96 protein-coding genes are annotated in these 47,321 nt (G+C 47.2%); 20 read left to right on the top strand and 76 right to left on the bottom strand.

Translation table 11 applies throughout. From position 1 onward, the window contains the following. On the top strand, positions 1-185 hold a 185-nt coding region (locus tag ACOSYY_RS18900), incomplete at its 5' end, for a DNA methyltransferase (RefSeq protein WP_421664439.1). Continuing rightward, the gene (locus ACOSYY_RS18905) at positions 157-744 is read left to right on the top strand and encodes a hypothetical protein (protein ID WP_421664441.1); all 588 of its coding nucleotides are present in this window, start codon (positions 157-159) and stop codon (positions 742-744) included. The genes ACOSYY_RS18900 and ACOSYY_RS18905, both read left to right, overlap by 29 nt. 35 nt (positions 745-779) lie before the next feature. On the opposite strand, the gene ACOSYY_RS18910 is transcribed toward ACOSYY_RS18905, so the two are convergent. Further along, positions 780-2,108 (bottom strand): hypothetical protein, encoded by a 1,329-nt coding sequence (locus tag ACOSYY_RS18910; RefSeq protein ID WP_421664442.1) that lies wholly within the window; start codon positions 2,106-2,108, stop codon positions 780-782. Continuing rightward, the gene (locus ACOSYY_RS18915) at positions 2,101-2,550 is read right to left on the bottom strand and encodes a hypothetical protein (RefSeq protein ID WP_421664443.1); all 450 of its coding nucleotides are present in this window, start codon (positions 2,548-2,550) and stop codon (positions 2,101-2,103) included. The genes ACOSYY_RS18910 and ACOSYY_RS18915 overlap by 8 nt, the downstream gene beginning before the upstream one ends. 75 nt (positions 2,551-2,625) lie before the next feature. On the opposite strand from ACOSYY_RS18915, the gene ACOSYY_RS18920 reads away from it, so the two are divergent. The 16 genes from ACOSYY_RS18920 (at position 2,626) to ACOSYY_RS18995 (ending at position 10,901) form a co-directional block, all read left to right on the top strand. Continuing rightward, the gene (locus ACOSYY_RS18920) at positions 2,626-3,015 is read left to right on the top strand and encodes a hypothetical protein (RefSeq protein WP_421664444.1); all 390 of its coding nucleotides are present in this window, start codon (positions 2,626-2,628) and stop codon (positions 3,013-3,015) included. Between the two features lie 23 nt (positions 3,016-3,038). Beyond that, on the top strand, positions 3,039-4,583 hold the full coding sequence (locus tag ACOSYY_RS18925; protein WP_421664445.1) for a tRNA nucleotidyltransferase/poly(A) polymerase-related protein: 1,545 nt from the start codon (positions 3,039-3,041) through the stop codon (positions 4,581-4,583). A gap of 220 nt (positions 4,584-4,803) precedes the next feature. Continuing rightward, complete coding sequence (locus ACOSYY_RS18930) at positions 4,804-5,391, top strand: HAD domain-containing protein (RefSeq protein ID WP_421664446.1); 588 nt, start codon at positions 4,804-4,806, stop codon at positions 5,389-5,391. Positions 5,392-5,427: 36 nt separating this feature from the next. Further along, positions 5,428-5,736, top strand: a complete 309-nt coding sequence (locus tag ACOSYY_RS18935) for a SprT-like domain-containing protein (RefSeq protein ID WP_421664447.1) — start codon at positions 5,428-5,430, stop codon at positions 5,734-5,736. A 73-nt stretch (positions 5,737-5,809) separates the two neighbouring features. Beyond that, on the top strand, positions 5,810-6,439 hold the full coding sequence (locus ACOSYY_RS18940; RefSeq protein WP_421664448.1) for a phosphoglycerate mutase family protein: 630 nt from the start codon (positions 5,810-5,812) through the stop codon (positions 6,437-6,439). Beyond that, positions 6,417-7,031, top strand: a complete 615-nt coding sequence (locus ACOSYY_RS18945; RefSeq protein WP_421664449.1) for an ATP-dependent Clp protease proteolytic subunit — start codon at positions 6,417-6,419, stop codon at positions 7,029-7,031. Before ACOSYY_RS18940 ends, ACOSYY_RS18945 begins: the two co-directional genes overlap by 23 nt. Positions 7,032-7,040: 9 nt before the next feature. Continuing rightward, positions 7,041-7,268: a hypothetical protein gene (locus tag ACOSYY_RS18950; RefSeq protein ID WP_421664450.1), complete on the top strand. Its 228-nt coding sequence runs from the start codon at positions 7,041-7,043 to the stop codon at positions 7,266-7,268. Positions 7,269-7,328: 60 nt separating this feature from the next. Continuing rightward, complete coding sequence (locus tag ACOSYY_RS18955) at positions 7,329-7,568, top strand: hypothetical protein (RefSeq protein WP_421664451.1); 240 nt, start codon at positions 7,329-7,331, stop codon at positions 7,566-7,568. A 42-nt stretch (positions 7,569-7,610) separates the two neighbouring features. Next, the gene (locus ACOSYY_RS18960; RefSeq protein ID WP_421664453.1) at positions 7,611-8,180 is read left to right on the top strand and encodes a hypothetical protein; all 570 of its coding nucleotides are present in this window, start codon (positions 7,611-7,613) and stop codon (positions 8,178-8,180) included. A 1-nt stretch (position 8,181) separates the two neighbouring features. Beyond that, on the top strand, positions 8,182-8,358 hold the full coding sequence (locus ACOSYY_RS18965) for a hypothetical protein (RefSeq protein WP_421664454.1): 177 nt from the start codon (positions 8,182-8,184) through the stop codon (positions 8,356-8,358). 11 nt (positions 8,359-8,369) lie between these two features. Further along, the gene (locus ACOSYY_RS18970) at positions 8,370-8,612 is read left to right on the top strand and encodes a hypothetical protein (protein WP_421664456.1); all 243 of its coding nucleotides are present in this window, start codon (positions 8,370-8,372) and stop codon (positions 8,610-8,612) included. Beyond that, positions 8,612-8,875 (top strand): hypothetical protein, encoded by a 264-nt coding sequence (locus ACOSYY_RS18975; RefSeq protein WP_421664458.1) that lies wholly within the window; start codon positions 8,612-8,614, stop codon positions 8,873-8,875. The genes ACOSYY_RS18970 and ACOSYY_RS18975 overlap by 1 nt, the downstream gene beginning before the upstream one ends. A gap of 251 nt (positions 8,876-9,126) precedes the next feature. Further along, positions 9,127-9,858 carry a terminase large subunit gene (locus tag ACOSYY_RS18980; RefSeq protein ID WP_421664460.1) on the top strand — a complete coding sequence of 244 codons (732 nt, stop codon included), beginning with the start codon at positions 9,127-9,129 and terminating at the stop codon, positions 9,856-9,858. Between the two features lie 181 nt (positions 9,859-10,039). Continuing rightward, a complete protein-coding gene (locus tag ACOSYY_RS18985) occupies positions 10,040-10,456 on the top strand; it encodes a hypothetical protein (RefSeq protein ID WP_421664461.1) in 417 nt (138 codons plus the stop codon). Next, on the top strand, positions 10,440-10,664 hold the full coding sequence (locus ACOSYY_RS18990; RefSeq protein ID WP_421664462.1) for a hypothetical protein: 225 nt from the start codon (positions 10,440-10,442) through the stop codon (positions 10,662-10,664). The genes ACOSYY_RS18985 and ACOSYY_RS18990 overlap by 17 nt, the downstream gene beginning before the upstream one ends. Positions 10,665-10,682: 18 nt before the next feature. Next, positions 10,683-10,901, top strand: coding sequence for a hypothetical protein (locus ACOSYY_RS18995; RefSeq protein ID WP_421664464.1), 219 nt, complete (start codon positions 10,683-10,685; stop codon positions 10,899-10,901). Positions 10,902-10,988: 87 nt separating this feature from the next. Here the strand turns inward: ACOSYY_RS18995 and ACOSYY_RS19000 are convergent, their stop codons facing one another. Then, complete coding sequence (locus ACOSYY_RS19000) at positions 10,989-11,300, bottom strand: hypothetical protein (RefSeq protein WP_421664465.1); 312 nt, start codon at positions 11,298-11,300, stop codon at positions 10,989-10,991. A gap of 85 nt (positions 11,301-11,385) precedes the next feature. Between ACOSYY_RS19000 and ACOSYY_RS19005 the strand changes: the two genes are divergently transcribed. Further along, entirely contained in the window at positions 11,386-13,077 is a 1,692-nt protein-coding gene (locus tag ACOSYY_RS19005; protein WP_421664467.1) for a hypothetical protein, read from the top strand. Between the two features lie 14 nt (positions 13,078-13,091). After that, positions 13,092-13,781 (top strand): hypothetical protein, encoded by a 690-nt coding sequence (locus ACOSYY_RS19010; RefSeq protein WP_421664469.1) that lies wholly within the window; start codon positions 13,092-13,094, stop codon positions 13,779-13,781. Here the strand turns inward: ACOSYY_RS19010 and ACOSYY_RS19015 are convergent. The 73 genes from ACOSYY_RS19015 to ACOSYY_RS19375 all read right to left on the bottom strand — a co-directional run bounded on the left by ACOSYY_RS19015 (position 13,778) and on the right by ACOSYY_RS19375 (position 47,319). After that, positions 13,778-14,575 (bottom strand): DNA-methyltransferase, encoded by a 798-nt coding sequence (locus tag ACOSYY_RS19015; protein WP_421664471.1) that lies wholly within the window; start codon positions 14,573-14,575, stop codon positions 13,778-13,780. The genes ACOSYY_RS19010 and ACOSYY_RS19015 overlap by 4 nt on opposite strands. A 12-nt stretch (positions 14,576-14,587) precedes the next feature. After that, a complete protein-coding gene (locus tag ACOSYY_RS19020) occupies positions 14,588-15,283 on the bottom strand; it encodes a hypothetical protein (RefSeq protein WP_421664472.1) in 696 nt (231 codons plus the stop codon). 1,457 nt (positions 15,284-16,740) lie between these two features. Beyond that, the gene (locus tag ACOSYY_RS19025) at positions 16,741-17,010 is read right to left on the bottom strand and encodes a hypothetical protein (RefSeq protein ID WP_421664473.1); all 270 of its coding nucleotides are present in this window, start codon (positions 17,008-17,010) and stop codon (positions 16,741-16,743) included. Positions 17,011-17,095: 85 nt separating this feature from the next. Next, entirely contained in the window at positions 17,096-17,506 is a 411-nt protein-coding gene (locus ACOSYY_RS19030) for a hypothetical protein (protein ID WP_421664475.1), read from the bottom strand. A 315-nt stretch (positions 17,507-17,821) separates the two neighbouring features. Then, positions 17,822-18,013 (bottom strand): hypothetical protein, encoded by a 192-nt coding sequence (locus ACOSYY_RS19035; protein WP_421664476.1) that lies wholly within the window; start codon positions 18,011-18,013, stop codon positions 17,822-17,824. Between the two features lie 32 nt (positions 18,014-18,045). Next, positions 18,046-18,297 (bottom strand): hypothetical protein, encoded by a 252-nt coding sequence (locus ACOSYY_RS19040; RefSeq protein WP_421664477.1) that lies wholly within the window; start codon positions 18,295-18,297, stop codon positions 18,046-18,048. 61 nt (positions 18,298-18,358) lie between these two features. Beyond that, the gene (locus ACOSYY_RS19045) at positions 18,359-18,541 is read right to left on the bottom strand and encodes a hypothetical protein (RefSeq protein WP_421664479.1); all 183 of its coding nucleotides are present in this window, start codon (positions 18,539-18,541) and stop codon (positions 18,359-18,361) included. Between the two features lie 313 nt (positions 18,542-18,854). After that, complete coding sequence (locus ACOSYY_RS19050) at positions 18,855-19,013, bottom strand: hypothetical protein (protein ID WP_421664481.1); 159 nt, start codon at positions 19,011-19,013, stop codon at positions 18,855-18,857. 49 nt (positions 19,014-19,062) lie between these two features. Continuing rightward, on the bottom strand, positions 19,063-19,347 hold the full coding sequence (locus tag ACOSYY_RS19055; RefSeq protein WP_421664482.1) for a hypothetical protein: 285 nt from the start codon (positions 19,345-19,347) through the stop codon (positions 19,063-19,065). 46 nt (positions 19,348-19,393) lie between these two features. After that, entirely contained in the window at positions 19,394-19,582 is a 189-nt protein-coding gene (locus tag ACOSYY_RS19060) for a hypothetical protein (protein WP_421664484.1), read from the bottom strand. A gap of 238 nt (positions 19,583-19,820) precedes the next feature. Then, positions 19,821-20,180: a DUF7717 family protein gene (locus ACOSYY_RS19065; protein WP_421664486.1), complete on the bottom strand. Its 360-nt coding sequence runs from the start codon at positions 20,178-20,180 to the stop codon at positions 19,821-19,823. A gap of 430 nt (positions 20,181-20,610) precedes the next feature. Continuing rightward, positions 20,611-20,946 (bottom strand): hypothetical protein, encoded by a 336-nt coding sequence (locus tag ACOSYY_RS19070; RefSeq protein ID WP_421664488.1) that lies wholly within the window; start codon positions 20,944-20,946, stop codon positions 20,611-20,613. A gap of 39 nt (positions 20,947-20,985) precedes the next feature. Next, complete coding sequence (locus ACOSYY_RS19075) at positions 20,986-21,240, bottom strand: hypothetical protein (protein WP_421664489.1); 255 nt, start codon at positions 21,238-21,240, stop codon at positions 20,986-20,988. Between the two features lie 135 nt (positions 21,241-21,375). Next, a complete protein-coding gene (locus ACOSYY_RS19080) occupies positions 21,376-21,549 on the bottom strand; it encodes a hypothetical protein (protein ID WP_421664490.1) in 174 nt (57 codons plus the stop codon). A 19-nt stretch (positions 21,550-21,568) separates the two neighbouring features. Next, positions 21,569-21,736 (bottom strand): hypothetical protein, encoded by a 168-nt coding sequence (locus ACOSYY_RS19085; protein WP_421664491.1) that lies wholly within the window; start codon positions 21,734-21,736, stop codon positions 21,569-21,571. Between the two features lie 216 nt (positions 21,737-21,952). Then, entirely contained in the window at positions 21,953-22,147 is a 195-nt protein-coding gene (locus ACOSYY_RS19090) for a hypothetical protein (protein WP_421664492.1), read from the bottom strand. 49 nt (positions 22,148-22,196) lie between these two features. Beyond that, positions 22,197-22,502 (bottom strand): hypothetical protein, encoded by a 306-nt coding sequence (locus tag ACOSYY_RS19095; RefSeq protein WP_421664494.1) that lies wholly within the window; start codon positions 22,500-22,502, stop codon positions 22,197-22,199. After that, positions 22,499-22,723 carry a hypothetical protein gene (locus ACOSYY_RS19100; RefSeq protein WP_421664496.1) on the bottom strand — a complete coding sequence of 75 codons (225 nt, stop codon included), beginning with the start codon at positions 22,721-22,723 and terminating at the stop codon, positions 22,499-22,501. The genes ACOSYY_RS19095 and ACOSYY_RS19100 overlap by 4 nt, the downstream gene beginning before the upstream one ends. 24 nt (positions 22,724-22,747) lie before the next feature. Continuing rightward, entirely contained in the window at positions 22,748-22,966 is a 219-nt protein-coding gene (locus ACOSYY_RS19105; RefSeq protein ID WP_421664497.1) for a hypothetical protein, read from the bottom strand. Between the two features lie 17 nt (positions 22,967-22,983). Next, complete coding sequence (locus ACOSYY_RS19110; RefSeq protein WP_421664499.1) at positions 22,984-23,649, bottom strand: hypothetical protein; 666 nt, start codon at positions 23,647-23,649, stop codon at positions 22,984-22,986. A gap of 59 nt (positions 23,650-23,708) precedes the next feature. Beyond that, a complete protein-coding gene (locus ACOSYY_RS19115) occupies positions 23,709-24,449 on the bottom strand; it encodes a ParB/RepB/Spo0J family partition protein (protein WP_421664501.1) in 741 nt (246 codons plus the stop codon). Between the two features lie 117 nt (positions 24,450-24,566). Then, a complete protein-coding gene (locus tag ACOSYY_RS19120; RefSeq protein WP_421664502.1) occupies positions 24,567-24,749 on the bottom strand; it encodes a hypothetical protein in 183 nt (60 codons plus the stop codon). Next, positions 24,749-24,901 carry a hypothetical protein gene (locus tag ACOSYY_RS19125; protein WP_421664504.1) on the bottom strand — a complete coding sequence of 51 codons (153 nt, stop codon included), beginning with the start codon at positions 24,899-24,901 and terminating at the stop codon, positions 24,749-24,751. The genes ACOSYY_RS19120 and ACOSYY_RS19125 overlap by 1 nt, the downstream gene beginning before the upstream one ends. Positions 24,902-25,145: 244 nt before the next feature. After that, on the bottom strand, positions 25,146-25,808 hold the full coding sequence (locus ACOSYY_RS19130; RefSeq protein WP_421664505.1) for a DUF7227 family protein: 663 nt from the start codon (positions 25,806-25,808) through the stop codon (positions 25,146-25,148). Between the two features lie 167 nt (positions 25,809-25,975). Further along, positions 25,976-26,272: a hypothetical protein gene (locus tag ACOSYY_RS19135; protein WP_421664507.1), complete on the bottom strand. Its 297-nt coding sequence runs from the start codon at positions 26,270-26,272 to the stop codon at positions 25,976-25,978. 209 nt (positions 26,273-26,481) lie between these two features. After that, positions 26,482-26,709, bottom strand: coding sequence for a hypothetical protein (locus tag ACOSYY_RS19140; protein WP_421664509.1), 228 nt, complete (start codon positions 26,707-26,709; stop codon positions 26,482-26,484). After that, a complete protein-coding gene (locus ACOSYY_RS19145; protein ID WP_421664510.1) occupies positions 26,710-26,871 on the bottom strand; it encodes a hypothetical protein in 162 nt (53 codons plus the stop codon). Between the two features lie 50 nt (positions 26,872-26,921). Next, a complete protein-coding gene (locus tag ACOSYY_RS19150; RefSeq protein WP_421664512.1) occupies positions 26,922-28,025 on the bottom strand; it encodes an RNA ligase in 1,104 nt (367 codons plus the stop codon). A gap of 49 nt (positions 28,026-28,074) precedes the next feature. Further along, complete coding sequence (locus ACOSYY_RS19155) at positions 28,075-28,461, bottom strand: hypothetical protein (RefSeq protein WP_421664513.1); 387 nt, start codon at positions 28,459-28,461, stop codon at positions 28,075-28,077. 290 nt (positions 28,462-28,751) lie between these two features. Then, positions 28,752-29,192 (bottom strand): AAA family ATPase, encoded by a 441-nt coding sequence (locus tag ACOSYY_RS19160; RefSeq protein ID WP_421664515.1) that lies wholly within the window; start codon positions 29,190-29,192, stop codon positions 28,752-28,754. 41 nt (positions 29,193-29,233) lie between these two features. After that, complete coding sequence (locus ACOSYY_RS19165; protein WP_421664517.1) at positions 29,234-29,632, bottom strand: hypothetical protein; 399 nt, start codon at positions 29,630-29,632, stop codon at positions 29,234-29,236. A gap of 23 nt (positions 29,633-29,655) precedes the next feature. Beyond that, the gene (locus tag ACOSYY_RS19170; protein ID WP_421664518.1) at positions 29,656-29,910 is read right to left on the bottom strand and encodes a hypothetical protein; all 255 of its coding nucleotides are present in this window, start codon (positions 29,908-29,910) and stop codon (positions 29,656-29,658) included. 72 nt (positions 29,911-29,982) lie between these two features. After that, entirely contained in the window at positions 29,983-30,183 is a 201-nt protein-coding gene (locus tag ACOSYY_RS19175) for a hypothetical protein (protein ID WP_421664519.1), read from the bottom strand. A 364-nt stretch (positions 30,184-30,547) separates the two neighbouring features. Beyond that, on the bottom strand, positions 30,548-30,727 hold the full coding sequence (locus ACOSYY_RS19180; protein WP_421664520.1) for a hypothetical protein: 180 nt from the start codon (positions 30,725-30,727) through the stop codon (positions 30,548-30,550). Then, entirely contained in the window at positions 30,727-30,984 is a 258-nt protein-coding gene (locus ACOSYY_RS19185) for a hypothetical protein (protein ID WP_421664521.1), read from the bottom strand. The genes ACOSYY_RS19180 and ACOSYY_RS19185 overlap by 1 nt, the downstream gene beginning before the upstream one ends. A 42-nt stretch (positions 30,985-31,026) precedes the next feature. Further along, the gene (locus ACOSYY_RS19190) at positions 31,027-31,191 is read right to left on the bottom strand and encodes a hypothetical protein (RefSeq protein WP_421664522.1); all 165 of its coding nucleotides are present in this window, start codon (positions 31,189-31,191) and stop codon (positions 31,027-31,029) included. Between the two features lie 109 nt (positions 31,192-31,300). Continuing rightward, the gene (locus ACOSYY_RS19195) at positions 31,301-31,753 is read right to left on the bottom strand and encodes a hypothetical protein (RefSeq protein ID WP_421664523.1); all 453 of its coding nucleotides are present in this window, start codon (positions 31,751-31,753) and stop codon (positions 31,301-31,303) included. A gap of 128 nt (positions 31,754-31,881) precedes the next feature. Beyond that, positions 31,882-32,685 (bottom strand): hypothetical protein, encoded by an 804-nt coding sequence (locus tag ACOSYY_RS19200; RefSeq protein ID WP_421664524.1) that lies wholly within the window; start codon positions 32,683-32,685, stop codon positions 31,882-31,884. 131 nt (positions 32,686-32,816) lie between these two features. Next, a complete protein-coding gene (locus ACOSYY_RS19205) occupies positions 32,817-33,818 on the bottom strand; it encodes a TIGR03299 family phage/plasmid-derived protein (RefSeq protein WP_421664525.1) in 1,002 nt (333 codons plus the stop codon). Positions 33,819-33,935: 117 nt separating this feature from the next. After that, the gene (locus ACOSYY_RS19210; protein ID WP_421664526.1) at positions 33,936-34,325 is read right to left on the bottom strand and encodes a hypothetical protein; all 390 of its coding nucleotides are present in this window, start codon (positions 34,323-34,325) and stop codon (positions 33,936-33,938) included. A gap of 967 nt (positions 34,326-35,292) precedes the next feature. Beyond that, positions 35,293-35,475 (bottom strand): hypothetical protein, encoded by a 183-nt coding sequence (locus ACOSYY_RS19215; protein ID WP_421664527.1) that lies wholly within the window; start codon positions 35,473-35,475, stop codon positions 35,293-35,295. Positions 35,476-35,496: 21 nt separating this feature from the next. Next, on the bottom strand, positions 35,497-35,700 hold the full coding sequence (locus ACOSYY_RS19220; protein ID WP_421664528.1) for a hypothetical protein: 204 nt from the start codon (positions 35,698-35,700) through the stop codon (positions 35,497-35,499). Between the two features lie 234 nt (positions 35,701-35,934). Then, positions 35,935-36,612 (bottom strand): metallophosphoesterase family protein, encoded by a 678-nt coding sequence (locus ACOSYY_RS19225; RefSeq protein WP_421664529.1) that lies wholly within the window; start codon positions 36,610-36,612, stop codon positions 35,935-35,937. After that, on the bottom strand, positions 36,609-36,851 hold the full coding sequence (locus tag ACOSYY_RS19230; RefSeq protein WP_421664530.1) for a hypothetical protein: 243 nt from the start codon (positions 36,849-36,851) through the stop codon (positions 36,609-36,611). Before ACOSYY_RS19230 ends, ACOSYY_RS19225 begins: the two co-directional genes overlap by 4 nt. Positions 36,852-36,905: 54 nt before the next feature. Then, a complete protein-coding gene (locus tag ACOSYY_RS19235) occupies positions 36,906-37,157 on the bottom strand; it encodes a hypothetical protein (RefSeq protein ID WP_421664531.1) in 252 nt (83 codons plus the stop codon). Positions 37,158-37,319: 162 nt separating this feature from the next. Then, entirely contained in the window at positions 37,320-37,628 is a 309-nt protein-coding gene (locus ACOSYY_RS19240; RefSeq protein WP_421664532.1) for a hypothetical protein, read from the bottom strand. Beyond that, a complete protein-coding gene (locus ACOSYY_RS19245; RefSeq protein WP_421664533.1) occupies positions 37,628-37,879 on the bottom strand; it encodes a hypothetical protein in 252 nt (83 codons plus the stop codon). Before ACOSYY_RS19245 ends, ACOSYY_RS19240 begins: the two co-directional genes overlap by 1 nt. Before the next feature lie 32 nt (positions 37,880-37,911). Then, positions 37,912-38,478: a hypothetical protein gene (locus tag ACOSYY_RS19250; protein WP_421664535.1), complete on the bottom strand. Its 567-nt coding sequence runs from the start codon at positions 38,476-38,478 to the stop codon at positions 37,912-37,914. Next, positions 38,475-38,666 (bottom strand): hypothetical protein, encoded by a 192-nt coding sequence (locus tag ACOSYY_RS19255; RefSeq protein WP_421664536.1) that lies wholly within the window; start codon positions 38,664-38,666, stop codon positions 38,475-38,477. Before ACOSYY_RS19255 ends, ACOSYY_RS19250 begins: the two co-directional genes overlap by 4 nt. Next, positions 38,653-39,114, bottom strand: a complete 462-nt coding sequence (locus ACOSYY_RS19260) for a hypothetical protein (RefSeq protein WP_421664537.1) — start codon at positions 39,112-39,114, stop codon at positions 38,653-38,655. The genes ACOSYY_RS19255 and ACOSYY_RS19260 overlap by 14 nt, the downstream gene beginning before the upstream one ends. Then, complete coding sequence (nadD, locus tag ACOSYY_RS19265; RefSeq protein ID WP_421664538.1) at positions 39,107-39,694, bottom strand: nicotinate (nicotinamide) nucleotide adenylyltransferase; 588 nt, start codon at positions 39,692-39,694, stop codon at positions 39,107-39,109. Before nadD ends, ACOSYY_RS19260 begins: the two co-directional genes overlap by 8 nt. Before the next feature lie 25 nt (positions 39,695-39,719). Beyond that, the gene (locus ACOSYY_RS19270) at positions 39,720-40,163 is read right to left on the bottom strand and encodes a SprT-like domain-containing protein (protein ID WP_421664540.1); all 444 of its coding nucleotides are present in this window, start codon (positions 40,161-40,163) and stop codon (positions 39,720-39,722) included. Continuing rightward, positions 40,164-40,679: a hypothetical protein gene (locus ACOSYY_RS19275; protein WP_421664542.1), complete on the bottom strand. Its 516-nt coding sequence runs from the start codon at positions 40,677-40,679 to the stop codon at positions 40,164-40,166. 30 nt (positions 40,680-40,709) lie between these two features. Next, positions 40,710-40,982, bottom strand: coding sequence for a hypothetical protein (locus ACOSYY_RS19280; protein ID WP_421664543.1), 273 nt, complete (start codon positions 40,980-40,982; stop codon positions 40,710-40,712). Continuing rightward, positions 40,979-41,254, bottom strand: a complete 276-nt coding sequence (locus tag ACOSYY_RS19285) for a hypothetical protein (RefSeq protein ID WP_421664545.1) — start codon at positions 41,252-41,254, stop codon at positions 40,979-40,981. Before ACOSYY_RS19285 ends, ACOSYY_RS19280 begins: the two co-directional genes overlap by 4 nt. Beyond that, the gene (locus tag ACOSYY_RS19290) at positions 41,248-41,613 is read right to left on the bottom strand and encodes a hypothetical protein (RefSeq protein ID WP_421664547.1); all 366 of its coding nucleotides are present in this window, start codon (positions 41,611-41,613) and stop codon (positions 41,248-41,250) included. The genes ACOSYY_RS19285 and ACOSYY_RS19290 overlap by 7 nt, the downstream gene beginning before the upstream one ends. An 8-nt stretch (positions 41,614-41,621) precedes the next feature. Then, positions 41,622-41,999, bottom strand: coding sequence for a hypothetical protein (locus ACOSYY_RS19295; protein WP_421664549.1), 378 nt, complete (start codon positions 41,997-41,999; stop codon positions 41,622-41,624). A gap of 42 nt (positions 42,000-42,041) precedes the next feature. Continuing rightward, positions 42,042-42,236, bottom strand: a complete 195-nt coding sequence (locus ACOSYY_RS19300) for a hypothetical protein (RefSeq protein WP_421664550.1) — start codon at positions 42,234-42,236, stop codon at positions 42,042-42,044. Further along, positions 42,236-42,490, bottom strand: coding sequence for a hypothetical protein (locus tag ACOSYY_RS19305; protein WP_421664552.1), 255 nt, complete (start codon positions 42,488-42,490; stop codon positions 42,236-42,238). The genes ACOSYY_RS19300 and ACOSYY_RS19305 overlap by 1 nt, the downstream gene beginning before the upstream one ends. 2 nt (positions 42,491-42,492) lie before the next feature. Then, positions 42,493-42,699 (bottom strand): hypothetical protein, encoded by a 207-nt coding sequence (locus ACOSYY_RS19310; RefSeq protein ID WP_421664553.1) that lies wholly within the window; start codon positions 42,697-42,699, stop codon positions 42,493-42,495. Positions 42,700-42,761: 62 nt separating this feature from the next. Beyond that, positions 42,762-43,001 (bottom strand): hypothetical protein, encoded by a 240-nt coding sequence (locus ACOSYY_RS19315; protein ID WP_421664555.1) that lies wholly within the window; start codon positions 42,999-43,001, stop codon positions 42,762-42,764. Positions 43,002-43,698: 697 nt separating this feature from the next. Further along, on the bottom strand, positions 43,699-43,884 hold the full coding sequence (locus ACOSYY_RS19320; protein WP_421664556.1) for a hypothetical protein: 186 nt from the start codon (positions 43,882-43,884) through the stop codon (positions 43,699-43,701). Beyond that, complete coding sequence (locus tag ACOSYY_RS19325; RefSeq protein WP_421664558.1) at positions 43,868-44,047, bottom strand: hypothetical protein; 180 nt, start codon at positions 44,045-44,047, stop codon at positions 43,868-43,870. The genes ACOSYY_RS19320 and ACOSYY_RS19325 overlap by 17 nt, the downstream gene beginning before the upstream one ends. Further along, complete coding sequence (locus tag ACOSYY_RS19330; protein ID WP_421664560.1) at positions 44,044-44,217, bottom strand: hypothetical protein; 174 nt, start codon at positions 44,215-44,217, stop codon at positions 44,044-44,046. The genes ACOSYY_RS19325 and ACOSYY_RS19330 overlap by 4 nt, the downstream gene beginning before the upstream one ends. A 16-nt stretch (positions 44,218-44,233) precedes the next feature. Next, positions 44,234-44,470, bottom strand: coding sequence for a hypothetical protein (locus ACOSYY_RS19335; protein WP_421664561.1), 237 nt, complete (start codon positions 44,468-44,470; stop codon positions 44,234-44,236). Positions 44,471-44,543: 73 nt separating this feature from the next. Then, positions 44,544-45,008, bottom strand: coding sequence for a hypothetical protein (locus tag ACOSYY_RS19340; protein ID WP_421664563.1), 465 nt, complete (start codon positions 45,006-45,008; stop codon positions 44,544-44,546). Positions 45,009-45,079: 71 nt separating this feature from the next. Then, positions 45,080-45,370 carry a DUF8033 domain-containing protein gene (locus ACOSYY_RS19345; RefSeq protein WP_421664565.1) on the bottom strand — a complete coding sequence of 97 codons (291 nt, stop codon included), beginning with the start codon at positions 45,368-45,370 and terminating at the stop codon, positions 45,080-45,082. Positions 45,371-45,559: 189 nt separating this feature from the next. After that, positions 45,560-45,778: a hypothetical protein gene (locus ACOSYY_RS19350; RefSeq protein WP_421664566.1), complete on the bottom strand. Its 219-nt coding sequence runs from the start codon at positions 45,776-45,778 to the stop codon at positions 45,560-45,562. Then, on the bottom strand, positions 45,744-46,136 hold the full coding sequence (locus ACOSYY_RS19355; RefSeq protein ID WP_421664567.1) for a hypothetical protein: 393 nt from the start codon (positions 46,134-46,136) through the stop codon (positions 45,744-45,746). The genes ACOSYY_RS19350 and ACOSYY_RS19355 overlap by 35 nt, the downstream gene beginning before the upstream one ends. Next, on the bottom strand, positions 46,133-46,363 hold the full coding sequence (locus ACOSYY_RS19360) for a hypothetical protein (RefSeq protein WP_421664568.1): 231 nt from the start codon (positions 46,361-46,363) through the stop codon (positions 46,133-46,135). Before ACOSYY_RS19360 ends, ACOSYY_RS19355 begins: the two co-directional genes overlap by 4 nt. A 22-nt stretch (positions 46,364-46,385) precedes the next feature. Then, complete coding sequence (locus ACOSYY_RS19365; protein ID WP_421664569.1) at positions 46,386-46,685, bottom strand: cyclic-phosphate processing receiver domain-containing protein; 300 nt, start codon at positions 46,683-46,685, stop codon at positions 46,386-46,388. 120 nt (positions 46,686-46,805) lie between these two features. Continuing rightward, positions 46,806-47,165 (bottom strand): hypothetical protein, encoded by a 360-nt coding sequence (locus tag ACOSYY_RS19370; RefSeq protein WP_421664570.1) that lies wholly within the window; start codon positions 47,163-47,165, stop codon positions 46,806-46,808. Further along, entirely contained in the window at positions 47,158-47,319 is a 162-nt protein-coding gene (locus ACOSYY_RS19375) for a hypothetical protein (protein WP_421664572.1), read from the bottom strand. Before ACOSYY_RS19375 ends, ACOSYY_RS19370 begins: the two co-directional genes overlap by 8 nt. Between the last annotated feature and the right edge of the window lie 2 nt (positions 47,320-47,321).

Consider the following 47,321-nt stretch of genomic DNA (forward strand, 5'->3'; position numbering starts at 1 on the left):
AATTACATGGTGTTTGTGATAATATGTTGGTGCTTGATCCTTTTGTCGGTGCTGGCACAACCTTGATGGCGTGCCAGGAACTTAATGTCAGCGGGATTGGCATTGATCTCGATGTTGACTACTGTGAAATTACTTTTAACAATTTAGGAGCTAACAATGACAGAACTATTCATCCACCCGAATGATCCAAGCGGCGCAAGTGCGAAAAAAGGCGCTAATGCCGTTACCGACTTTGAAGCCCTTTGTGATAAGAACAGTTTGATCTACGAAAAGTGCAGCCAATACGACGATTGGCACCACAAAGACCGCATAGTTCATTTTCCTGAGGAGCCAGTAGCAGGTAAAAACTGGCCGCTCGGCACCCGCAAAGTAGACATTAAATCCGCCAAAAGCAACCGCAGGGGCGGTAAGGCAAGTTTAACCCAAGTGTGCCTGGAACTGCGTGGCACTAAGGGTGGTGGTTGGATTTTTGGCAACGAAGACAAAAACTTCATTGCGTTCCAACATGGCGACTTGTTCTATCATGTCCAAGTCAACGAACTGAAAAGCTACTGCGTCATGCTGCACGACCAAGGCATCATTGATCTTAATGCTGAGGCTAAGGTGAAAGAAAAAGGTGATTACAGTGAGTATGAAGATTTCGGAGTCTTCCGCCGACCAACCCCCGATAAGAAACGGGAGAAATTCATGTATGTTCCACTGGAACATCTGACGGCAAACGTGACTTATCAAATCCTTGATTAAACAAAAAGGCCACTCAAAAGAGTGGCCTTTTCTTTTTACCCACATTGTCTCATTAGAATCTCTGGCGAATTAGGCACGCAGCGCTGCAATACCCTCAAGTCACTCGGATTACCCGTGTAAGGTGTCTCTCGAATAATCAAGCCAGGAAAACTCGAAGAAGCTTCCTTGATAATTTGCATTGTCGCCGTCAAGAACAACTGACCGTGACGATTTACCAAGAACTCATGCTCTTTGCGATAAGGCTTGCCGTCTTCGTCCAGTTCACCACTGTCCTTCATATACATAATCTTGATATCCGCCAGACTGATAATGTCGCCATCCTGGTCAATCATCGCTTCCGAACCTTCATCCTGCTTCATACGAACAACTAACTTTCCGTCTGTGTAAGCAGCTTTTAATGCCGTAGCAATGTCCCAACCAACTGTATAAACTGTGCCGTCATGTCCAGTTACATTGATGACGAAAGCCCTGGTCTTAAATGCTTCACAAATCGACTCCACGATGATACGCTTACGGAGAGCATCTTTCTCTTCAGGAGCGCCTTCTTCCAAACGCTGTAACTCTGGTGCCTTGAGATAACGCTGTGGATCATCAGTGCGCAAGTTCCAGTTGCCAATGTAAAGATCACCAAATCGAGAATTAAAACGAGTGGACATACGAATGGAGAAGTCCTTTTCGTTGTAAATCAAGTCTTCTGTCGAAGCACCACCACCGACCTGAACCGAGCCTGTCAAAGCCGCAATAAACTTGCGATGCTGGTCTGCCTTCATACTATACAAACCTGTTAACTTGATGAAGACATTGTTCAATAGCGGCTGCGTCTGGAGAGCTTCAACAATGTGGTTGGCAACAGACGTGCCAGGATTATTGTGGTCCAAATCGTCTTTAATCAATTTCTTGATTTCTTTGGAAGTTTTCTCGATGTTGGACTGTTCACGCAAGAAGATAATGTTTAAATTGTCTTCTACGAACTTTCGCTGATAGTCGTCCAGGTTGCGGTCACGAACGTCCAAGATCATGCTTTTCATTTCCTGAACGTCGCCCTTGATGGATGCTTCCATAAACTGCTTCTTCCACATTTCAAAGTCCAGGTGCTTTTTCTCTTCGGGCATGTCTGGATATTGTGGATCGGAAGAAAAGTCTTCTTCGCCTGGAGGTCCACCCATTTGATCGGGTGGCATGTTTGCTATATTTGGGTCGCCGCCTTGTGGTTGGGCTACGCCCATTGGACTCATAGCATCAGGAGCCATAGATGAACCCATAGCAGGATCGCCTGGGCCTGTCCCCGTGCCATAACCTTGCTCCGCTAGCTTCTTCTTCGGCTTGTATTGGTCTAGGAAATCCTCAAGATTTATTCTACTCATTTGTTTCCTTTTGCTTCTGCATCTTCTGAATCTGCTTGATTAATTCTCTCTTGGCAGCACCGTCGCCAATTGTTATAGTGTTGTTTTGGTGAGCCGCAAGATATCTAGGGAAGGTGTCGCGTTCTTTCAACTTAACCCTAGTCGCTAAATCTAAAACTTTGGTCATTTTCTCAGAGATGGAGGCTTTGATTTCGAACATTTTAGTCATCGCTTCCTTGCTGGCACTGGTTGAATCGCCGTCGTTAATAACCATTTCGACAAGACTGTTCTTAACGTCATCTACTTCTTGCCGTTCTTGACGAAGGTTATTCAATATCTCCTGGCACCAACCCATCCAAACATCGTCGGGGATAAGTGCTTGTTCTTCTTGCGGCGGTTGGTTTGTTGGAACATTAACGTTCATCTGAGGTATTAAATGCTCCAAATCTTTGTTTTCTTCCATAATAAATATTTAGAGCAGCAGTATCTATTTTACCTACATCAATCTTATTAAAGCTATATACCCCTAAGGAGCAACATGGAAGAAAATTCCTACAGAGAAGTTAACGATTCCCTTAAAAATGTCTTTGCCATTACGTCTCGTATTGATGAGCGAATAAAGGTTTTGGTGGAAGGGCATAATGAATCGAAAGAAAAAATCGAGAAACTTTGTGATAACCAAATCGCTATTCTCAACCGACTTATCATTTTGGAAAACAGTAACGGCAACCGTGTTGCTCATGAGTTGAAAGAACAATTTGGCAAGCTAGAACATAAAGTTGACGATGTTTCCGAAAGACTACTTCATGTTGAGAAGGATATGACCCAAGCCACTAATAAATGGGCAGCCGTTGTCGATTTCGTTTTGAAGGTGGGCGTAGTAGTTATTGGCGCTATTATTTTGTGGAAATTGGGCATCAAACCGTAAATATAATAATAGGTGAAAAGGATATGAGCAAGAAATTTATAGAGTTCCTAGCTTTGCGAGAAAACGTTGAGGGTGGCAAAAAGGCTTCTTCCGAAGTCAAACTAGCCGATGATACGGATTATAAGCCGTTTGTCATTGACGGTGAAAACCACCCTAATTTGAGAGTCATTGTAAAAGCTTTCCTAGACAGCGATAAAGTTTCGTTGCCAGGTCCAGACGGTTATCCACAGAAGTTAACCACGCTTGACCCAGCCAAAGGCGAAACCACGCCGCGTCTAAAGAAGAAAGGTCTTTACCTAGTCGGTGGCGCTGTTCGTGACCACCTTATCGGTAAGACACCTAAAGACTATGACCTAGCTACCGATGCAGGACCAGACGAAATCCGTCTTATCCTTCGTAATGCTGGCTTCCAAGAGGTTAAACCGCAAGGCGGCGGCGGTAAAAACGCTCCTGTGAATCCTAAGTATGAAAAACATCCAGAAGCAGGCCAGAAGAACAAAATCTTCTACGCCAAGGGGTGGGATCGTGGAGGTAAAGAATTCGTTATTGGCGCTCGCGTTAATGGCGAAGAGTTCGAAATTGCTACCTTTAGAAAAGATTCCAAGGGCGGTGATGGCCGTACTCCAGATAAAATGGAGTTCGGTAGCCTAGATGATGACTCGGCCAGAAGAGATTTCACCGTAAACAGCATGTATATTCCGCTTACCTCTGCGGACGGCGCAAATGCTAAGTTGATCGACCCACACGGCGGCGCTCATCACCTAAGAGCAGGACAGATCGAATTCGTAGGTAATCCAAAGGACCGCCTCGAAGAAGATCAGTTGCGTGCCCTAAGATATATTCGCCAGGTTGCCACCCACGGCAAAAACACCAAGATTGGCGATAATGTCAAGCAAGCAATTGCTGATATTAAGGATTTGTCAGCCGTTAGTCGTGAAAGAATCCGTGATGAGTTCCTCAAGGGTCTACAACACCCTGACGCCGATCCTGTCCAATACGTCAAGATGTATAAGGATATGGGATTACTCCAGACTGTATTCCCTGATATGCAGTTCAAACTAGATGCTCCTGATGATTTTTCTGACAAAAAAGAGAAGCGATTGGCGATTGCATGGTTGCTACGAAATAACCCGCCAGAGAAGGTTGAAAAGATGCTGCACCAGGGCACTTGGACTAACGATGAAATTCGTGATATTGTCACGCTAATCAATTTGGCCAAGTGGATGAGCGATCATGGCAAGAATCCTAAGCTATTCTTGGACAAGTTCTATGACATGAAGAAGAACTTCCACAAGACAGGCATGGTTCCAAGTTTGGTAAGACAGTGGGGTGCTATGAACAAACATCCAGAAGATGTTATGCACCACTTCTTGAACCACGAACTAGACACCAAGGGTTATGTGGATAATGAACAAGGGCAGAAGGTTGTTAATCCTGCTATTAGCAAGATGTTCGGTGGACGTACTCCGCAAGGGGCCGAATTTGGCGATGCTATTAAGTGGATTGAAACTGATAAATTCCGCCAGAGATTGCAAACTAAGGAAGAAGCTGCTAAAGAAGAACAGTAAGGAGATACATGTGTTGCTGTAAGAAAAATCCACTACTTAACTTCGTAGCATGGCTCGCCTTCACCTTCTCTCTGGTCAATAGCATTGCTATGGGCATGAGAGTCTTTTGGTGGGGCGGTGGCTTTAGTGATTGGTGGATGAACTACCTAGTATGGTTCGCCATAGCAGGCGGTTTCTATATTTGGCATAAACTAAAATGAGGCTAGAATTTAGAAAATTCATGGAAGCAGCACCTCCTGGTATCAAACGAATTGTAATTTTCGATTTTGATGATACCCTAGTTCTCACGCCTACGCCCGAAGAAGGTAAACCAAAATATCAAAAAGCAACAGGGGAACCGTGGCCCCATCAAGGCTGGTGGGGCAATCCCAAAACTTTAGAGCCTCCTGTATTCAACGCAAAACCCGAAAAACTAAACCCAGCCGTTGTCAAAGCCTTTCATGACTTTAGACAAGATCAGCAAACCTATGTGGTTGTTATGACAGGCCGTATCGCTAAATTTGAAAACAAAGTCAAAGAAATCCTTAATAACTACGGCATCCATGCCGATGAATACTTTTTCAAGGACCAAAAAGACCTTACCAAGACACAAGGCTATCCCCACAAAGGAGATACGTTCGATTATAAAGCCTTCGTCATTCTTAATCGACTAATGAATCAGGAAGTGCAAACGGTAGAAATCTTTGATGATCGAGAAGAACATATACCTAGATTCGTGAAGCTTGGTAAAAATTTAAGGGAAAAGTGGCCAAATTTACAAGCAGTCATCATTCATGATGTACGTCAAAACAAAAACTACAATTTATAAGTGTAGATAGTCACATCTCTTGTTTTCGGGGTGACTATGGCATATGATTACTTCCGAGAGGTCGCCAATTTCTTTAAGAACAGCAATTTAGTGCATGAGCCTATTAGCGTTCGACGTGTTAAATTAAGGCAAGGACTCGACGGGCAATGTGAGAAGAAACACAACAGATTTATTATTAAAGTCAATCCAAAACTCAGTGAAAACTACTCCATTGATGTTCTGATACATGAAGTCGCTCATGCGGTTGCCTGGGACAAAGATACGGACATTCACGGTCCAAATTGGGGTAGGGCATACAGCAAAGTATACCGATTGTTCCTTGAAAACTTCATCGAGAATAGTTAAGATGAAATATTACCGATTGTGACCATTGTAATTTTCTCAGCCCAAATAAATAGAAATCAGGGGAGTGAGTAAAATGGTGCCAGCACTTTTTATCAAGGATCGAGTTGTCACTGGCTTGCATCACGGGGATGCCTTTTCCAAACTTAGTGAGCAAGAGAAAAACGACAACCACCTTATGAGTGGTTTTCTTGATAATGAACATCATAAATTCGTCACCGAAGATGAAACGATCTACCTCAAGGACATAATCCTACTGAGACATGCTCAAAACGATCTTCGGGTAGAAGACGGTCCAATAACCGCCAATGGCCGTGCCCAAGCGTTTCGTGCCGCAACATTCCTGCGAGAACTTCATTTGGCTGGCTACGAGGGATTAAACAGTCCTTATATTCGCTGCCAGCAAACATCAGCCATTATAAAGGAAATCTGCCGCATTCCCTTTGAAACTGATCTACGCCTGTGTAAGCAGTCTCATTATGAAACTCAAGAAGACTTTCTGGTGCGAATCACCGAAACACTCGATATGCTTCCACCCAAATCCATTTTAATCACGCATACTGATTTTATCCAAAATATCCTTTGCCTTACTCACCTTATAAAAGAACAATTAAAATTGGTGGTCAATTGCAGTATTACCTATATCCACCAAAATAGACTTATATGGTTAGCGAAGGATATCAATGCTCAAGAAAATCGAAGTTGACGCAAGAATTAAGGTTAAGAACCTGGCGGATTTGATTGAAGCGCCCATTGTAATACGACTCAAGAAATTTAATGAAGAAAGCACTGATAAGTTCTCCGAAGAACTAAGCAAGGCCCACGAAACAGGTCAGCCTATCATCCCAATCGTAGTTGATTCATACGGTGGTCAAGTTTATTCACTGTTAGGCATGATTTCAGAAATTCAAAACTGTCTTTTGCCTGTTGCAACGATAGTTGAATCAAAAGCCATGTCCGCAGGCGCAATTCTTTTTGGACTAGGCAATGATGGCTTGCGGTTTATGACCCCACATGCTACGTTAATGCTCCATGAAGTTTCCAGTTTTCAGTTTGGGAAAGTGGAAGACCTGAAAGCTGACGTGGATGAAACTGACCGTCTCAATACCTATATTTTTGATTTGCTGGATAAGAGTTGCGGCCAGTCCAAGAACTACTTCTTAGACTTAATTCATGAGGAGCATGGCCACGCCGACTGGTATATGACAGCGAAGGAAGCGAAAAAGCACAATTTGTGCAATCAAATTCGTTTGCCTAGATTTAATGTAAAAGTATCTGTAGATTACAAATTTGAATAGGAGATAAAAATGGACCTAGAACTCTACTCGACTGATGAACTTATTGATGAAATTACTAAACGAACATCGTTTGTTGGCATCGTTATCCGCTCTACCGTTGAACCTAAATTAGAGAAAATCGTCATCCATCAGAATTGGGATATTACCTATTCCAATGCTTTCTCCGAGAAACAGGTGGCGGAACTTTTGGAAGATGTGGTAGACCACTTCCACCACTTGGCCGAAGGCGAAGAATAATTTGCCTTATCTATTGAATTGTGATAGGATAAGGATGCCTGTCAATCATCGGAGAACTTCATGCCAAAATACTATGTAGACGCGGGGGACTTCCGTAAAGTAATTGATGGAGCCGACCCCAAGAACGCTGCTGTGGAAGCCTTCAGAACATTAGAAAATAATCCAGTGCCAACACTCAGTAGTATTACTGTCGTGAGTGAAACTGGCTACGATACCAACAATGATAACGACTGGTGCTTTTCCACGATGGACCTGCTTGAACAAAGCGACCAGCTTGGTAATTATAAGCCCGATTTCTAAACTGAAATGTACTAGATATGCTTTTGGCCCATTGGAGTACACATGCCTATCTTTAGCGGGTTTGAAGGTGAGAAATTTCAATTTGATGGAATTCCAAACAAGTGCTTTAATCTTCTAACAGATGACTCCATACAAGTAAACGCACACTTCAACTCGCATAAAAGAATAGACCATATAGGCATAAAGATCGGGAACTCAAAAGTAAAATGGTCGGCTCAAGATGGCAAAGCAACAATCAATGGTGAGGAACTTTATCATCGTTCTTATATCACTGTTGATAATCAGGCTTATCATTCATATGTCGAAATAAAACCGCTGCTTGAAGCCGTCCGTAATGCCATCCTGTTCGTTAACGCTGGAAAATATCACTTTAACATCGTCAGAAACAAGAACTGTAGTGTCGTATTACCTTATTATTTTGGATTCGACGCAGTTATATATAATGGTAACGCTCGCCCGCATGGAATAGTGGGTCAGACCGCTGACTTTAACGGTGCCTCAAGAATCCCTGCTGGAAATCAGGGCGAAGGCATAATTGAAGGAAACCCACTAGATTACATGGTGAGCGATCTATGGAGCAATGACTTTAGATATAATAAGTTTAAGGAATGAAATGGACGTTTTTTATGTAAAACCCAAGGACTTTGCAGCATGTTCTTTCGATAACATTGATGAGGCTTTAGAAGAAGTCAGAATGCACTTAGTTGATGGCGTCAAAGAAGTTAAGGTGATTTTGAAAGAAATGACCCAGGAAGAATATGACTCGTTGCCAGCGTTCGAAGGTTATTAAGGAGAAGCACTGTGGACACAATATATCTTGACCGTGATATGGCACATGTCATTCTAGGCGCTTTTCAGGTTGCTGAACATGAAGCTATGACAAGCCTAGTTTCTGTCAATTGTGGCGAAGCTGGAATTCACGGCAGACCTGAAGGTAGAGACTACGCCGCCGCCGAACTCCGAGTCCTAAAAGCAATTAACAATCTCTATCCAGATGTTGCCAAACAATATTTTGACGTAAATAAACAATTGGAAGGCAAATAATGCTCCAACCAAATGAAGGACCAAGAGAACCTTACGCAAAAGGACAATACATCGTCTGGTTTGTGAAAGGTGCAGAATTCGATGTTGACAAAATCAAGGAAGTCCTCGATAATTGCGGCGTAACGCTGGATCGAATGCACGCACCTGAACGGTGTGTAGTCAAGTTTGACGAAGCCGAATCCAATGAAGTGATGAATAAACTGTACGGTTGGCCTGAATATATCAGGAGCGTCAGCAGAAATCACTATTTGTATCTTCAGTAGACGACCCGAAGTTGGTAGTGAGTTGCGCGGTTCCCGCTTCACCTTTCTAGAGGGTGATTAAATCCGAGAGGGGCGGGGTAAAGCTGTAAGCACCAATAGTCCCCATAACTCGACGTGCCAGTGCAGCGACCATTCGCCAAAGCCAGAAGCCCGAAGCGATTGGCCAGCTAAGACCACGGGCGGGGCGCGGATGTTCTGACAGGCGGCATCACCAAGGGTGTGAAACCGCGAGTCTGTCACTATTTTATTGAATGAAACCTACATTTATTCAATTCGCAAATGCGTTCTTCAAAATCGTCCACCATCGCTGGGGTCTTATACCCTATCAGGCGATCAAACACCATATAGAACTCAACCAAATCTTCGAAGACCACCAAGGCGTTATCTGTAAAAAGTACCGCCAAGGTGGATTTTCTACTTTTTGCGCCCTGTGGTGCCTGTGGAAAGCAATGACTAATCAAGGTTGGAAATCAATCATCGTCTCCAACTATGACCGTGAATCCCTCCATATCTCCCGTATCCTTAGAACCGCCTACGATAATCTGCCAGAAGAAATCAAACTGGAAACCCGCAGACTTAATGACCATGCGATGGAATTTGAAAACGATAGCAAAATCCTTTGCCTCAGCCATAGCAACTTGATCGGTAAAGGAACACGACAAGATGTTATCATCTTTGACGAACCAGCGTTCTATCGTAACAACGATTTCGAGAACCACTACAAAGCAGTCTGGCCAATGACCAGCATTGGTGGTAAAATGTTCCTAGTGTCATCCCCCAACGGCAAAAAAGGTTTCTTCTACGAACTATACAAAAAAGCACTATTTAACCAAGACAGTAATTACTTTGTCTACGCCCCAAGCTACCTTGAAAATCATGAATACAGTAGCGAAAGAATGCACCTTCTCAACGAAAGCCTTAGTCACCGTGGACTATTGCAAGAATACTTGGGAGAATTTTTAGAACCTTATGACGGAATGTAAATATGAATGACCTATGGAATAGAATAATTGAAAATCCTGTAGCCGTAATCTGTGCCACCATCCTTGGCTGTGCCCTTATCTTCGGTGGAGTTTGTTGCGTTCAAGCCGAATATCAATATAAACTGAAACGCCAAGAACTACAAAACCAAGGCAGCAAAGAATTCTTTAATCGAGAACGATAATGACTAACCAAGAACGCTACAGCGACTACAAATGGATTAAAGTCAAACGCTATACGATGGACGAATCTAAAGCCTGGGAAGAAAGATATAAGGCTTTAGATGACCACCATATAAAAGAAACTTCCTTCCTTATAGAAGAAGTTAGAAGTTTGGCTAAACAACTAGACTCCGTTGAAGAGGCGGAACAAAAACTAAAAAAGAAACAGGAACGGGCAGATGCCATTCGCTCCTTCTTCGTTATGTGGTGGGGCTTCGGCATCCTGGTCATGTTTATCGCCAAAGCATTCATGGATGAACCAACTCAACATCGCTATTCTGGTTGGCTTCTCGCCGTAAGTCTTTTGGTGGGAGCGGTTTGTAGTTTTATCCTGTCACGCATCCAATGGAAAAAGAAGAACCATGAAAAAGTCACTTGACGGATTTGATGAATGGTGGAACAATTACAAGCACAAGATACCTGGGCCAAAAAGAAATTCGGTCAAGCATTGGGTAAAGCTCGGCTGGGCTGCTCATGAAGATCATTTAGAACAAGAAAGACTTCGTTCCGAACAACACGACAAAGAATTACTTGAGGAATACCACAAGGCGGGTTGCCCGCCTGGTTGGTGGGGAGAAATGTCATGATGTGCTTGATCCGCTGCGATGACTGCCACAAATCAGGAATATTCGATTTCAAGATGGACTTCATCCTTGAAAGCGACCTGTGTGCAAAATGCCACCACCATACCAGCCGAGAATGGCATTATTACTTCTGCAACACCACCTGCCTTTTATCTTGGCTCAGAAAAAACGAAATTGAAGAAAAAGGAATCCCCTGTCGTGATTGCTGCGACCTGGACGGAATACCTACTGGATACCTGAGCGGCTTCACGTCCAACGGCACCTGTACAACATGCGACGGTGCCAAGCGAGTCAAGGGGCACCGTCTGCAAGAGTGGGAACGACGTATTACTTCGGTGGAAGCTTAGAATCCTTGCCTTTTTTCTTTTTCTTCTTGTTGCGCTTTACAATGGCATCCTTCTCCCACGCTCTGGCCGTGCTGTGGCTGTTGATTTCGGCATCAGGAATCGACGGACCAAGCCCCAACGCGGCAGCACGTCTTTCCCTCTTGAACGCTGTGGACTCTTTGACTTTGAGCCATTCCATGAATGTTGTAACCATACTGTATGTATGTTCTCCAGAAAATTCCTGAAGACCTTTTTGACAATGAGCGATTTCGTCGTAAAGTAAGTGAAGTGATTGACCCAAATCCTGACCCAAATGAAATCCTGAATACCTTTTGACAATGAGTAAATTTGCAGTAAAGTAAGTGAAGTGACGAAATTAAACCGAAAGGATTTGAACAATGTCTAGTTTTACAATGCTGCCGCCCGACCTTGTGTATCGTGAAGAAGCCCAAGAACAAAAAATGGCCCACCTGATCCGTGAATGCCATTCCAATGCCGAAAACTACAAGGCCACCGATGCCCTCATCCTTATGGTCTATAAGGATGGCTACGACTACCTGCTCTACCTCCATAATGGCCAACCGTTCACTGACCTCGAAAACGATATTCTCGTCAACGGCTGCATCCCCAATGTCTCTGGACAACAAGGTAAATCCTTCCAGGGCGCAGGCTTGGTCGCTTCTGCATGTGCCGTCCATACTTCTCCATATCTCATCGTCGGCTCCAAAATCAATAATTCTTGGAAAGTCGGCGTCGGCACCCAACAATCCAATCGCTGGGTTGTCCGTGATGAAACTCAACCGTGGGCCGCTAATCTGACGCAACTCGTTGGCCCTGAACACCTTAAAGAGTATAACGTTGTGTACGGATTCCGTATGCACGTTCATCCCCTTGGCTCGCGGGATGAAGATGCTCGCACTATGTTCAATCCTCAGATTATGAACATGGTGGCTTATATGACGGAAGGTGGTCTTACTAACCTTCGGGTTCACTTCTGCGAACAGGAGTTAGGCTGGCCTTATAAGAAAATGACTAAAGACGGCACTATGAAGAAGAAGGACAAATACGCCAGTTATGATAGTGCCACCAAGAAGAACCAGACGGGCAGCGTCCACCGTCGCGCTCTTAGCCACAAGGGTTACAGGGAGCGATTCCTAGAGAAATCGTGGACCATTCCTTGTAAGCCATTCAAGGTTTTGATCCCAACTTATAATGATACTATCCTTCCTGTTGAGAAGGCTCGTATCGTTGTGGACTATTACCCCGCTAAGACTGATGGTAGTTCCTGGCACCTTAACCTGCGGTCAGGCACCCTTGATGGTCCTTATTCCGAAGGTAAACAGAACGAGTTTGGAACAAAACCGACCCGTAAAGCGTTCCTTTACTGCCCGTGGATTTATGAATGGGCAAAAAAGAACGAGAAAGACTTTATCCACTACAGTCGGTTTGCGGATAACAGCGTCGGCACCTACCCGCAAATTGGCCGTCTGATTGGCGAAATGAATTTGCCTTATAATGACTACAAACACCCGTTCCTAGTAGTCCAGGTGTTTTTGGATGACTTCGGCCCACTGCCCAACATGGAACTAACGCCACACTTGCTGTTCGGTATCCTCCAGCGGAAATCGGACTTCACCTTCGCAGCTACCTTCGCAATCAATAAGATTATGAAGGCTGCGGCTGCTGCGGCTGCTGAGAACGTGCCCGAAGACTTGAAGAAGCTCTGTGATGATCTTTATAAGAGCGACATTACAGACTATATTCCGCTTGACCTGGAAGATACTACAACCCGTAAGAATCACACACGCCAGAAAAACGTCGTCATCTTCAATCTGGTGGATGGCAAGCCCTTCGATGGTGAGTTTAATCACGGCCAGAACTACCACCTGGCTCTGATCGACCGCACCACTGGCAAGGCTCTAAACCCCAAGGATGTGCAAATCCATCCTATGACTCGCGGCGTCGAAATCGTTGACCTGACTGATACCATTCGCCATATCAACCAGAAGTGCGAAGCGAACTTGCTCGATCTGGAAAAGAACCTGGCTCATATCCAGCAGACTGTTAAGAACCAAGTGAAAGCCAGCTAAAAGGAACCCAAACCATGTCCAAGAAAAAGAAACATTCTGTGTCTGTGTTCGGTATCGCTATCTCGCCCCTGACCCAAACCGTGGGTGGAGTCGATCAAAAAATCGCTCCCGAAGACTATCGGTTTAACTCCGATTTCAAGCCCAGCCGTAATATCAGACTCATTCACGGCCCCGAAACCATCAACGTCGGCGTCGTCAAGGAAGTCCCTAAACTCAAACGAGACGGCGGCGGTAGCCCCGCTACAGGCGGCACCCGCGCAACTAACGGCCAACAACGCAAAGGCGAATCCTCGTCCTTGCCCTATAAGCCAATGCCTGAATATATGATGGTCGAATGGGACGATAAACAAAAACGACTCTGGATGAACCAGGATCATATCTTCGTTAAGAAGTATTTCCTGGCCGATGCACGCTTCGTCCGTAACTCGCCGCGACACCGCCGACTTACTGAACTCTACCAGTCATGGGATGCACTGGCCAAGTCCATCGTCCAAGTGTTCGAAACAACTGAGCCAGAACCCAAACGGAAAATAGAAGAATGGGAAGATGATCTGCTTAATTTCACCATTAATCGGGTCATCGAAGCCAAACTCGCCGCCGATCCGTTGACTATGAAACAGATAGAAGTCATTGATCGAAAGATTGATGCCACCAACGGCAGCGATGGTGAAGCGGAAGCGGGAGCAGAAACAGAAGAAGACTAAAATCTGGATTTGGCTACTTCGTGATACTTCTCGAACTTCTCAATGCCGATGTAGCTTCGCCCTAAATCCCTACACACTAGACCCGTAGTGGCAACCCCGCTAAATGGGTCTAGTACCGTTTCCCCTGGCTTCGTTATGTACTTCACCCACCATTCGGTCAATCTGTAAGGCGTTCCCGCCCCATGACCAAATGACCCAGCACATCGCTTGTCATATGTATTCGGGATTTGCAGCAGATTGAAAGGGGTCGCCCCACCCCTCTCAATCGCTGTATTTAAACACCGAGCCGCCCGCATATGATGACCCGATGGCCTATATACCAAATCATTACTCTTGTTGTGCTTCTTAATCTTTAAAGGTAAAAGAACTTCATCCTGATTGCGATAACAATTAGGCTCCCCTAACCATATACATGCCTTCACCGATGGCCGCATTAAACCGTAAACTCTATTCGCATGTCGCGTCGGCTGTGCCGCTGGATTAAACCACCATACGTCCTGTATCAAATTCCACTCTTTAATCGCCCAAGACATGAAATCCCAATACCATGACCGCATCATCCCTAATTTCATGCTGTTCGGCTGCAAAATAATCACCGCACTGCCCGTTGGCTTTAATACCCGCCGAAACTCCTTAACAGCAGTCTGCATCATCATCATCCACTCGTCCGATGCCATCTTGCCATACTCCCGATTGATTTCAGGATACGGAGGATCGGTAAAAATGGCATCTATAGATGCATCCTTAATCTTCGGAAGATGCGCTAAGCAATCCTCATTGTATAGTTCAATCATTAATTAACTTAGTTATTGTCTGCCAATTCTACGCACTGCGGCAGGCTGACCTAAATTGTGAATGAGTTCCTGTATGTAGTTCTCAGCTATATCATCACCATTCGGCAACATCATATACATAGCATCTAATGCATATGCCATCTTCTGTATATTGATCGGCCACTCCTGCGCTATCTCATACTGCGGATTAAAACTGTCCCACGCATTCTTAATCGCCTGCCTCAAACCACCTACCAATGCCATCGGTAAAGCAAATATGTTGCTCACCATACCCGCCTGCTTACCCATCGTCACCCCAGCAATAGGCTTCTCTGGCTTCTCATGCGTCTGAATGTAGCGAAGTATCTGCTCCAAAACCTGCCTCAAATTATCCATGTAAAACTGCTTCACCTTCGGCATCTGCTGATTAGCAATGAAATCCAATGCCCAATCACTCGTCTTCTGAAACGCATTCTTGGCCATCGCCTCAGTCTTGACACCAGCAGGATCAATAAAAGGATTGCCAGTTACACGCTTGCGATACTCAGGTGCCACCGCTCCCATACCAGCCGTCGCACCCACCAACGCGGAACCAGCACCAACAGGTAATCCAGTAATAGTCTTCACCGCTTGACCCGCTTCACCACCCCACGTCTTAGCAGGATTGCTTAAGTTGTAGGGATTGAAACTAGCCTCGTCACGCCGCATTACATACTCAACAAATTTCATGCTTTATCTATTATTCCCAACGGCAAATTCAATTTTTATTAATTCTACCATACTAACTTATCTGCATTATGTCAATATACATCTGCTCCAAATGTAAATCCATCGAAAAGCCAAACGATAAAGACCGCTGTACCAAATGCTGGGGTACAGGTGTCAGGCGAAGACGTAGCCGCTAAACTTACCCACCAACTCGGTGAAATCTATCTAGGAAATCGAGCAAAGTCCAAATTCAGTTACCACTTCATGGGCGTCTGGCCCCACTCCGTTAACTTCGGTGAACTCTGCTATAGTTCCGACCCTAGTTTCAACCTGGAAATCACCTGGAAATATAAGAAACGCTATCTGTTCTTCTCCTGTATCTCCAACCGCTTAATCCTGTAATCATGCTCCATCTTCGCACAACCATTGCAACCACTCACAAATAACCCGAACGCTATCGTCGCACAGATTATCCCTACACAAGTGATTATTACATTCTTCCAGTCCATATTACTCTCCATATTGCACCGTTTCATATTTGAGTTTGAGTTCTAAAACATGTTCTTCATAAGACGGCAACACCTGGACCACCACCCCATCATATAAGAAAGTGTCCAACTCCTTAATCTGATGGTTGCCACCCAACATACTTAACTCATACCCGCAATTCGGACAACATGGCGGCGTCCGTACTAACTTCGTTATACTTACCCGCCCCTTTGGGAAAGTAGTATTGAATCGAAAGTAATCGCTAATCTCATTTGGCGGATCAATGATAATCGCCCAAAGTTCGTTCTCCTCGGTCGGAGATTGAGACACACGAATCGACTGCGTTGTGAAACTAATTTCACCAAATTGACAGGTTACTCTTTGCATACGGCCCTCATGAGTACAGCGTCCTCCCAATGTAACGGACTGTTGGGAGAAAAACAAGACTCAATGCTGTCAATAAATTCGTCAGAACTAATATTGCCAGCCTTAACGTCATCCAAACACATGCGTAAATATTTTCTCAGATTTGAGAATCCCATACTGTCGATTTGGATATTTTTTGGTTTGATAGTACATGCACTATATGAGTTCTTCTGTATAGAGAAATTTTGGGCGGCGGCGATTTTTGGAAATCGCTTTTTGGTAAAGTTTTGAGATACTAGGCGGGTGGAAAAAATGGTGGCGGCGGAATTTTGAAACGGGCACTTTAATAAACGCACTGGTATGGCGGCCTATACCGCAGCCCTGATGTTACTATTTTGAAATGAAAATGAAACTAATTGTTTCATTTTCATTTATGTTATGAGTTTCAATTTAGTATCAACTATATCCGAATCGTTTAGACATGCGCCATGTCCTATAGTGTGCATACCATAGGCGGCGTGCTTCAGTGCTAGAGCGGCGTTTGCGTGATTCACCATCTACCATAATGCACCTCTTAGTTACCTATTAAGGTACAATTGTAGTTAAGTGTCAGTCAGCCCGCTTTAGGCGGGCTGGGCCATGCGCTTCTGGTAGCCTTCCCAAACGTCGGGGAACTCCTTTTGGATGACGTGGGGATGCGTCTTGATGATTTTGCGGCAGCCTCCCATGCCCATGAGGAAGAAGAAGAGTTCATTTTCCTGCGCGTACTTGAGGCGATACTTGGCAGCGAGTCGCTTGACTTGCCAGGTGCAATGCAGCGACATGAAGACGTGAAGCAGACAGACGACGGGGGCCATGACGCACGCGGCGGCGAACTCGATTGCAGTCTTCATCTTTGTCTCTCCAGGGTAGTGATCGTTACACTTATTATAGTACAATTCCAGTTGAGAGACTAAAGGGCATCCTTGCCCTTGCCCTTTAGGGGAGGATTGGTTTATCGTAGTCGTATTGCTCTTGCCACTGCTCTTGGATGATGATACGGCTGCTCTTGATGCCAGCGTGTTCGAGGTAAGCGGCTTCCTGTTCTGCGCCCTTTTGCGTCAGATGGTAGGAGGCGGCGAACCAATCGGGCGGGCAATCCCAATAGGCATTGCCGTCTTCGTCGTAGTCAAGGCCGTCTTCATAGACCAGGACGGTCCAGCAGTATTGCGGGACGAAGTTTTCCCAAGGATAGCCTACGTTGTAGGCCGCTTTGCGTTCGGCTTCGAGCTTGGCGGCGAGTTCCAAGTCGAGATAGTTGTAGTGTCGGACGTTAAGGCCGCTGAGAACGTCGGTCAGGTAGTCGAGGTGAGCGTGGGGGGCCATCGGTTCGCGGTGGATGCTGACCATTTTCGTCTCTCCGTTGGGGTTCGTCTCACACACCTATTAAGGTACAATTCCAGTTGGGAGAGGTGGGGAGTGGGCGCTCCCCTAGTGTCAGCTGTCATTACTGGTCATGGAAGCGATACAGGCGATAAGGGCGGTTAGGACGTGGCCTGCCGTGTCCATGATATTCCAGGCCATGAAGAAGCCTAGAATGCCTCCTTCGCTTGTCCAATAGAACCAACCGCAGACGAGTAGGACAAGGATGAGGGTTAGGGCGATGATTGCCAGGACGGTCATTCGTACCTCTGGTTAAGTCGGGCGACACTTATTATGGTACAATTACAGTTGGTCGTTGCTCTTGTACTTATTGCGGGTTCGGTTGCGTTCCTTGGCGGTTCGGCGCTGTTTCCGTTTGTCGGCAATGGCGTGCAGTTGAATCTGCACACTGATGGGCAGGAAGTTGGCACGGTCGGGGAGCGGGGCGATGGTGATGGTCATGTCTTTGCGTTTCGGTTTGGTAGTCGTGTGCATCGTATCCTCCTCCCCTATTTAGGGTACAATTGCTAATCCTGGGTACGGCAGTAGCATTTGTATGCTTTGCCTTCATGATACACCAGCAGATTGAAGCTGCGACCGCTGCCGTCTTCGCGTTGAATAGAAGACAGGATGACAGGGATGCCGTTAATGCTGATACGGCCATTGCCTGTTAGGGCAGAGTACAGCTGATGTTTGGTCATGGGCGTGGCACAGCGGGCCAGCCGTTGTTCAGCAGTCAGGTTCAAGGTAGCACTGCGACGGACGGTAGTAGTGTTCATGCTTTATTAAGGTACAATTGTAGTTGAGAGAAGTGGGGGAGTGGGCGCTCCCCCTGTTCCTTTACGCTGCGAGGGGAAGGTCAAGGACTTGGAAGCCGATGGTAGCGCCGTCGATTGGCGTCAGTTTGTCGTAAGTGGTCCATGCGCCGTTTTCGAGTTTCACACTGCCCGTATCGGTTTCACCGATGACCTTGACGAACGTGCCATTGAGCAGGAAGCGCTTGCCGACCCACAGAAGATTCATGGTTCACCTGCCTGGTTTGGTTTAGTTGACAACCATTATAGTACAATTGCAGTTCCGCGTTGCTGCCATTCCCAAGCCCATTCGCCGTAGGTTTGGCGTGGTTCGGAGCCACGGGCATAGTTCCGTATCATGGCCATGACCATGCTAGGGACTTGGGTGACGTTTTGCATGAAGACAGCGCCAGCCTTGGGCACAGGGACATTGGCGAACTTCTGCGTATTGCGGTATATGCTGATTTGTTCCATGCCTATTAAGGTACAATTCTAGTTGTTTAGGGTGGAAATAAAAAAAGGGGGCTTTCGCCCCCTTCCCTTTACTCATCGTAGTCGCAAGGGCCGTAGTGGTTTTCGTAGTCCTCAAGCTCCTGGGCTTCAAGCAGCCAGTCGCGGTCGAGTTCGTCCAGTTCCTCGGCATTGGCCTCGATTTCGGCCAGTTCAGCCTCGGTGGGTTCGCGTTCGATCACTTCGTCCATTGTTCCATTCTCCAGTGTCGGGCGACAACCATTATGGTACAATTGCAGTTTACTCTTCGCCCTTCGTGACGAGGCGGGACTTATTGGCTTCGATGAACTTCCGAATATCATCACGCATACCGTCGATGATTTCGTATTCGGAGCGGTAGAGAGTGACAGGGAAGCGCCGCAGCCCGTCAATCTGAATGCCGCCCTTGGCACTGACCTTGAGGGAGACTTTCTTGCGGACGACCTCCTTGACCTTTTCGGCGGTCTGCGCTTCCATACGTTGCGCGGCTTCGGCCTCGGTCATCGTACCATTCTTCACAGCGGTCATGATTTCGAGCGTGGTCATGATTGACTCCAGTGTAAGGGGAACAACTGTTATAGTACAATTGCTGTTAGGCAGCGCGGCGGTGCATACGACTGCCAGACGGGGGAGCGACGGCCCTTGTGCCGTGGCCTCGGTGCGTGCTAAACACGGCTTGCTTGAGCGTATTGACACTGCGCTTGCGGAAGGCGCGTTTGAGTGCAGTGCCTTCGCGTTCGGCTTGATCTTCGATGCGTGCTTCCAGTTCGGGGCTTGCCATTCTTATTCTCCGTTGATTGGGGCAACTGTTATAGTACAATTCCAGTTGTTTAGGGGGAGAATAAAAAAAGCCAGGGATTGCTCCCTGGCTCCCATCATTTAGCGTCGGATGGTGGACTGCCCGTTTACATCGGGGCTTCGATGGGCCACACTTCGCAGGCTCCCCAGCTACGTCACGTTTTTAGTGCGGGGTGACGTGACTTCCGACCCCTTCACTATTCACTATAGTACAATCGCTGTTAGTGTCGCAGGTAGACGATACCATGCGAGGTCAAGCAATTGGCAAATGAGTCATTGAACACGTTGCCGCGAGCGTGTTTCGCAGGGGCTTTATAGCCAGCTGCCTTATGAATATCGCCCGCCTTGAGGTTGCCCAGCGCCTTCGTATGGCCATCTTGGAGGCAGACGAAGCAATAGACGCTGGAATCTTCCATCTTGCCGTTGCGTTCTTCCATCGTCACAACACGGCACCATTTGTCACTGATGAAGTCGGCACGATGTTTCGGCGGGGGAGCAAAGGTATAGCCGCTGGCTTCCCAATGCTTGGCGGTGACTTCATCGGCCTTTTCGACCAGCAGAGCGATTCGTTCTTGCAGCATGTTTAGTACCTCGTTAGTGGGCTACAACCGATTAAGGTACAATTGCAGTTGAAAAAAAGGGGAGTTGGCGGTCCTCCCCTGCCCCTTTAACCTTGACATTTAGTTTACCGACAAGCATGATAGCCTCCTTATACAATGCTTACGCAGAAGTTGGTGAGTTTTTCAGCCAGTTTGGGAGCAAAGCAATCCCAACGGTATTCACATTCCTCACCGATAGCGCAGATTTGCCAGGCAACGTCTTCTGAGACTTCAAAGGTGATAGGGTTCGGACTGTCCCAATCTTCCTCATTATCTTGGGGTTCACAGTGCGTCCAGAGCAGTTTGTATAGGTCATGCCCGTGGGAGTAGCGGTCGCCAATCCAGTCAAGGGCTTTACGTTCGTCGGCTGTCAGTGTTAGGTTATACATGCCTGTTTATGGTACAATTTCAGTTACTTGATTGGGGAGAGGCATTGGTGGGAAACGCAATGCACTTCACCAATTGGGTAGCCGTCTCTGGAGCGATTGACGTAGACGGTTGTATCATCGCCATCGGTTTCGATACGGCATTTGACGCCAAACAGCTTGCGGAGTTGTTTGTCCGTAGGATGCGCTGCACGAAACTCTTGCGGCGTGCCTACGTTGTAGCGAAAGATTGGGCAATGAATGGTTTCGGTGCCATGTGAGCGGCGGTCATTGACCTCGTAGCCGTCCTTGGCATTGCCCCACACGTCGTAGGTCCAGACTTCCCATTCGGTTTTGAGACTTCCAGCAGGAGTAGCGTTCATCGGTATGGCCCTTTCTTGTTAGGACAATGAACACGCCTTTTATGGTACAATAGCAGTTAGCATATTGTCCCACTTCTGATGCTGTTTCCAGTGAGCGCAACACTGACGCTTGTTCAGCAGTTCGCTCCTGATACGTTCCTTCAATTCCTTGGTTTTGTAGGCATAGTCGCACTTTTCCCACAACTCGGCAGTGAAGTAAATCAAGGTTAATGCGTCCTCATACTTCTCATTGTTAATGAGGTCGAGGATCATGTTCTTCTGATTCACCAACTCGTTTTCGATGTTGTAGTTCATGCTCATTATTGGTACAATTGCTGTTTGGCCTTGCGGCGACTATTGCGGCGTGCCTTCAGTTTGTCCAGTGCTTCACGTTTACGCTTTTGGGCGGTGCGCGTGGTGTAGGGTTTGCCGTATGACTTACCTTCGATGTTACGCATACAGACCATTTACCCCATTGAAGATAGTAACGCAGTTGTCTTCGGCTTCAAGGGTATCGGCTTCGATGCTGCTGACAACGTAGGAGCGCCACTTGTCATCGGCGGCGCGGTTATAGGGCTTGTAGCTGGTCCAAATATCCAACAAAAGTTGTTCGCGTTCGTCCATATATCTCCCTTTGGTACAATTACAGTTCCATTTTGGCAGTGCGACGGGCGCGGCGATGCAGTTTCTTGGTATCCTTGCGACGGCGGCGGGCAACCTTGCGGGACTGGTCGCCTTTCCAACCGCCGCCGTGGTTCGTAGTCCAGACTTCAGCGCTAGTCTCAACCCGCTTTTCCCCATACGTTTTCATTCGTTCCCCTTAGCGCCGAAATTCTCATTGAACGGCGCAGGTTCATCGTTCAACAGGGAATCGCATTGGCTTTGGGCAAGGTATTCGGCCCTTGCTTCTTCGTATGCCTCATAGCATACTTCATCACAGAACGAACGGTCGCCGCAGGGTTGATGGCAGTAAAGACAAGGCATTTTGAAGTCCTCAAAGGTGGGCGACAACTGATATAGTACAATATCAGTTCTTACGGTACTTGGCCACGGCTGCGATCATTGCCTCATCCATCGTCTTACCCGACTGCACAGCGGCAAGAACTTCCTTGTGCATCGGGTTGAGGTCCATTATGTTAAACTGGACGCAACTGCCGTGCTGCTTGAACGCGGCCTCGTAGTCTTTCTCCCGCTGCTTCTCTTCCTTCGTCATGCGTGCCATTTTTGGTTTCCTTTAGTTGTGGGCGACAACCATTATGGTACAATTGCAGTTAGAGGTCTTTCTTCCGCTGTACGTCAGTTACCGTCTGGTTGTAGATAATGCCCATACGCTCACAGTAGCGAAACAGTGCTTCCCCTGGCGTGCCTTCCTTGGTTTCAATGCCAGGAAGGTACTTATTCTCGATTAGCCACGTTTTGGCGTTGTCTTCATACTGTTGGCCATACCCATAGGCATACGGAATCTTATGGACGCAAGTGCCATCGACATAGATTTCGCAGCTATGGTAGGTGTTGCCGACGTTCTTATTGAACCAGCGACGGCCCACCAGCATGATAGTGGACTTGATGCGTTTCATGAGTACATCGCCTCGAATTCATTGGTTTGATCGGCAGGGCAATGCGGGCAAGCGATTGCGCCAACACTAGGGACAGCGGTTTTGCCACGGTAGGAGTTAGCCCGCACGCGGGTTTCCTTGCCGCACGCTTTGCATTTGTAGACGAACACGGTTCGCCAGGGCGGTTGGAAGTCACGAACCCGTTCAGTCCGAATCGGCGTCGAAAGGTTGATGGTGTTCATGTTATCCTAAGGTACAATTGCAGTTTAAGCGTGAGCGCCAATGCGAACTATGCTGCCATCAGGCAATTCATGCTCTGACACATCACAGCAACCGAAAGACGAACCACTTTCCATCCAGCCGATAAAACGGCCAGCCATGTGTTTAGGCACCAATGCCACCCAATCCTCATCCCCGCCGTGGGGAGACAATGCCTTGAGTTCAGCAGGTGCATCATCCCAATCCCAAACTTTGATAGGTTCCATGTCTATCTCTAGTACAATTACAGTAGGTAAGGGACAAATCCGCCTTGCACGCATCCAGGGACGGGAATCATGGCGTTGCTGCCCTTCACGTCACAGCCCTTCAATGCCGCCAGTTTCTTGAACCAATCGCCTTTAGGAGCATTAGCAAGCGAAACCAGCAGATGAAAGCCTCCCCTTGTCTTCATAATGCGGAACGCATGTTCAGGCAGGATAGCCTTGATAGCGGGCAAGTGTTCAGCTGGTTCGATGAAATCATAGTCGAAGTCAGCGAACACCTTGCGGGCAGTGGCATTATGTATATAGGTACGGGCAAGGGATAGGGGATTAAAGGTATTGTCGCCGTCAGCAATGCGCTTGGCCAACTCTACCATAAGGTTTTTGTTAGCCTTGACTAAGTTGCGGGGATTCAGGGCGATATACATTGCTAATGCCTCTTGCGGCACGTCAATACCATCCCGCTTATAGCCCCCGATGGGGCATTCACAACGGACGATTTTTTCTTTCAGGTCTTCTTTGCTGCTGGTGAATCGAACGAGTTGATTATCCCGCAGGTTGGGAAGGCTAGCGCAATACTTATGCCGACCGAACAGGGAGAGATAATACACCTCGTTCGCTTCGAGTTCAGGCAGGGCAGCATGAAACTCGTTGAACTTCGTTTCGTCTTGAAGGATTGAGTAGTTCATGCTCATTATGGTACAATTGCAGATAGCCCAAGGGCTGGGCACCCTTGGGCTAGGTTTAGTTACGCTGCTTTGCCTACCTTGACACAAGCATACCTGTCGGCCTTTGCTCGACTTGGAACCCGATTCTCACGGAAGGCTTGAAGAATCTCAGCAACGGCTTTACCGTCGTCAATATGTCCTTCTCGCCTATGTTCAAGCATGTATCGGCATTCCGTGACTGCGGCAGGGTGAGTCATAAGCCAGCAGCAAAAGCGTTTGAACATGCTTTGATCTTCATGCACGCCAACCCACTTGCCAATCGGCAGGCAGCGGTTGTAGAAGAAGTGCCAGCCGTAACCGCAACGAGCCATACGCTCCAAAACTACGCGGTCGCCCGTCTCTCTTTCAACGCGACCGAAGTTGCACCGTTCCGTTGCGCTAACAGACCAACGGCATTTCAGGTATTCGTATACCTTGTCAGAGCCGCTATGGGGCTTAGACTCGCTATTGATCTGTTCGTACTTACTTGCACGCAATTCGTCTGGAATGTACTCGGAAACAATCGCCTTGATAGTGGGGAAGCCCAATTCCTGGCAACACCCAAATCGTCCGTGTCCTTCGACCAATTCCAGTCGCTTGCCATCCTTCGACCAGCACAGATGAATCGGAACATGCTGGCCATTCTGCTTGATGTTTTCCTTTAGGCTTTCCCGACACAAACGGTCAGGGGGATTATAAGAGGCTGGATCAATCAAGTAAAGCGGCACTGCCCAAACCGTGTCAACTGCTTCAAAAACTGGACGCTTAGTGGAACGAGCCATGTTCCTATTTACCCTTAAAGGCATCGAGACTTGTTTAAGAGACAACCACTATGGTACAATGCCAGTTGTTTTAGACAAAAAGAAAAAAGGGGAAGGCAGTTAGCCTTCCCCTTTGGATTACATTGTCAAAGCCATCAGATAGGCTTCGCAGTCTTCGATACTTTCTCCCTCGTAGACGATTTCTTTGCCACGATGGAGCGTCCAGCAGGCAGGGGCCATTAGGTGAAGGTCATAGACCTTACCTTGAAAGTAGATATACCCTGCCTCGGAGTGGGTCAATTCGGTATCAGGACGAGGCATTAGCCTTCACCTCCGATTTCGGTATAGAACTCACTGTCGATTTCGTCGGGATAGTTACGCTGCGTCTCGGCGGTCTGTGCCTTCATGGTTTCCTTCTCGCTTGTCAGTTCCATGTCGTTCTTCATACTGTCGAATGGCTTCCTTGTCTGCACGGGTCCAATCCTTTTCGCCAGAGCGGATACGTTGAAAACGACCATTGCTCCGATCATACTGCTTACGCTGCCAGGACATTTGACTTCTCTTTGGGTACAATAGGTGTTATTAGAACTTGATGCACACCTTATACATCGTGAAGGCCATTCCAGCCATGAGTACGACATACACGCCGCACAATCCAACGTTTGTCCAGTCCATTTCTATTCTCCAGTGTCGGGCGACAACCACTATAGTACAATCTCAGTTAAGAACGGTTAGAGCAATCTTGTTGCGACAAGCGCCGTGAGGTTCAAATCCGATGATTAGTTTGTTATCTCGCAACCGCTTATCATCCATGCAAAGCCTACACTGGTCGCAAGTGATATGTTTCGTCTGGTTCGGGCAAGGGATTACTTTGTATTTGCCGACGCTATACGCTTTCTCGCTCTGGAACTTTGGCACAACCATTGCCACAGCGTAATTACGCTTCATTGCCTTTTTCGCATCGGCAATGTTTTCACAGCTGGCAAGAACGGAAATGCCTCCCCATTCTTCCCGTTCCCGCATTTGCCAAGCATGGGTATACGTCCAAACACTCTTGCCCGCCTTAGCAGTATGCCGCTTAGCAGCATTTGCCAACAACTTCGTGCCTTTCTTAGTGCAAGAATCACCTACAACGTGCAATCTCAAATGATTGCTGCCGCTGAGATTGCCAATCGCCCTTGCCTCTGCCTGCGCTACAGCAAATGCCGTAGTCTGTTCTTTGTTGAGACGCTTAGTATGAATCCCCAATGGCCCCGTTTCAGCGTAACAACCCTTCTGGAAGAAAGGACAAGTCTTAGGGCAACTCACTTGCGATGCGTAAGTAGCAGAACAATTACCAATTTTCCTGTTCTCAGAAGTTTCAATAGCAGTTACAATCATTTGTAAGTACCTTGACTTCTTGATCGACACAATCCTTATAGTACAATTCCAGTTGTTCTATAAAACCTAAAAGGGCAGAGGTGCGTCCACCTCTGCCCTTTACAAATTTTAAGTATTACACCCTTGCGGGCGGTGGCCTTGCGGCTTTATTCGTCAGAACAGTTAGGTTAAATAAGTTCGAGGTTGTAATACCACTCTTCAAGGTATCCATCCCGCAAGTTGTTGGGTGGCCCCATACAAGTGCGAGCGTTGGAAAAATCTGCGGTCCAGGGAGCATCTTTGACGTTATCGCAGAATAACTCCATCTTAACACGCAGACGATCAGGATTGTAAGTGCAAACGCTTTCAACAACACCGATTGCTTCTCCGATTATGTCCTTGTCTACGTCCTCGCCACTAAAGTCGGGGACGTATCCCCACAGCGTTGTCTTGACTCTCTTGCCAACCAAGTCTGTTGTATTCATGCCCACTTGGGTACAATCTCAGTTAGTCCAGGTCCACCACCAAAACAAGTCCAGGCTGACCAATTCGCTCACAACCCGCATTACAGCGTTCTTCTACCCTCATAAGACCTTGCTTTGCCAGACTTGCCCTTTGGATTTCATTCACCCATATATCGAACGGAAAGTCATCAGGCAAGCCCGCAGTTGCCTGCCGCAACTCGCCTACCGTTTTAGGAAACATAACCCAGCGCCTTTCCTGTAGGAGAAACCATCGTAAACGCCTTGCCAGCCATGACTTGGGCTAAAGCGTCTTCCTTGTCTTCGGCTTCCTTCACACGATAAAGATGCGTCAACGTAGGCGACAATTGATCGCTCACCCATTTCCTAAAGACACGCACTTTGCGGCCTTTATTGGGGTAAGGCGGGTTGCTCAATTCGACATACCATTCTTTTGCCATTTATTCCTCAAGGTAAATGACCGCTGCACCGTCATCAGGATCACCAGTGCAGACGTTTTCGGCAATGTCAGAAATTGCACACAGCGTTTCGCCGTTGTGTACAAGCACTTTACGGCCCTTAAACTGTTGTAGCTGTTCGATCAGTTTGTCAACGTCCATCATTTCTCCAGACCTTAAAGGTACAATGGGAGTTGGCAGTCCTCCCATTGTGTTTACTTGAACAGCGTTTTGTCGATATGCCGTTCCGCCTTCGCCCATTCTTCCTTGAGGGACGAACCAGACTTACGGCAGTTGAACAGAACACCAGTAAACGGCGTTTTGCCCTGAATGGACAGTGCAAAGTCCTTCTGCACTGGCACATCCTTATACTCCAGCCACAACGATTCCAATTCGTTATAGGCGGTATCTACCTTGTTCTTATAGTGGTAGAAACAGTCCTTGATTTCAGGGTAAGTCGCCAGCAACTCATCGCCTTCACCTTCCAAGATGAACGGCAGCAGAGTCGAAGGATTGTAAAGCGCGTCACCATTCGCGCCCTTCATCTTGTGTAAGGACAGGTAACGCCGATTCTTGATTTTCCAACGGCGGTTCGCATCATCCTTGACGACACAGCCTTCCCAAGTCGCTTCGGGTTGCGAATTGACGTATTCCGTTACATCGTCCGCAGAGTAAAGCGGATACTGGCCAACCGTCTTGAAGATTGACACATCACGCGGGCCGACTTCTTCCTCACCCGCATAGCACGTCAACAGGTAGACGCACGGCGTCTTATACTCCCGCACAACCTTGTTCCAAAGGGAGCAGAATTCGCAAACATACGTCAACGAAGGATCAAGGTACAAGTCCAGTTCATCCAGGGACTTGATGCCCAGCGCAGTCAGGATGCCCTGTTGCCAGGTCCAATCCGCAGGCATGTTATGATACATCGCCTGCCATTCCGTGTTAAACATGCCCATGTTCGCATAGGAACCACGGGTATTAACACGCCACTGGCCCGCAAACTTGTAGAACAGAATCAGCGAACCATCGACCTTTTCCAGCGCAACAGACTTGTCCCAATTGAACAGCGGCATTTCATCCGCCACTTCACCCCAATTGTAGAATCGGGAGAAAGAACGCGCAACCAAAGACCAGTCCTCAGTGTTCAGGACCAGCGCACGACATTCCCGCACAATCGGGTCCGTCTTAGGCGATTCAATCTGATTGTAGTTCAGAATCGCCAACGGCAGCGATTCGTGACGGTTGACTTCGATGTGAAGTTCATTATGAAGGTCAACCAGAGACTTGCCAGACCGCAGATACTCGATAGTCTTCATTGCTCTCCTCTAGTACAATTGCAATTAGAGGAGAAAGCAATGGGGCTTATTAGCCCCCTTCTTGCGATTTCTTCCTCCGTGGCGGTGGCGATACAACCATCATCCCGCCCATCGCAGCGGCTTGCTGCCGCTTAGCCCCTTCCTGCTGAGCCTTTACAAAGGCTTCATCAACCCTCATAAGATTCAGGAAACGACAATCCAGGGTCAATGTGGGTTCATCAGGGTCCGATAACATCTGGCCTACAAAGTAGGGCAGACACACAGCCTTAATCTGCATACTCTGCCCCATAATGGGAGCGCCTTGTTTTGGCTGCTGCTTCAGTGACAACACGCAGACGTAATCGCCTACGTTCAAATCGTCTTCCGCCAACCGCAAGCCAACCTCTTTGCGGGGTTGCTTTTCGGGTTGCTGCTCTTTCATGTCTTGACCGACCATTGTTCTCTCCAAGTTGAGTGACTTACACCCAATAAGGTACAATGACAGTTGCCCATTACTATACTACGGTTTACGGATTTGTCAAATGGCTATACGCTTGTTCAGCCAGCCAGGGATTGTATCCGCTGAACCGTCGTATATATAGCGTCTGCCTGCCCACTTGAAAAAGTGAAAATTGTCGTTTGCAGCATTATAGACCGCAATGCGGCCTATGTCAACGTCAATATAATTGCGGACGCTATAATGACGACATATAGATTCAATCGTCTTTAGAGCGTCCGCAATTCGTGTTACTTCTCCCACGGAGCCTTAGCCTCCAGACACGCTTTCACAGACAAAGGTTCGCACCGATTCCGCATGGCTTCCACCTTTTCAGGCGGAACACCATGAACGTTATTGAACTTCCCATGACACGGCACAAAGAAGACGGGAACCCCAAGTTCTTGCGCCATCTGGACATACGGACGCGCTTCCCACGCTTGCGTATTCGTATTGTCGATAATGACAGACGTTCCCCAATCGAGGTGATACCGCGCCTTCTTCTGGCACTTGATATGGTTCTCCCCGATCTTGGACGGGTCAAACTTGTAGACTCCATCCACCTTGAACTCATCATCCGTTGAACAGATTTCCACCTTATGGCCCGTCGCTTCAAGCATGGCCTTAATCGTTTCAGCCATCGTGGACTTCCCCGACCCACTCGCACCCTGCATCACTACCATAATGCTCATTTGCTGTCTCCTTTTAGACACTTTAACAGGTACAATGGTAGTTAGCAATCCTCTTCTTCATATTCAGGCTCGTATTTCGGCTCGCAATCGTGCATATCCCGCGTGTTCGGCAAGAACTCGCTGCAAGTCTCAATGTAATTGAGAACCTTGACCAGCAACGCTTCCAATGCAGTTTCGTATTCCTTCTCCCGTACTCCATCGCTCTTTCGTAGCTCAGATAGAACGTTCACAGGGGAATACTGGCGAAGGAATGCCTCAGCAGCACCAGCGGTTTCAATGCCATAGCCCTCATACCAGTAATCACCATCGTTGTAATAACGATAAATGATACGATTGACGGCCCGCAAGGTTTCACCCTGCAACGTATCGCACTGCCCTTCAAAGGGAACAAGTTTGTCAAACAGAACAGCGTTTCGATCTTCAAGCGTTTTAGGTATCATGTTATCCTTTGGTACAATGACAGTTAAACGTAAGGCAGTCCCTTGTTCAACTTGACAATCTCTTTGGCCAAATTGACAGACGCTTCATTCCGCAAGTCAGTGTACTTTTGCTTAGCCATTTCTTCGCAGTACAACATGAAGAATCGCATGTAGTTCTGCTGTAGCGTAGGATGATCCTTCGCCATTAGCTCCGCCACAACCCTATCCCGCCGCCCCATACCATTGACGAATCGGGAAAACTGGTCAGCAAAGTCTTTCGCTTCTTGATCGCGGTCCATTGTTACCTCCTGCTAGTTAGGGTACAATGACAGTTGCCACGGGGCTTTTGGTTCCCCGTGGCAATGTGGCACTTAGGCTGCCCGCCGCTGTCCGATGTGCTGATTCAAAGTCGAGATACGGCAGGAATGCCAGAAGCGGTCAAACAGGCGGGGCTGCCAACCCTTCTTATACCAAATGTTGGCAATCGCCAAACACGTTTCCTTCTCGTTCTCCGTAAACTCCTGATAAATCTCACCCTCAATAGGGTGAGTACCCTTCAAACCGTAAAGCATTGGCTTTTCTCCAAAGGAACAATTGAGACAGGTACAATGATTCATTGTGCGGGATGACTTATACACCTTCCGCCGCTCACGGTTGCGCTAGGTGTTTTGCAAACCTCTACCCCCCGTCATCGGGGGCTTTGGCTTGAACCGTTCCCGTCTGGTAAACCCCTCACCACTTAACCCCTGCATGGGGCCAGCCAGTGTTAAGTTAAGCGGCAGTGCGCATCGGGTTGTTCGGCTCATCCCTCACATTGATTTATATTGAGTGTATAAGGAATCGGACCTCTTAGCACTTAGGCAGTCGGGTTACAGCCGACTTCGCTTCCCACAGCAGTAGTACACTCATTAAGTACCCCGTAGGGTACAATCTCAGTTACTTCCAATCCTGGCCCGATGGTAGATAGAACCGACCATCCACAGCATCCACCAGTTTGTTTAGTTCCAAAGCAAGCGGTTCAGGAAGCACGTCCAGCAACGCTTGATACGCTTCCTCCGTAATGCCGTCGTCATCGTCCAACAGCAATACCGCAAGTCGCTTCAATTTGGCTTCCATTACGCGGCCCTCTTCGCTGGCTGTTGCTCCATCACAGTCAGTTCCAGATAAATCGGCAACAGATAGACGTTCGTGGGCTTGCCCTTCTGACCATCCACCTTGCGGGGCTTGCCCATCTGACAATGACCCAACTTCACCAACGTCTTCAAGAAGCCCTGCGCTTCCATATAGTCCAAACCATTCGCGTCAGCCAGTTCCTTGATAGTCACCTCATGAACACAATCATAAGGCTCATGCACCCGAATCTTCTTCTGCATGTTTACTCCAGGTTAGAGATACCTTCTTGGGTACAATCGCAGTTAGGGCAACGTTTCCTGATACACTCCCAGCAACTCACCATCACTCAGACTGTTCAGATGACTCCGCTCCAACTCCGCGATATGCTCCCAAAAACTGCCAGGATCACGCTTCAACCAATCCTGCAAATCACCCACACAATACTCAATCATCAATTCGCGGTCCATTGTATCCCTTTTTGGCTAGTGTTTCTTACATCCAACTAAGGTACAATTCTAGTTGTTTGGTTAAAACCAAAAGGGGAAGGGTATAACAACCCTTCCCCTTTTGGTTTCATTACGCGGCGGGCCGACCACGCTTGAACGTGATGCCCTCAGCCTCCGCAACCTGACGGCAAAGCGTCAGACTAACCTTCAGCTTCCGTTCCTTGCGGAGAAACTTGCGGCCACCAGTGTAGCCATACTTCCGCAGCGCCGCAGCGATAATGCGACGGTCAGTACCGTCATACACGCGGGGCCGACCAGGACCACGCTTGCCAGCCTTGACCTTCACAGCCTTGACTTCCTTGCGGGGACCACGCGCCACACCCTTGTCAGCACGCGGCATACGGTAGACGTAGAAATCCTCCGTAGTCGGCAGCGGGCAGTTCACCGCAGAAACATACTCCGAAGCAACCACGCGGCCACCAAAGTTCAGTTCGTTCTGAGCCATGTTAAAGATACCTTTCATAAAGAGAAGAGATTCGTTGCATCCACGATAAGTACAATTGCAGTTGGTTTCACTTTCCATTCTACAACCGTTTCTTATCATTTCTGATTTCATTACATCCCCACAAGGTACAATTCCAGTTGTTTCAGCACTGTACAAAAAAATAGGACGGGCCTTTAAGCCCGTCCTATATCACTATCTTGATAAGATTACTTCTTATCAGGAACCTTAGTTCCTAGAATCAGCTGTTGTCCATCCAGGGCAAGCCGCTGCACGCGACCTTCCTCGGTATCGCTAATGCCATACTTGGCATGACTGATGAAGTTGACAGGGGTAATCACCTTGAACAACATCTTGAGTTGGTTCGCATCCTTAACGTACAACTTCACTCGTTCAAGGAAACCATCCCGAACCTCGGTCACTTCAATCTTCGTCAAGGCGACAGCACGTTCCTCGGCGGTAAAGGGCAACGCTGGCTGGCCCATTGCCAGGGCAATGACCTTATCCGCAGCGGACTTCTCAATCGGCGTGCCAACCGCCAATTCGTTCAAGGGCCGAATAACCGTCAACGGTTGACAGTTAATCTCAGCTGCAACCAACTTGTCAGCTGCCGCTTGATCGAAACCCGCCTTCACAAGCGCCGCAGCAATGCGAGTCGCAATCGGGGTTTCACCCTTCTCATACTGCAACTTCCACTTTTCCTGCACCTGAAACAAACCGCTCAAGTCAGGACGGTTCTGCTTGTCGTTCACAACCAGTCGGGGATTAGTAGGCCGACTACCCTGATTAAACAGAGTCTCAGCATAAACCCCCATCATTTCCTCCGAAATGAGACTGCCTTCAATCTTCTTACGCGCTTCCGCCACCTCGATAATCTTCAAGGCAGGCACAAGCCGCTGAAATGCCTTCAATACCGCTGGCGGAACCTGCATTTCAGGCCGCTCATCCTTCTTCTCAGGCTCCTTCTTACCCACCAAATCATTCAACGCATTCAGATTGTCCAAAGCAGACATTTTTTGTTCTCCTGGGTTATGCCCCAATAGGTACAATGTCAGTTGAGTTCCTTCACCCCACCTTAGTACAATTCTAGTTGTTTGGTTAAAGAAAAACGGGGGGAATGGGCTTTCCCCCCGTTCGGTTTGGGTTATGCTGCCATTTCAACAGCAGTCTGAAGCGCCCGCTTGTTCATATTCGCATTCTGGCCGAACCAGAGCGAATTGAGGCGGTTGTCTTCGTTCCGACCGTTGACGTAGGAGAGATACTCCGTCACGCCATTGTAAGCGGACCAGTAAGTGCCGCGAACGCTAGGCAAGTTGTTGCCCTTGCCAGTCTCACACAACTCCAGAACACTATCAAGAATGTTCTTCTGGCGCTCGCTCACCACTTCCTTCTGCTCCTTCGTCCGCTCCTTCTCAGTCCAGATAACGCTATCCTCAGCGTCAATCTCAAACACCGTCTTGACGTACTTCCGCAAATCGTTCTGGTTGATCGACTTGCGCTGCAACAGCCGATACTGCTCAGCAGTCGCCTCGAACTCGCTATTGATAAGGTTCATCACGTCGCGGAGGTTTTCGAGGTTCTGGTGAACGTTCTTGCTGTGCTTCAAACGAATCAACTTGGAAGCCGAATCGCTGTGCGCCATGCTCAGCGTATTGTTGCACACAACCCGAATCGGCGTGAAACCGCAGCGAACCGCAAGCGAACCGTCGTGACTGTGGGAGAGAAGAACGTACTTCTCCACAACGTCACCCGCCGCAATTTCCATCGGGTCGCGGTTGACCTTGGCAAGCGCCCAGATACGGGAACCGCCGAACAAAGCGCCGCCAGTGTGCAAAGCCGCTTCCTTAGCGTCAAGCCACGGCTGGAACCAAGCGAAAGCCTCCTTGTTCTGGAGAATGGTGTAGCGTTCGCCCACCGAATCCGCCAAAACCTTGCCGTCAGTGCTGCGAACCACTTCCCACGCATTAGCAGGAAGGACAGCATCGCCCACCTTGCGGAACAACTGCCGCTTGTCCGCTTCCCAATTCAACTTAGCCTTCTCAATGAACAACTGATGATCGTATTGGGCCGCTTCATCAGTGACCGCCTCGCCAAGACCGTGCCAGGGGGTCGCACCAACATAAGCCATCGTCTCAACTGCGTGCATCTTCGTTTCCTTTCAGGTTTGGGTTCGACTCGACAACCACTAACGTACAATCGCAGTTGTTTCTTGGCCAAATCCAACTGCTGCCCTTATCCTACCCCAAAAAACGCCATTGTAAAATCAAGCCGCCAGTTTAACCAAATTATCAGGCGGGCAGACCTCCAACGCAACTACCGCACCCTCCGCATCCTGCCCAATCCACTGCCCTAACCACTTGATGAACTGTTCCCTTGTATACACCCCTTCACGATTCCACTTGTATTCCCCATCCTTAATCGGCCCCTTATCCCACCACGGACGCTCTGGTGCCTTCCGTTCCTTGACGGAATACAAGTTGCCAGCCTTCCGCTTCAGCAAATTCACCAAGAAGTAATCCGTGAACACAAGATCACCCCGAATGTGCATCTTCCGCACATCGTTCGCAATCATCTTCGGCTCACCATTCGCCTTCCGCTCAGTCTTGCTCTCCACGAAATACCGCTGACACTCTACGTTCCAACTGCGTCCCATTTTCATTCTCCAGTTTGGACCAACCGAACTGCCTCAGCCTGGTACAATTCCAGTTCCCACCGCCTCTATTATTTTTATGCTCCCTAATAAGGTATAGACCACAGTGACACTTGTATCCCCTACCCAATTTACCTATCCCCCTTGTATCCTATATCTATGGCACACTTGAACTTAGGTAAATAGTACAAAGCTTAGCCCGAATGCAACCAGGATATGCCATAAATCAAGCATAGAATTTTGTCCGACTTTTCAGGCATTATTTGTCCTTGAGTCATAACAACTTAGGACAAATATTTTTTTTTGCCTGTCATAACTCGGAACGTACCTGATTTTTTCTCGGAAAATCTTTCGGCAGGATGTGATGACGGGGAAAGGACTTAGGGATAAAAATAAAAAAGGTGGAAAGAAAATGGGGATTCAAGCGTATCTGGAGCTTTACTTTGCGGGGAAAGCGGGTAGAGTAAGAGTAGTCCAGCAGTGATTGGGCGACACTCGCTGGACTAAGGACTGGCATAACCGAACAGGTTTGCCAGTCTAATTAAGGTGAATCCAGCCCCCAAATGCAACTTGGATTCACCTAAGATAAAAACCTGTGGTTTGGGTTCAAGTAAGTCAGCCAGGATCGGCTGGCTTACTTGTTTTATATGCGCTCTTAATTACCCCCTCACGGGAGCGTATATACGCACATCACAGATTAGAAATCCTTTCCATACCCCAGCAAATCTCTTATAAACCCCTTAATTACACCTGAAATCTTTTCCGTGGGCTATAAGAAATTAACGCACAAGAAAACGAATTAGACCCTAATAATTTACTCCCTCCAGAAAAAAACTTTTCCCTAATCTTAACCCCTTATATACTAACTACTTACAACACACATGAAATTCCTGTGAAAATATGTGTTATTTCACGTCTCATGTGGGTGCAGGCACACATTAATAGCGCATATAGGCGTCACAGGCGGGGATCACAGGGTATTGATTTCGTTGAGTATTTCTTGGGAGCGTTTTACGAGGTCACTGATTAGGCGAAGTTGTTTATAGGCTTTAGCATTTTGGTAGGCGACTGCTTCTTCTTTAAGGTTCAGGGATTCTTGGTATGCTTGTGTGAGGACATTATTAAGTGCAATTATACGTTCATTTGGTGTCATAATCACAGGCATCCTTTGTGGTCAGTTATTACTGAACAGGGGTTGTGCTTTACCTTCGGCAATGACTTTATCATTAGGGTCGAGCAGGCGGAAGCGGCCCACGGAGTAAAGTTGTAGTTGTTTCTGATAGACTTCACGGACATAGGCTTCGTTGCTATTGGTGCAGACGGTTTTCCATTCATTACCAGCGAGGCCAGCGCGTTGAACCTTAAATTCTGCGGTCATGATATTCTCCTTTGTTGCCTTTATTGGGGTACAATGGCAGTTTACTTCTTTATATCTTTCAACACCCAATTTTCGATAGCGTAGTTGACGCCTAGAGCTATGAGTGTTAGTCCTAGAATTAGGAATCGCTTTTTCATATATACCTTTGTGTCATATTTCAATTTCTGGCTTTATCGTCGTCATAATCGGGTTGTGAATAACAGAGTGTTTGATTATCGTTATTTTTTGGAGCGATTAAGGCTTTACTGGCGGGAGCGTTAATACGACGGGCCAGCGTCCTTTACCTTGAGCTACGTTTGCCAGGATTGTTTCGTTCAATTGCCACTGGCCGAATCCAGTATGAATATGTCCGAAGACATGCAATTTTGGTTGAATTATTTTAATTTTCTCTGTTAGGCTTGGTGAGCCGATATGTTCGGGTTCGGGCCATTGGGTTTCGTTATCATCGTTTATAGTGCGTGGGGCTTTATCGCCATAGCCTTTTGGTGGGGAGTGGGTGACGAGGATATGGGTATCATTGGGGATTTTATCCCATTTTTCTTTTAGTTCAGGTTCATAGAGGTTAAATGCCCAGCCGCCGTGGTAGAGTTGCCAGGGGGAGCCATAGATTTTATAATCTTCGTAGTAGCAATAATCATCTTGCAAGTAGGTTAGGTGGGGGATGGATTTAAGGATATTGAGTGCTGTATTGAGTCTACTTTCAAAGATGAAGTCATGGTTTCCTGCTACGAGGATGATTTTCTTTACTGGTTGGTTTTTGAGCCAATACTTAAAGGCTGAGTCTAGCCAGCATTCTTGGTAGCCTAGAGTATGGTTATCTCTAGGGCAAATATCACCTGCGATGAGGAGCAGGTCGCATTCAGGTATTTCGGTGAAGTAGCCATGTTGGTCGGCTACGGCGACGATTTTCATAGTTCAGCTATTAAGTGGAATGGGTCGATAGTTTCGACGCTAATAATCCTAGTTCTTTCTTTGGGGACTTCGTTGCCATCCTTATCAATGATTGTATAATCATCGGGCAGGTTAGTCCAGAGCGTTGATTCTTTGGCTATTTGGATGCCATTCAGGTGTAATTTCTTGCCTTTACGTTCCACTTGGACGCAGGCGCGGGGTTTATCTAGGCTGAAATGTGGACCTTTGATTGGGTGCATCGTTCCATCCGCATCAGGTGCAATTATCGCATTTTTCGACCATTTGTAAAGGGATCATTTATCCATAATTGCGTTGAATTCGGATTCGGACATATCGGCAACTTTACCTGCGAGGTAGAAGTCGCAGAGGATTTGTTCTGGCGAGCGGTCATTAAAGCCATCGAATCCATCTTTCAGGTATTCGGACGGGTCATCGGTGAGCCATTGGGTGGCCATATCGAACCAATCATCGACAATATCGGAATCGAAGATAGTATTGGCTTGGTAGGCTTGGACTTCGGTAAGGATTTGTTGTTTGGTATACATGGTTACTCCAGCCAGGATTCAACGAGTTCGGTATCATCGTCGGCATCGACTTCGGCGTACCAGCGTGAGAATGGAACATTATCCTTAAATTCAACGTACTGAGTCAGGAATTGTTCCTTATTAGTGAAGTGCAGGGTTTCGCTATAGGATGCTGATGAATCTTTATCCAGGGCTATCACTGTTGCTGTCATCTTTGAGTCGCTTTCGTGGGTTTTTCTGTTTGATCCGTTTGGCGTTAGCCTTACGGGTCAGGTATTTCTTAGAGCCAGCATCGCCGCTGGGGTCAAAGTTAAAGGATGGTGGGCGGCGGTATTTGAGTTCATTTTCGTGAGCGGGGCGAATGTGGTAGTTCATTCGCTGATTCCGCTGGCTAGTTTCCAGGGCGCGTTTACGAGCCTTGACCCTTGGCAGGGTGTCGGTCATATAAACGGTTTCTTTGCCGCCGTGGATACGAACGAGGGTATGTAGCATTAGATTCCGCACCATACTTTGTGATAATCGGCTTCGTTGAAGACATTTTCCAAGATTCGGTTGACAGCCGCAATGGTCTTGGCTTTACGGATTAGGTCAGCGAAGCGGGCCAGGGGTGGAGCCTTGGCAACTTCGGTGGCGAGTGTTTCCTTGACCTCGGTTGGGCATCGCTTTTCAAAGCGTGACAGGTCATACTTGTCGGTCATCTGGTTAATAACCTGATTCAGTTCGATCTTATGACGCCAGTTCATTTGTTTGTCCTCCTGCTATTGGTGGTACAATGTCAGTTTATCGCGCCATTGCTGGGGCGCATCTTCATCAGGTAATCCACAAAGACTTTACCTACATTTTGGGCTTCTTTGACAACTTCCTTATCATAGGCCCAGGAATAATCCTTCCAGCAGCGTTCCAGCAAGGTTGATTTCAGTTCTTTATCATCGGTCTTTTTGGCACGTTGCAGGAGGTCTAGGGCTTCGCAATCGCGGATATATCCTAGAGCGTGATGGAAGTTGCTGGCGTTGCAGCGTGCCTTAGAGCCATTATGTTTTGGATTACAATACTTATCGAGCCATTCTTCGATCATTCGATGATCGACCACTTGGCTAGTTGCTTCATAGAACAGGATTAAATGGCCGTTAATTTTATACCAGAAGAAGCAGACGCAGACTGGCATCTTATTAACATGGCCAATGGTTTCCATAAAGCCACGGCAATCCTGTTCCCAATTATAGATATTTTGGGGGGTGCGATACAGGGATTGCGTGGAGAATTTCTCCCACAGGGCTTGCATGGCGAATGAATCGGCTTCGACCACGAATTCAGTATCCTTAAAGCGTGGGTCAACCTTCATCGTTTCACCTTATCTAAGTCTAGTTTAGGGAAGCCTTTAACGCCGCTGATTGCATTGGCTAATTGTTTAGCCTCAGTATCATATTGTTTTGTCTGCCACAACTTAATAATGGCATGGGCAGCGAGGTCGGGGTCATCGCAGCCAGCGTGGTATTCGGCTTCTGCGAGTAGTTCTTTAGCCGTTGCCATTATTAGCCAATTCCTTCAATGCCTTGGTGGGGATTGGGAGATTAAAGCCATCGAGTAATTCGGCGCAAGAGTCAATATCGGGTGATTCGGCTTTACAGGCGAGGGCTAGGAGCAGGGTGCCTAGTTCGGCAAGTTGTTGGTGGTCGATTGCCAGGCCGTTAATAACGAAGGTTTTTTCGGCTTTCTTGCATTCGATTTCGATACGTTCTTCTTGTTCAACGTTATCTGGGTTAATAACGGTGAAAAAGAGAGTTTCGTTTAGTTCTTGTTGTAGTTCCACGACGGCCTCCAGAGCGGGTAGAGAGTTGAGGAATGCGGTCCAATCTTGCGACCATTGGGGGCGGTCGGGGTGGGATTGGATGGCATCCGTCAGTTGTTCAATATCGTTATCAGACCAGTTATTGGTATGTTCGTAGCACCAATTTCTTAGGTCTTTACGGCTATTCATGGTACAATCTCAGTTGGATGATGTAGTCTAGGACATAATCAGGGAGATATTTCTTGAGAGTGTTATAATCTCTCTTTTGGACTAACTGGCGTATCATGGTTGCGGATACGTCAATTGGGGGTGATTTCAGTGTAAGGACATTTAATTTCAATTTAGGGTTTTCAATGGGGGCATTCCCTCTAGGGGCGACAACCCAAAGGACATTTTTGCTTAGGGCATCGGGTTCAATCCATGTATGTAGGTTCTGGATTGAGTCGGTGCCGACCAGGAACGGGACTAGGTAGTTTTCAAAGTCGGGAACAAGGTTTCTTAGGGTGTTAATAGTTGGTGTTGGTGTAGTTCCTTGTTCGGCTTTAGAGACTTTGAAGTTATAGTGTTGGGCGACTAATTCGCACATTTTATAGCGATGGATAAAAGGGATCAGGTTTTGTTTATGGGGTGGATTTCCTGATGGAAGAAGGACAACGGGTTTCCTGAGAGTATTTTGAGCCTCCAGCGCGGCTTCAATGTGTCCATAATGAATGGGGTTGAAAGCGCCGCCGAAGTAGCATTCATGCCATACAGGTTTATTATCTTTCATCCAGCTACGAAAATCCATACATTATTTATGCAAGAGCGAACGACATTGAGCCATTAACTGGCCCACAAGCCCGACAATAGCGATTTTTATGGTTTTTGGGTTTACGGTGGCAATGAAATTCCTGTTTACAGGTTGGGCATTTCGCTTGCCAGCGGCCTTTAGGCATATCGACGTGAGAGCCATAGCAACGGATTGGCCTTGCGCCAATCTTACGGCAAATGGTCTTCCATACTTCATTATGACCTTGTTTCGGGCCAGCGATTGCGTGAGCAATCTCATGAAGAATGGTGTCTTTAATATCCTCGTCCGAGTTATTTTGGATGTAATAACTGGACAAGGTTAGCATGTGTTTACGGTGTTTGCAACAACCAGCGCGTTTCTTAGCGCGGTCGAATTCAAAGGCCCAATCGCCTACACCGTGTTCGATCATTAGGGAGCGGGCCAGGGTAGCAGCGTCGGTTGTATTCATTTATCTACCCGTGGTCAGGATCATCCAATCGACGGTCACGGAGTCATATTTGCTGCGGAGCAGAGCGATTTCCTTGGCGAAGAATTCTTCGCATTTCTTCATTTCATCCTTGGCGTTTAGTTCGCCTTGGAAGTGCAGGACAAAGCCTCTGGAATCCAGATTAGTTTTGCGGCCTAGTAGTTCGTTGAATTTATCAACTTGCGGTGCAAGAGTATCGCAACTATCGACAAATTCTTCGCAATTCAGCCCGCCCCAGCAGTCATCGAACGTATCTTCCCTGAATCCGCCTTCGCTCATAATGTCGTAGAATGAATCGACGGACTTAACCTTTTTGGTATGTTCCCTTTCGACGGTTTTCGTGGTAGCGGGCAGACCGCACTTGGAGCAGAAAGCGCCATCGCTCTTATGGTTATTAGGGCAGCGGCGTTCCTGTTTTGTAGTCTTAGTTACAACGTCGTTCTGGTGATACTTACAGACCAGAACAGGTCCAACATAAACGTGATAGTCAACTCCCATTGGTCCCTCCATGCCTTCTAAGGTACAATGTCAGATTCCCCAAATCTCTTTTTCGGTAGGTTCTCGCCCTAGTTCCTTGACCAGTTTGGCGCGTTCCTTATAGAGTTCCTTTGACCTAGCGGAGTAGGCTGAGGGCGGTAGTTCGCCGTCGTGGGTCAGGTTTTCGGGTGATAGTTCGATTTCGATACGCTTGAGGTCTTTCAGGATTTCGTATTCGGTTCTCATTGTTTCTCCATAGAGCGCGGCCTTAAAGATTTCATTCATTACTTGCCGTGTCTGTTCAGGATTCTTGAGCGTAATCATATCGTCTTTTCGACCTCGAATTCGGTGATATTATGTTTGGCTAAGACATTACGGATTGCCTCAGCGGAATTCTTGGTACTTTCTTCGGTGGAATCTCTAAAGCCAGACCAGTCATAGCCTTGGTCGGGCATATAGCCTAGTGGACCGTAGGCGTCGGTATATTTCCAGGCAGCGACATAGGCTTCTGAGCGAACGTTTGCTGGAATCTTAGCATTACGGCAAGGGGAGCAGACGGCGACAATGAGTTCCCAATCGTTATTGATATTTACCATTTGTTGCCTGCCAGGAGGATTAGTTTATTAAGGGACTTTTGTTTACACTTGCCGACAAAGCGGCGGCAGCCTTTGGAGTCTACTTCATAGCGGCCTTCAAAGCGGAAGATGGTGCCGCGTTTATTACCGTGCTTTTCAATGGTATAGGACATATAATCCTGTATGTCCTGATGTAGCCACGGTGAATCATCCAATTCATCGGGGAAGTCGAAGTTTAATAGGCAATCCATGCCAGTTAAATCGTGGGCGAAGGTGAATGAGCCATTATAGGACGAATTGGGTTTGGCTCTTAAATGGCCCCAGGTTTCTTCCATAACCTGTTGGTATTTACGTTCGGCGTAGGCGTCAACAATTGGCATAATTCACCTCAACTATCACAGTTAGGGCAACCGTGGACTTCTTCGAGGTTAATGCCGTCAATATCTTTCATAAAGGTTTCCAGGGGAGCGCCGCATTCTTCGCATTCCCCTTCGATGGGCAATTCAGACTTGAGGTTTTCCTTCCATTCCTCATTATCTTGGTCGCCAATCCAGGTAATAATGGCTTCCATAGCGCCAGGATTATCTTCAAGGAAGTCAACCAAGTTGCCTAGTGGTTGGTCGCCGTAGTGCCCCATGCGGTTCATACGATCATGGTAGCCCATATCGCCCAGCAACTTACAAAGGTTCTGAATACCGCTTGAGCCTTCAAAGTGATGCAGTTTCTTTTCGTCTTGATACTTAGCGATAACGTCATGCAGGTCCATTTGATTTCTCCAGGGGTTATGCCCCGATAGGTACAATGGCAGTTACTTCGGCGCTTCTAAGACGCCTTCAACTACGCTTACGGGTTCATCGGCCTTCTTACTCGCCGTTTTGCTTGCGTGTTCTGCGGCTTTACGGGTGCCGTAGCATTTGACGTTATAGGGTCGCAAATCCCACTTGCGGCCAGTCCACCAGAATAGTGAACCGCTGCGGATCATGAAGATGGTATAGCGTTCCATTACTTAACGGCCTCTCCACGGAAGTAATAATTGTATTCATGGCCAACCATTGAGGCAATGTGTTCGTATCGCTCAAATACGACGCGGATACAACAACTGGAGCGGTCCCAGCCTTTGACGCGGGTGGCGTGTCCATCTTCGTCAATACCCAGCATGGAGACGGCATGGCGATAGGCTTCGTCACAGGCACGGTCGAAGTTGGCATCTTTGCGGGTAATAACAATTTTATCACTTCTGAGAATCTTTTCAGCCATTATTAACCGTCCAATTTAGGGGTAAAGGGTTGAATTTCGCCTGTCACGTCTTTATCCCCGTCGAAGATTTCGAGGTTATAATAATGATCTTCTTGCCTAAAATCATCGTGGGTTAGGGCTTCGATTTCCTTCTTAGCTGAATCTAAGTCAGGCACGTCGATTTCGCAGGTTTCGATTTGGGTACGGTTAATGACGAGTCTGAGTTTCATATTCTTTCCTTATTGCCCTAATCTTGGCTTCGTAATAATGCCTTAGATGGAATTCTAAGTCATTACGTCACCCAAACGTTCTTTTGCAGGATAGTTTGACGGATCAATACGGTACGATTCACGCCATCATTAGCAACGAGTTTCTGTGCTTCCTTGCAAGCGTCATCGAAACACTTCAAGAGGTCGGCAGTATTGGTGGAGTCATCGACAATCTTTTCCTCGCCATCATCAGACTGGATAACGAGTTGGAAGCAGCGGGTCGGGGTGCCGTAATTTAGCACGCGGGTCTTGAATGCGGTCATTATTAGTCTCCATAGTTCGTCCATTCTATGAACGATTGAGTATCAGGCGGAAAGAATGATGTTGCGTAAGCCCTTGCTTCATAATAGTCACTGAATGACCTTATGAATGCTGTTTCGGGTGCGGCAGGGACGCCGCATAGTTGCTTTACGGCAACTGCGTTGACGGTGACGAAGTAGGGTTCAGGACCAGTTAATTCGGTGACTCTGCCTACTTCAATTGGGCCAAATCGGGCTATTGAATACATGCCCTATTTAGCCAATTCAACCCGTTTGTTACATTCAGGGCAGATGATATAACTATATCCGCCCGCTGGTTCGCACATACTGGACAATCCTTGATACTTTACATCAGCGGGCAGATACTTTAGGATTGCTCCGCAATGCTTACAAGTGACCTTCTTAGAAATGTCGGCTTGTCCAACCTTCTTAACCATTGTCTCACCTCCACTCAATGTAGGTACAATGGCAGTTTAGGCGACGGGCTTGAAGAAGGCACGGTTGAATTCTTCAAAGGACTTGCTGCCAAACTGATTTTGCCAATTCATTTATTACCTCTTTGCAAACTGGATAATAAAGAGTCCAGTGCGGACGATCTTCCAGCCGTGAGCCTTATACCATTCGGCCCGCTTCAATCCAGCCAGTGTGCTAGTGTCAACAGTTTTGTATTTCATGGCTCCCTCTTGAGTACAATGGCAGTTTACTTGCCTTTGGCCACCATATAAAGGACGATGCAGCCCATAGCGACCAGTAGAAGATTGGGCAGGGTCAGGCCAGTATAGATACAGACTACGCTTGCCGCAAACAGGATAAGGTTGCGGGCGATGAAAATAGGGAGCGGGACGGGGATTGCTGTATTGGCGATTGCATTAAGGATTGCACGCATCGGGGACATATCTCCTAACTTTAGCAAGTGCTTCGGCTTCGGTATTTTCGATACCGCTATCAATGGTTTGTTCGTCATCTTCGTTCACTTCGTCTACAATCCAGAAATAGCGGGTGCCGTCGCAGGTTGTTTTAGTCCACAGTGAGTAATCGTAATGGCTCATTTAGAGAAAATCAGTTTTCTATTTTGGAGCAAATCAGTGACTAAAGCACGCTCTTTAGTTTGGGCAAATTGAACTGCTTTCTTTTTGTTGCTGAACTGGCATTCAGTCTGATGGTATTCCCCGTTTTCATTGTAGTAATCGTGCCAGTAGCGAACGAAGTAGCGCAACATTAGAATCACTCCTGCATCATGCTGCCAGATATTCGTTAATCGCGGTGTAGGTGTATTTGATATTGAGCCGTTTGCAGGTTGCCTTGATAGCGCGGCCATCCTTGTTGTAAGTCTTATTCTTGAAAGCGACGGCCATCTTTTGAGCGACGGTCGGAACGTTTTCGACGGGCCAGCCGTATTCATCGGGGTAATTGACCACGGCATTCTTGAGTTCTTCGGTATAAATCTGAACAAAGGTGTCGAAATTACTCATTGTATCCTCCTTTGCACTTGATGGGTACAATAGCAGTTGAGCCTAGCGTTTGCTAGGCTCAACAGTGTTACATTTAGTCTACCAATATGGTGAATGGATTGCTTTCAACGCTTTCCATTACTGGTGCAGGGTTTAGATTACTGTGATCCGCACCGTTTACGACAGTATTGTGCGAGAACGTTGTTCCGCATGGTGGGTAATTGTAATAATACCCAGGCTGGAAGAAACAGCCGCCTGTTGCGCAGCAAGGCTTGGTGCCATTTACGCCAGGCATAAACTGTCCTGCTGCTGGGCGCTGCTGAGGCGCGGTTGCAATCAAAGTGTAACCTTCGCCTGGATCGTCAATTTCTACATCATCAAAGGTTGCAATGCCATTGACTGCTGCTACCGTCAAAGTACCACTGAGAACACCACCGACTGGATTGGTTCCAAGGCTTAGCGTTACTTCATCCGAACTTGTTGGGTTGCATAGGTCTACAACAACAGCAAATGGGGCATCTTCAAACGGACTTGCAGGTATAATAGCTGAGAACTTCATATCTTTTCCTCCTTAAAGAAGTCTAAGATATGTATTCTTAATAACTCCAAGCCTTTGCCAAATTTTAACCTTTAAGCAACGGCTTTGAAATTGGGTTCGATAAGTTCTTTGACAAGCCGCTGGAAGGTATCATAATCGACGCGGGAATTCTTATCGCCGCCGTCGATCATATTCAGGTGTTTGCCAGTGGTGACGGTCCAGATGTTTTCGCAGACCACGCGGGGGTGGCCAGGAGCGCGGAAAGCGACCAGGGTTTTGTAGCTATACCAGAAGGTATAGGGGCCAATATCGAAGCGAAGGGTATGAGCGCCATAGTTGTCGCTCTTATAGTTGCCATAGTTCGACCATTGCGGCAGTTGCATGTTAGACTCCGTTATACCAGTAGGACTTAGGGACATTCGATTCAAACGGGGCAAACGGCAAATCAAGCATTTTGCTGCGGTCGGTTGGTTCCAGATAAAGCACTCGGATGCAGTGAGTATAAACTGCGACGATCTTTGCTTTACGGCCACAAACAAAGCCAGTCTGACCAGCAGACATTGTTAACTCCTTTATGGTTGGTTGTCACCAGGAGTAGGTACAATGGCAGTTGGATTGTCTTCGCAATACTGGACAATCAGTTTGGACAAGATGAAGTTGGTTTGTCTGACTGCGGCAATGTCATCTAGGGAAAAGGTGCCTTGCATGGACTTTTCCATATTGGTCAGGAAGTTATAGGTTTGAAACAGTGCTTCATCAAACGGCAACTTCACCAGTGGGGTATTGTTCATCGAACTCTCGTTTGCATTCATTATATGCCTCATGTAATCGGACTTGTCGCCCGTCCTTCTCCCACAGAGAAGTATCAATTTGCTCCCAGCTGAATTTACGCAGGATATAGGCTTTATCTTGTCGGCTAGGAGCGGGATTGGTAAAGCATTGCCTTAAATGCTTAATCTCAGCCTGTTTTTCTTCATAAGCCCTAACTGCACCTGCTATCTCAGTTTGAGACTTATGGAACAGGGCAGAAATCTTGCGCCATTTACGGATTGTTTCTTCTGGCACATCCGCAACCGACTCATGATAGCCAGGTTTTAGACTCACGCCATAGTAAGGAAACAATTCATTTTCGTGGATATAGGCTTTCATCGGATGCCATTCTCTCCCATCACCTTAATGAAATGCGCCAGCGACTCCCAATAGGGCGGCAAGTGCAATTCACAGGTGAGTTGCGGGTCGGAGCCGTTGGTAAAGGTCCAGCGACGTTGTACTACCTTCAAATCCACCTCAAAATGTGAATCGTGGTAAACACGAACTAAATCACCTACTTGCGGTTCAATAGGCAAGCCAGAGATATTGCCCATGAATTTCTTCATGCAGTCGATATTAGTTCTGAATTTACAGGTCATTATCTCCCCAATACTTCATAGCGTTCTGGCAAGCAGCGCAAATGTTCTGCCTGCCCACAGGATTTTGAGTATGAACACGAATGCACAGTTTGGTTAATGTGCCCTTAATGGCATTCTCTTCAATCCACTTCGCCACATCATAGCCTGTCTTCACTTGCCCTAAGTCATGATCCAGGCTAATCTTAGTGACCTTGCCTGTCTCAAGTAAAGCAATAGCGTCTTCGGCGGTGCGAACGTGGATATGGTAGTCAGGCGGCATTGGCCGTTCGTCGTCTAGCCAGACGTTCATTTAGGATTCTCTTTTTGGGTAGTTTGGGAGTCGATATACTTATCGAACGTACCATCCTCGCTGCATGATCGGCAACCGTACTTTTTAACCTTGCCCTTATAGAAATAAGATCGAGTTTCTTTATTCCTGATTTGCTTCTTGCAAATGCAGCATACCATGAAGTTCTCCCATTTTAATTGCTACACCGTATACATTCTTGAAAGGGATAAAGCCGCCAAGATTGTATAGTCTTGGATTAGGACCAGCATCTTTCCAGCAAATCGTCTGAATACCGATTTTATTTCCATGATATTTACAAAGTACCTCTTCGCACAGGTAGCAGTTATATCTATAGATTACGCTATCGTAGAGAAAGAAACCCTGTTCGCAATCATCATAAGGGACGATTAGGTAATCAATCCCTTTAATTGATAGACGGGTCGGGTTGCCTTCTCGGACGCTCTTGATTGCGTCATAGACTACTTGTTGTTCTTTACTCATGGCATTCGTGTTCCTCGACACGATATTTGAGATAATAAGGCTTCTTGGCGTTAAGTTCAGCGCAAGCCTGTTCTGCTTTTGCCTTATCCTTATAAATAGCAGCAACAGTGTCGCCGCCATCGTAGCCCCAATCTTCCAGAATGACGTAAACCATTA

The sequence above is a fragment of the Nitrospira sp. BLG_2 genome (assembly GCF_049222245.1).

Bases quoted from the DNA above. Each gene is read 5' to 3' on its own strand.
- ACOSYY_RS18990 (WP_421664462.1), top strand. From the start codon at position 10,440: ATGAAAAAGTCACTTGACGGATTTGATGAATGGTGGAACAATTACAAG.
- ACOSYY_RS19095 (WP_421664494.1), bottom strand. From the start codon at position 22,502: ATGAAACGCATCAAGTCCACTATCATGCTGGTGGGCCGTCGCTGGTTC.
- ACOSYY_RS19275 (WP_421664542.1), bottom strand. From the start codon at position 40,679: ATGGGAGTTGACTATCACGTTTATGTTGGACCTGTTCTGGTCTGTAAG.
- ACOSYY_RS19305 (WP_421664552.1), bottom strand. From the start codon at position 42,490: ATGGCTGAAAAGATTCTCAGAAGTGATAAAATTGTTATTACCCGCAAA.
- ACOSYY_RS19235 (WP_421664531.1), bottom strand. From the start codon at position 37,157: ATGTATACCAAACAACAAATCCTTACCGAAGTCCAAGCCTACCAAGCC.
- ACOSYY_RS18915 (WP_421664443.1), bottom strand. From the start codon at position 2,550: ATGGAAGAAAACAAAGATTTGGAGCATTTAATACCTCAGATGAACGTT.
- ACOSYY_RS19185 (WP_421664521.1), bottom strand. From the start codon at position 30,984: ATGCAGAAGAAGATTCGGGTGCATGAGCCTTATGATTGTGTTCATGAG.
- ACOSYY_RS18940 (WP_421664448.1), top strand. From the start codon at position 5,810: ATGGTGCCAGCACTTTTTATCAAGGATCGAGTTGTCACTGGCTTGCAT.
- ACOSYY_RS19025 (WP_421664473.1), bottom strand. From the start codon at position 17,010: ATGAAGACTGCAATCGAGTTCGCCGCCGCGTGCGTCATGGCCCCCGTC.
- ACOSYY_RS19075 (WP_421664489.1), bottom strand. From the start codon at position 21,240: ATGAACTACAACATCGAAAACGAGTTGGTGAATCAGAAGAACATGATC.
- ACOSYY_RS19130 (WP_421664505.1), bottom strand. From the start codon at position 25,808: ATGATTGTAACTGCTATTGAAACTTCTGAGAACAGGAAAATTGGTAAT.
- ACOSYY_RS19180 (WP_421664520.1), bottom strand. From the start codon at position 30,727: ATGGAAGCCAAATTGAAGCGACTTGCGGTATTGCTGTTGGACGATGAC.
- ACOSYY_RS19295 (WP_421664549.1), bottom strand. From the start codon at position 41,999: ATGGACCTGCATGACGTTATCGCTAAGTATCAAGACGAAAAGAAACTG.
- ACOSYY_RS18950 (WP_421664450.1), top strand. From the start codon at position 7,041: ATGGACCTAGAACTCTACTCGACTGATGAACTTATTGATGAAATTACT.
- ACOSYY_RS19060 (WP_421664484.1), bottom strand. From the start codon at position 19,582: ATGGCAAGCCCCGAACTGGAAGCACGCATCGAAGATCAAGCCGAACGC.
- ACOSYY_RS19280 (WP_421664543.1), bottom strand. From the start codon at position 40,982: ATGATTACGCTCAAGAATCCTGAACAGACACGGCAAGTAATGAATGAA.
- ACOSYY_RS19170 (WP_421664518.1), bottom strand. From the start codon at position 29,910: ATGGACCGCGATCAAGAAGCGAAAGACTTTGCTGACCAGTTTTCCCGA.
- ACOSYY_RS19015 (WP_421664471.1), bottom strand. From the start codon at position 14,575: ATGATTGAACTATACAATGAGGATTGCTTAGCGCATCTTCCGAAGATT.
- ACOSYY_RS19335 (WP_421664561.1), bottom strand. From the start codon at position 44,470: ATGAGTAATTTCGACACCTTTGTTCAGATTTATACCGAAGAACTCAAG.
- ACOSYY_RS19085 (WP_421664491.1), bottom strand. From the start codon at position 21,736: ATGAAAACGTATGGGGAAAAGCGGGTTGAGACTAGCGCTGAAGTCTGG.
- ACOSYY_RS19055 (WP_421664482.1), bottom strand. From the start codon at position 19,347: ATGACCACGCTCGAAATCATGACCGCTGTGAAGAATGGTACGATGACC.
- ACOSYY_RS19050 (WP_421664481.1), bottom strand. From the start codon at position 19,013: ATGGACGAAGTGATCGAACGCGAACCCACCGAGGCTGAACTGGCCGAA.
- ACOSYY_RS19105 (WP_421664497.1), bottom strand. From the start codon at position 22,966: ATGGAACCTATCAAAGTTTGGGATTGGGATGATGCACCTGCTGAACTC.
- ACOSYY_RS19135 (WP_421664507.1), bottom strand. From the start codon at position 26,272: ATGAATACAACAGACTTGGTTGGCAAGAGAGTCAAGACAACGCTGTGG.
- ACOSYY_RS19010 (WP_421664469.1), top strand. From the start codon at position 13,092: ATGTCCAAGAAAAAGAAACATTCTGTGTCTGTGTTCGGTATCGCTATC.
- ACOSYY_RS19270 (WP_421664540.1), bottom strand. From the start codon at position 40,163: ATGAATACAACCGACGCTGCTACCCTGGCCCGCTCCCTAATGATCGAA.
- ACOSYY_RS19310 (WP_421664553.1), bottom strand. From the start codon at position 42,699: ATGAAACTCAGACTCGTCATTAACCGTACCCAAATCGAAACCTGCGAA.
- ACOSYY_RS19315 (WP_421664555.1), bottom strand. From the start codon at position 43,001: ATGACCGCATTCAAGACCCGCGTGCTAAATTACGGCACCCCGACCCGC.
- ACOSYY_RS19110 (WP_421664499.1), bottom strand. From the start codon at position 23,649: ATGAACTACTCAATCCTTCAAGACGAAACGAAGTTCAACGAGTTTCAT.
- ACOSYY_RS19190 (WP_421664522.1), bottom strand. From the start codon at position 31,191: ATGGACCGCGAATTGATGATTGAGTATTGTGTGGGTGATTTGCAGGAT.
- ACOSYY_RS18995 (WP_421664464.1), top strand. From the start codon at position 10,683: ATGACTGCCACAAATCAGGAATATTCGATTTCAAGATGGACTTCATCC.
- ACOSYY_RS19320 (WP_421664556.1), bottom strand. From the start codon at position 43,884: ATGCGTGCAATCCTTAATGCAATCGCCAATACAGCAATCCCCGTCCCG.
- ACOSYY_RS18955 (WP_421664451.1), top strand. From the start codon at position 7,329: ATGCCAAAATACTATGTAGACGCGGGGGACTTCCGTAAAGTAATTGAT.
- ACOSYY_RS19200 (WP_421664524.1), bottom strand. From the start codon at position 32,685: ATGTCTGCTTTGGACAATCTGAATGCGTTGAATGATTTGGTGGGTAAG.
- ACOSYY_RS18935 (WP_421664447.1), top strand. From the start codon at position 5,428: ATGGCATATGATTACTTCCGAGAGGTCGCCAATTTCTTTAAGAACAGC.
- ACOSYY_RS19245 (WP_421664533.1), bottom strand. From the start codon at position 37,879: ATGAACTGGCGTCATAAGATCGAACTGAATCAGGTTATTAACCAGATG.
- ACOSYY_RS19195 (WP_421664523.1), bottom strand. From the start codon at position 31,753: ATGGAAAGTGAAACCAACTGCAATTGTACTTATCGTGGATGCAACGAA.
- ACOSYY_RS19285 (WP_421664545.1), bottom strand. From the start codon at position 41,254: ATGGTAAATATCAATAACGATTGGGAACTCATTGTCGCCGTCTGCTCC.
- ACOSYY_RS18930 (WP_421664446.1), top strand. From the start codon at position 4,804: ATGGAAGCAGCACCTCCTGGTATCAAACGAATTGTAATTTTCGATTTT.
- ACOSYY_RS19155 (WP_421664513.1), bottom strand. From the start codon at position 28,461: ATGGTCGGTCAAGACATGAAAGAGCAGCAACCCGAAAAGCAACCCCGC.
- ACOSYY_RS19240 (WP_421664532.1), bottom strand. From the start codon at position 37,628: ATGCTACATACCCTCGTTCGTATCCACGGCGGCAAAGAAACCGTTTAT.
- ACOSYY_RS19080 (WP_421664490.1), bottom strand. From the start codon at position 21,549: ATGGACGAACGCGAACAACTTTTGTTGGATATTTGGACCAGCTACAAG.
- ACOSYY_RS19355 (WP_421664567.1), bottom strand. From the start codon at position 46,136: ATGAAAGCCTATATCCACGAAAATGAATTGTTTCCTTACTATGGCGTG.
- ACOSYY_RS19140 (WP_421664509.1), bottom strand. From the start codon at position 26,709: ATGGCAAAAGAATGGTATGTCGAATTGAGCAACCCGCCTTACCCCAAT.
- ACOSYY_RS19210 (WP_421664526.1), bottom strand. From the start codon at position 34,325: ATGGGACGCAGTTGGAACGTAGAGTGTCAGCGGTATTTCGTGGAGAGC.
- ACOSYY_RS19160 (WP_421664515.1), bottom strand. From the start codon at position 29,192: ATGAGCATTATGGTAGTGATGCAGGGTGCGAGTGGGTCGGGGAAGTCC.
- ACOSYY_RS19340 (WP_421664563.1), bottom strand. From the start codon at position 45,008: ATGAAGTTCTCAGCTATTATACCTGCAAGTCCGTTTGAAGATGCCCCA.
- ACOSYY_RS19030 (WP_421664475.1), bottom strand. From the start codon at position 17,506: ATGGTCAGCATCCACCGCGAACCGATGGCCCCCCACGCTCACCTCGAC.
- ACOSYY_RS19370 (WP_421664570.1), bottom strand. From the start codon at position 47,165: ATGAGTAAAGAACAACAAGTAGTCTATGACGCAATCAAGAGCGTCCGA.
- ACOSYY_RS19100 (WP_421664496.1), bottom strand. From the start codon at position 22,723: ATGAACACCATCAACCTTTCGACGCCGATTCGGACTGAACGGGTTCGT.
- ACOSYY_RS19255 (WP_421664536.1), bottom strand. From the start codon at position 38,666: ATGGCAACGGCTAAAGAACTACTCGCAGAAGCCGAATACCACGCTGGC.
- ACOSYY_RS18905 (WP_421664441.1), top strand. From the start codon at position 157: ATGACAGAACTATTCATCCACCCGAATGATCCAAGCGGCGCAAGTGCG.
- ACOSYY_RS19225 (WP_421664529.1), bottom strand. From the start codon at position 36,612: ATGAAAATCGTCGCCGTAGCCGACCAACATGGCTACTTCACCGAAATA.
- ACOSYY_RS19035 (WP_421664476.1), bottom strand. From the start codon at position 18,013: ATGCACACGACTACCAAACCGAAACGCAAAGACATGACCATCACCATC.
- ACOSYY_RS19330 (WP_421664560.1), bottom strand. From the start codon at position 44,217: ATGTTGCGCTACTTCGTTCGCTACTGGCACGATTACTACAATGAAAAC.
- ACOSYY_RS18925 (WP_421664445.1), top strand. From the start codon at position 3,039: ATGAGCAAGAAATTTATAGAGTTCCTAGCTTTGCGAGAAAACGTTGAG.
- ACOSYY_RS19325 (WP_421664558.1), bottom strand. From the start codon at position 44,047: ATGAGCCATTACGATTACTCACTGTGGACTAAAACAACCTGCGACGGC.
- ACOSYY_RS19145 (WP_421664510.1), bottom strand. From the start codon at position 26,871: ATGATGGACGTTGACAAACTGATCGAACAGCTACAACAGTTTAAGGGC.
- ACOSYY_RS19360 (WP_421664568.1), bottom strand. From the start codon at position 46,363: ATGAAGAAATTCATGGGCAATATCTCTGGCTTGCCTATTGAACCGCAA.
- ACOSYY_RS19005 (WP_421664467.1), top strand. From the start codon at position 11,386: ATGTCTAGTTTTACAATGCTGCCGCCCGACCTTGTGTATCGTGAAGAA.
- ACOSYY_RS19090 (WP_421664492.1), bottom strand. From the start codon at position 22,147: ATGGCACGCATGACGAAGGAAGAGAAGCAGCGGGAGAAAGACTACGAG.
- ACOSYY_RS19115 (WP_421664501.1), bottom strand. From the start codon at position 24,449: ATGGCTCGTTCCACTAAGCGTCCAGTTTTTGAAGCAGTTGACACGGTT.
- ACOSYY_RS19350 (WP_421664566.1), bottom strand. From the start codon at position 45,778: ATGAACAATACCCCACTGGTGAAGTTGCCGTTTGATGAAGCACTGTTT.
- ACOSYY_RS19020 (WP_421664472.1), bottom strand. From the start codon at position 15,283: ATGAAATTTGTTGAGTATGTAATGCGGCGTGACGAGGCTAGTTTCAAT.
- ACOSYY_RS19120 (WP_421664502.1), bottom strand. From the start codon at position 24,749: ATGCCTCGTCCTGATACCGAATTGACCCACTCCGAGGCAGGGTATATC.
- ACOSYY_RS19260 (WP_421664537.1), bottom strand. From the start codon at position 39,114: ATGAATAGCCGTAAAGACCTAAGAAATTGGTGCTACGAACATACCAAT.
- ACOSYY_RS18945 (WP_421664449.1), top strand. From the start codon at position 6,417: ATGCTCAAGAAAATCGAAGTTGACGCAAGAATTAAGGTTAAGAACCTG.
- ACOSYY_RS19070 (WP_421664488.1), bottom strand. From the start codon at position 20,946: ATGAACGCTACTCCTGCTGGAAGTCTCAAAACCGAATGGGAAGTCTGG.
- ACOSYY_RS19065 (WP_421664486.1), bottom strand. From the start codon at position 20,180: ATGCTGCAAGAACGAATCGCTCTGCTGGTCGAAAAGGCCGATGAAGTC.
- ACOSYY_RS18965 (WP_421664454.1), top strand. From the start codon at position 8,182: ATGGACGTTTTTTATGTAAAACCCAAGGACTTTGCAGCATGTTCTTTC.
- nadD (WP_421664538.1), bottom strand. From the start codon at position 39,694: ATGAAAGATAATAAACCTGTATGGCATGAATGCTACTTCGGCGGCGCT.
- ACOSYY_RS18980 (WP_421664460.1), top strand. From the start codon at position 9,127: ATGAAACCTACATTTATTCAATTCGCAAATGCGTTCTTCAAAATCGTC.
- ACOSYY_RS18910 (WP_421664442.1), bottom strand. From the start codon at position 2,108: ATGAGTAGAATAAATCTTGAGGATTTCCTAGACCAATACAAGCCGAAG.
- ACOSYY_RS19290 (WP_421664547.1), bottom strand. From the start codon at position 41,613: ATGCCAATTGTTGACGCCTACGCCGAACGTAAATACCAACAGGTTATG.
- ACOSYY_RS19375 (WP_421664572.1), bottom strand. From the start codon at position 47,319: ATGGTTTACGTCATTCTGGAAGATTGGGGCTACGATGGCGGCGACACT.
- ACOSYY_RS19045 (WP_421664479.1), bottom strand. From the start codon at position 18,541: ATGAATCTTCTGTGGGTCGGCAAGCGCTTCCTGCTCAATGGCACGTTC.
- ACOSYY_RS19230 (WP_421664530.1), bottom strand. From the start codon at position 36,851: ATGCACCCAATCAAAGGTCCACATTTCAGCCTAGATAAACCCCGCGCC.
- ACOSYY_RS19040 (WP_421664477.1), bottom strand. From the start codon at position 18,297: ATGAACACTACTACCGTCCGTCGCAGTGCTACCTTGAACCTGACTGCT.
- ACOSYY_RS18920 (WP_421664444.1), top strand. From the start codon at position 2,626: ATGGAAGAAAATTCCTACAGAGAAGTTAACGATTCCCTTAAAAATGTC.
- ACOSYY_RS18985 (WP_421664461.1), top strand. From the start codon at position 10,040: ATGACTAACCAAGAACGCTACAGCGACTACAAATGGATTAAAGTCAAA.
- ACOSYY_RS19220 (WP_421664528.1), bottom strand. From the start codon at position 35,700: ATGACCGCAGAATTTAAGGTTCAACGCGCTGGCCTCGCTGGTAATGAA.
- ACOSYY_RS19250 (WP_421664535.1), bottom strand. From the start codon at position 38,478: ATGAAGGTTGACCCACGCTTTAAGGATACTGAATTCGTGGTCGAAGCC.
- ACOSYY_RS19165 (WP_421664517.1), bottom strand. From the start codon at position 29,632: ATGATACCTAAAACGCTTGAAGATCGAAACGCTGTTCTGTTTGACAAA.
- ACOSYY_RS19215 (WP_421664527.1), bottom strand. From the start codon at position 35,475: ATGACACCAAATGAACGTATAATTGCACTTAATAATGTCCTCACACAA.
- ACOSYY_RS19205 (WP_421664525.1), bottom strand. From the start codon at position 33,818: ATGCACGCAGTTGAGACGATGGCTTATGTTGGTGCGACCCCCTGGCAC.
- ACOSYY_RS19300 (WP_421664550.1), bottom strand. From the start codon at position 42,236: ATGGAACGCTATACCATCTTCATGATCCGCAGCGGTTCACTATTCTGG.
- ACOSYY_RS18960 (WP_421664453.1), top strand. From the start codon at position 7,611: ATGCCTATCTTTAGCGGGTTTGAAGGTGAGAAATTTCAATTTGATGGA.
- ACOSYY_RS19365 (WP_421664569.1), bottom strand. From the start codon at position 46,685: ATGAACGTCTGGCTAGACGACGAACGGCCAATGCCGCCTGACTACCAT.
- ACOSYY_RS19150 (WP_421664512.1), bottom strand. From the start codon at position 28,025: ATGAAGACTATCGAGTATCTGCGGTCTGGCAAGTCTCTGGTTGACCTT.
- ACOSYY_RS19345 (WP_421664565.1), bottom strand. From the start codon at position 45,370: ATGCAACTGCCGCAATGGTCGAACTATGGCAACTATAAGAGCGACAAC.
- ACOSYY_RS19175 (WP_421664519.1), bottom strand. From the start codon at position 30,183: ATGCTTTACGGTTTGAAGGGTACTCACCCTATTGAGGGTGAGATTTAT.
- ACOSYY_RS18975 (WP_421664458.1), top strand. From the start codon at position 8,612: ATGCTCCAACCAAATGAAGGACCAAGAGAACCTTACGCAAAAGGACAA.